At 58.9% G+C, this 55,782-nt stretch carries 57 protein-coding genes and 4 pseudogenes (1 of these 61 cut by a window edge); 19 read left to right on the top strand and 42 right to left on the bottom strand.

Annotation, left to right across the window (positions count from 1 at the left end; translation table 11 throughout):
* Window positions 1-461: 461 nt before the first annotated feature.
* Window positions 462-755, bottom strand: coding sequence for a hypothetical protein (locus IVA93_RS37925; protein WP_247790055.1), 294 nt, complete (start codon window positions 753-755; stop codon window positions 462-464).
* Between the two features lie 491 nt (window positions 756-1,246).
* Window positions 1,247-1,423, bottom strand: coding sequence for a hypothetical protein (locus IVA93_RS37920; RefSeq protein ID WP_247790054.1), 177 nt, complete (start codon window positions 1,421-1,423; stop codon window positions 1,247-1,249).
* A 286-nt stretch (window positions 1,424-1,709) separates the two neighbouring features.
* Between IVA93_RS37920 and IVA93_RS37915 the strand changes: the two genes are divergently transcribed.
* A complete protein-coding gene (locus IVA93_RS37915; RefSeq protein WP_247790053.1) occupies window positions 1,710-1,928 on the top strand; it encodes a hypothetical protein in 219 nt (72 codons plus the stop codon).
* On the opposite strand, the gene IVA93_RS37910 is transcribed toward IVA93_RS37915, so the two are convergent.
* Window positions 1,912-2,415 (bottom strand): hypothetical protein, encoded by a 504-nt coding sequence (locus IVA93_RS37910; protein WP_247790052.1) that lies wholly within the window; start codon window positions 2,413-2,415, stop codon window positions 1,912-1,914. The two genes, IVA93_RS37915 and IVA93_RS37910, sit on opposite strands and share 17 nt — an antisense overlap.
* Before the next feature lie 56 nt (window positions 2,416-2,471).
* Entirely contained in the window at window positions 2,472-2,978 is a 507-nt protein-coding gene (locus IVA93_RS37905) for a hypothetical protein (RefSeq protein ID WP_247790051.1), read from the bottom strand.
* Here IVA93_RS37905 and IVA93_RS37900 point away from each other — a divergent pair.
* Together IVA93_RS37900 and IVA93_RS37895 are read left to right on the top strand one after the other, a co-directional pair.
* Window positions 2,977-3,846: a DUF4238 domain-containing protein gene (locus tag IVA93_RS37900; RefSeq protein WP_247790050.1), complete on the top strand. Its 870-nt coding sequence runs from the start codon at window positions 2,977-2,979 to the stop codon at window positions 3,844-3,846. The two genes, IVA93_RS37905 and IVA93_RS37900, sit on opposite strands and share 2 nt — an antisense overlap.
* A 257-nt stretch (window positions 3,847-4,103) precedes the next feature.
* Complete coding sequence (locus IVA93_RS37895) at window positions 4,104-4,244, top strand: hypothetical protein (RefSeq protein ID WP_247790049.1); 141 nt, start codon at window positions 4,104-4,106, stop codon at window positions 4,242-4,244.
* 296 nt (window positions 4,245-4,540) lie between these two features.
* On the opposite strand, the gene IVA93_RS37890 is transcribed toward IVA93_RS37895, so the two are convergent.
* The 6 genes from IVA93_RS37890 to IVA93_RS37865 all read right to left on the bottom strand — a co-directional run bounded on the left by IVA93_RS37890 (window position 4,541) and on the right by IVA93_RS37865 (window position 8,040).
* Window positions 4,541-4,747, bottom strand: coding sequence for a hypothetical protein (locus IVA93_RS37890; RefSeq protein ID WP_247790048.1), 207 nt, complete (start codon window positions 4,745-4,747; stop codon window positions 4,541-4,543).
* Window positions 4,740-5,339, bottom strand: a complete 600-nt coding sequence (locus IVA93_RS37885; protein ID WP_247790047.1) for a hypothetical protein — start codon at window positions 5,337-5,339, stop codon at window positions 4,740-4,742. The genes IVA93_RS37890 and IVA93_RS37885 overlap by 8 nt, the downstream gene beginning before the upstream one ends.
* 2 nt (window positions 5,340-5,341) lie before the next feature.
* On the bottom strand, window positions 5,342-6,013 hold the full coding sequence (locus IVA93_RS37880) for a hypothetical protein (protein ID WP_247790046.1): 672 nt from the start codon (window positions 6,011-6,013) through the stop codon (window positions 5,342-5,344).
* Window positions 6,013-6,291, bottom strand: a complete 279-nt coding sequence (locus IVA93_RS37875; RefSeq protein ID WP_247790045.1) for a hypothetical protein — start codon at window positions 6,289-6,291, stop codon at window positions 6,013-6,015. Before IVA93_RS37875 ends, IVA93_RS37880 begins: the two co-directional genes overlap by 1 nt.
* 502 nt (window positions 6,292-6,793) lie before the next feature.
* Window positions 6,794-6,973, bottom strand: a complete 180-nt coding sequence (locus IVA93_RS37870) for a hypothetical protein (RefSeq protein ID WP_247790044.1) — start codon at window positions 6,971-6,973, stop codon at window positions 6,794-6,796.
* A gap of 734 nt (window positions 6,974-7,707) precedes the next feature.
* Window positions 7,708-8,040: a zinc-finger-containing protein gene (locus IVA93_RS37865; RefSeq protein ID WP_247790043.1), complete on the bottom strand. Its 333-nt coding sequence runs from the start codon at window positions 8,038-8,040 to the stop codon at window positions 7,708-7,710.
* A 97-nt stretch (window positions 8,041-8,137) separates the two neighbouring features.
* Here IVA93_RS37865 and IVA93_RS37860 point away from each other — a divergent pair, with 97 nt between their 5' ends.
* The 3 genes from IVA93_RS37860 to IVA93_RS37850 all read left to right on the top strand — a co-directional run bounded on the left by IVA93_RS37860 (window position 8,138) and on the right by IVA93_RS37850 (window position 10,400).
* A complete protein-coding gene (locus IVA93_RS37860) occupies window positions 8,138-9,010 on the top strand; it encodes a hypothetical protein (RefSeq protein WP_247790042.1) in 873 nt (290 codons plus the stop codon).
* A gap of 259 nt (window positions 9,011-9,269) precedes the next feature.
* Window positions 9,270-9,596 carry a hypothetical protein gene (locus IVA93_RS37855; RefSeq protein WP_247790041.1) on the top strand — a complete coding sequence of 109 codons (327 nt, stop codon included), beginning with the start codon at window positions 9,270-9,272 and terminating at the stop codon, window positions 9,594-9,596.
* 609 nt (window positions 9,597-10,205) lie between these two features.
* Window positions 10,206-10,400, top strand: a complete 195-nt coding sequence (locus tag IVA93_RS37850; RefSeq protein WP_247790040.1) for a hypothetical protein — start codon at window positions 10,206-10,208, stop codon at window positions 10,398-10,400.
* Here the strand turns inward: IVA93_RS37850 and IVA93_RS41410 are convergent.
* Both IVA93_RS41410 and IVA93_RS37845 read right to left on the bottom strand, forming a co-directional pair.
* A complete protein-coding gene (locus IVA93_RS41410; RefSeq protein ID WP_524536887.1) occupies window positions 10,378-10,653 on the bottom strand; it encodes an H-NS family nucleoid-associated regulatory protein in 276 nt (91 codons plus the stop codon). The two genes, IVA93_RS37850 and IVA93_RS41410, sit on opposite strands and share 23 nt — an antisense overlap.
* Before the next feature lie 126 nt (window positions 10,654-10,779).
* Complete coding sequence (locus IVA93_RS37845) at window positions 10,780-10,980, bottom strand: hypothetical protein (RefSeq protein ID WP_247790039.1); 201 nt, start codon at window positions 10,978-10,980, stop codon at window positions 10,780-10,782.
* A gap of 179 nt (window positions 10,981-11,159) precedes the next feature.
* Here IVA93_RS37845 and IVA93_RS37840 point away from each other — a divergent pair, with 179 nt between their 5' ends.
* Complete coding sequence (locus IVA93_RS37840) at window positions 11,160-11,432, top strand: hypothetical protein (protein ID WP_247790038.1); 273 nt, start codon at window positions 11,160-11,162, stop codon at window positions 11,430-11,432.
* Window positions 11,433-11,705: 273 nt separating this feature from the next.
* Here the strand turns inward: IVA93_RS37840 and IVA93_RS37835 are convergent, their stop codons facing one another.
* Window positions 11,706-11,846: a hypothetical protein gene (locus IVA93_RS37835; protein WP_247790037.1), complete on the bottom strand. Its 141-nt coding sequence runs from the start codon at window positions 11,844-11,846 to the stop codon at window positions 11,706-11,708.
* 747 nt (window positions 11,847-12,593) lie between these two features.
* On the opposite strand from IVA93_RS37835, the gene IVA93_RS37830 reads away from it, so the two are divergent.
* On the top strand, window positions 12,594-13,580 hold the full coding sequence (locus tag IVA93_RS37830; RefSeq protein WP_247790036.1) for a pPIWI-associating nuclease domain-containing protein: 987 nt from the start codon (window positions 12,594-12,596) through the stop codon (window positions 13,578-13,580).
* A gap of 102 nt (window positions 13,581-13,682) precedes the next feature.
* Here IVA93_RS37830 and IVA93_RS37825 read toward each other — a convergent pair whose 3' ends face one another.
* From IVA93_RS37825 to IVA93_RS37800, 6 genes and pseudogenes are all read right to left on the bottom strand, one after another.
* The gene (locus IVA93_RS37825) at window positions 13,683-14,954 is read right to left on the bottom strand and encodes a T6SS phospholipase effector Tle1-like catalytic domain-containing protein (protein WP_247790035.1); all 1,272 of its coding nucleotides are present in this window, start codon (window positions 14,952-14,954) and stop codon (window positions 13,683-13,685) included.
* Window positions 14,955-14,970: 16 nt separating this feature from the next.
* Window positions 14,971-16,407 (bottom strand): hypothetical protein, encoded by a 1,437-nt coding sequence (locus IVA93_RS37820; protein WP_247790034.1) that lies wholly within the window; start codon window positions 16,405-16,407, stop codon window positions 14,971-14,973.
* Window positions 16,408-16,512: 105 nt separating this feature from the next.
* Complete coding sequence (locus IVA93_RS37815) at window positions 16,513-17,286, bottom strand: E2 domain-containing protein (RefSeq protein ID WP_247790033.1); 774 nt, start codon at window positions 17,284-17,286, stop codon at window positions 16,513-16,515.
* Between the two features lie 15 nt (window positions 17,287-17,301).
* Window positions 17,302-18,012 carry an adenylate/guanylate cyclase domain-containing protein gene (locus IVA93_RS37810; RefSeq protein ID WP_247790032.1) on the bottom strand — a complete coding sequence of 237 codons (711 nt, stop codon included), beginning with the start codon at window positions 18,010-18,012 and terminating at the stop codon, window positions 17,302-17,304.
* A 384-nt stretch (window positions 18,013-18,396) separates the two neighbouring features.
* Window positions 18,397-18,546 (bottom strand): annotated as a pseudogene (locus tag IVA93_RS37805) (DUF3223 domain-containing protein); the annotation flags it as partial.
* Window positions 18,547-18,627: 81 nt separating this feature from the next.
* Window positions 18,628-21,111, bottom strand: coding sequence for an AAA family ATPase (locus IVA93_RS37800; RefSeq protein ID WP_247790031.1), 2,484 nt, complete (start codon window positions 21,109-21,111; stop codon window positions 18,628-18,630).
* Between the two features lie 1,319 nt (window positions 21,112-22,430).
* Between IVA93_RS37800 and IVA93_RS37795 the strand changes: the two genes are divergently transcribed.
* Window positions 22,431-23,948, top strand: a complete 1,518-nt coding sequence (locus IVA93_RS37795; protein WP_247790030.1) for a T6SS phospholipase effector Tle1-like catalytic domain-containing protein — start codon at window positions 22,431-22,433, stop codon at window positions 23,946-23,948.
* Between the two features lie 196 nt (window positions 23,949-24,144).
* Here IVA93_RS37795 and IVA93_RS37790 read toward each other — a convergent pair whose 3' ends face one another.
* The gene (locus IVA93_RS37790) at window positions 24,145-24,603 is read right to left on the bottom strand and encodes a hypothetical protein (RefSeq protein ID WP_247790029.1); all 459 of its coding nucleotides are present in this window, start codon (window positions 24,601-24,603) and stop codon (window positions 24,145-24,147) included.
* Window positions 24,604-25,522: 919 nt separating this feature from the next.
* Between IVA93_RS37790 and IVA93_RS37785 the strand changes: the two genes are divergently transcribed.
* From IVA93_RS37785 to IVA93_RS41080, 3 genes and pseudogenes are all read left to right on the top strand, one after another.
* The gene (locus tag IVA93_RS37785) at window positions 25,523-26,461 is read left to right on the top strand and encodes a hypothetical protein (RefSeq protein WP_247790028.1); all 939 of its coding nucleotides are present in this window, start codon (window positions 25,523-25,525) and stop codon (window positions 26,459-26,461) included.
* Window positions 26,462-26,618: 157 nt separating this feature from the next.
* Window positions 26,619-27,052 (top strand): annotated as a pseudogene (locus IVA93_RS37780) (site-specific integrase); the annotation flags it as partial.
* Window positions 27,049-27,273, top strand: coding sequence for a hypothetical protein (locus IVA93_RS41080; RefSeq protein ID WP_346016096.1), 225 nt, complete (start codon window positions 27,049-27,051; stop codon window positions 27,271-27,273). The pseudogene IVA93_RS37780 and the gene IVA93_RS41080, both read left to right, overlap by 4 nt.
* A 398-nt stretch (window positions 27,274-27,671) precedes the next feature.
* Here IVA93_RS41080 and IVA93_RS37770 read toward each other — a convergent pair whose 3' ends face one another.
* Complete coding sequence (locus IVA93_RS37770) at window positions 27,672-28,715, bottom strand: S1/P1 nuclease (RefSeq protein ID WP_247790027.1); 1,044 nt, start codon at window positions 28,713-28,715, stop codon at window positions 27,672-27,674.
* A gap of 443 nt (window positions 28,716-29,158) precedes the next feature.
* Here IVA93_RS37770 and IVA93_RS37765 point away from each other — a divergent pair, with 443 nt between their 5' ends.
* From IVA93_RS37765 to IVA93_RS37750, 4 genes are all read left to right on the top strand, one after another.
* Window positions 29,159-30,325 carry a hypothetical protein gene (locus tag IVA93_RS37765; protein WP_247790026.1) on the top strand — a complete coding sequence of 389 codons (1,167 nt, stop codon included), beginning with the start codon at window positions 29,159-29,161 and terminating at the stop codon, window positions 30,323-30,325.
* A gap of 826 nt (window positions 30,326-31,151) precedes the next feature.
* Window positions 31,152-31,523, top strand: a complete 372-nt coding sequence (locus IVA93_RS37760) for a hypothetical protein (RefSeq protein ID WP_247790025.1) — start codon at window positions 31,152-31,154, stop codon at window positions 31,521-31,523.
* Window positions 31,524-31,707: 184 nt separating this feature from the next.
* The gene (locus IVA93_RS37755) at window positions 31,708-31,893 is read left to right on the top strand and encodes a hypothetical protein (protein WP_247790024.1); all 186 of its coding nucleotides are present in this window, start codon (window positions 31,708-31,710) and stop codon (window positions 31,891-31,893) included.
* 17 nt (window positions 31,894-31,910) lie between these two features.
* Window positions 31,911-32,501, top strand: a complete 591-nt coding sequence (locus tag IVA93_RS37750) for a hypothetical protein (RefSeq protein ID WP_247790023.1) — start codon at window positions 31,911-31,913, stop codon at window positions 32,499-32,501.
* A gap of 256 nt (window positions 32,502-32,757) precedes the next feature.
* Here IVA93_RS37750 and tnpC (IVA93_RS37745) read toward each other — a convergent pair whose 3' ends face one another.
* Genes tnpC (IVA93_RS37745) through tnpA (IVA93_RS37735) form a run of 3 tightly spaced genes read right to left on the bottom strand, consistent with a single transcriptional unit; the run spans window position 32,758 to window position 35,189 of the window.
* Window positions 32,758-34,329 (bottom strand): IS66 family transposase, encoded by a 1,572-nt coding sequence (tnpC, locus tag IVA93_RS37745; protein WP_247384585.1) that lies wholly within the window; start codon window positions 34,327-34,329, stop codon window positions 32,758-32,760.
* Between the two features lie 52 nt (window positions 34,330-34,381).
* Window positions 34,382-34,735: an IS66 family insertion sequence element accessory protein TnpB gene (gene tnpB, locus IVA93_RS37740; protein ID WP_148750250.1), complete on the bottom strand. Its 354-nt coding sequence runs from the start codon at window positions 34,733-34,735 to the stop codon at window positions 34,382-34,384.
* Window positions 34,716-35,189 carry an IS66-like element accessory protein TnpA gene (tnpA, locus tag IVA93_RS37735; RefSeq protein ID WP_247790022.1) on the bottom strand — a complete coding sequence of 158 codons (474 nt, stop codon included), beginning with the start codon at window positions 35,187-35,189 and terminating at the stop codon, window positions 34,716-34,718. Before tnpA (IVA93_RS37735) ends, tnpB (IVA93_RS37740) begins: the two co-directional genes overlap by 20 nt.
* Before the next feature lie 378 nt (window positions 35,190-35,567).
* Between tnpA (IVA93_RS37735) and tnpC (IVA93_RS37730) the strand changes: the two are divergent.
* A pseudogene (tnpC, locus tag IVA93_RS37730) lies at window positions 35,568-36,878 on the top strand (IS66 family transposase); the annotation flags it as partial.
* Window positions 36,879-37,381: 503 nt separating this feature from the next.
* Here the strand turns inward: tnpC (IVA93_RS37730) and IVA93_RS37725 are convergent.
* From IVA93_RS37725 to IVA93_RS37695, 7 genes are all read right to left on the bottom strand, one after another.
* Complete coding sequence (locus tag IVA93_RS37725; protein ID WP_247790092.1) at window positions 37,382-37,600, bottom strand: GSU2403 family nucleotidyltransferase fold protein; 219 nt, start codon at window positions 37,598-37,600, stop codon at window positions 37,382-37,384.
* Between the two features lie 585 nt (window positions 37,601-38,185).
* The gene (locus IVA93_RS37720; RefSeq protein WP_247790021.1) at window positions 38,186-39,691 is read right to left on the bottom strand and encodes an alkaline phosphatase family protein; all 1,506 of its coding nucleotides are present in this window, start codon (window positions 39,689-39,691) and stop codon (window positions 38,186-38,188) included.
* The gene (locus tag IVA93_RS37715) at window positions 39,688-40,569 is read right to left on the bottom strand and encodes an ABC transporter permease (protein ID WP_524536882.1); all 882 of its coding nucleotides are present in this window, start codon (window positions 40,567-40,569) and stop codon (window positions 39,688-39,690) included. The genes IVA93_RS37720 and IVA93_RS37715 overlap by 4 nt, the downstream gene beginning before the upstream one ends.
* Window positions 40,570-41,505, bottom strand: a complete 936-nt coding sequence (locus IVA93_RS37710) for an ABC transporter permease (RefSeq protein WP_247342512.1) — start codon at window positions 41,503-41,505, stop codon at window positions 40,570-40,572.
* Complete coding sequence (locus IVA93_RS37705) at window positions 41,505-42,503, bottom strand: ABC transporter ATP-binding protein (RefSeq protein WP_276577890.1); 999 nt, start codon at window positions 42,501-42,503, stop codon at window positions 41,505-41,507. The genes IVA93_RS37710 and IVA93_RS37705 overlap by 1 nt, the downstream gene beginning before the upstream one ends.
* Window positions 42,500-43,486, bottom strand: coding sequence for an ABC transporter ATP-binding protein (locus IVA93_RS37700; protein WP_247790020.1), 987 nt, complete (start codon window positions 43,484-43,486; stop codon window positions 42,500-42,502). The genes IVA93_RS37705 and IVA93_RS37700 overlap by 4 nt, the downstream gene beginning before the upstream one ends.
* Window positions 43,487-43,614: 128 nt before the next feature.
* Window positions 43,615-45,195: an ABC transporter substrate-binding protein gene (locus tag IVA93_RS37695; protein ID WP_247790019.1), complete on the bottom strand. Its 1,581-nt coding sequence runs from the start codon at window positions 45,193-45,195 to the stop codon at window positions 43,615-43,617.
* A 668-nt stretch (window positions 45,196-45,863) separates the two neighbouring features.
* Here IVA93_RS37695 and IVA93_RS37690 point away from each other — a divergent pair.
* Complete coding sequence (locus tag IVA93_RS37690; RefSeq protein ID WP_247790018.1) at window positions 45,864-46,736, top strand: isocitrate lyase/phosphoenolpyruvate mutase family protein; 873 nt, start codon at window positions 45,864-45,866, stop codon at window positions 46,734-46,736.
* Window positions 46,737-46,791: 55 nt separating this feature from the next.
* Here the strand turns inward: IVA93_RS37690 and tnpC (IVA93_RS37685) are convergent, their stop codons facing one another.
* From tnpC (IVA93_RS37685) to tnpA (IVA93_RS37675), 3 genes are all read right to left on the bottom strand, one after another.
* Window positions 46,792-48,381 carry an IS66 family transposase gene (gene tnpC, locus IVA93_RS37685; RefSeq protein WP_247790017.1) on the bottom strand — a complete coding sequence of 530 codons (1,590 nt, stop codon included), beginning with the start codon at window positions 48,379-48,381 and terminating at the stop codon, window positions 46,792-46,794.
* A gap of 69 nt (window positions 48,382-48,450) precedes the next feature.
* A complete protein-coding gene (gene tnpB / locus IVA93_RS37680) occupies window positions 48,451-48,804 on the bottom strand; it encodes an IS66 family insertion sequence element accessory protein TnpB (protein WP_247383196.1) in 354 nt (117 codons plus the stop codon).
* A complete protein-coding gene (tnpA, locus tag IVA93_RS37675) occupies window positions 48,801-49,223 on the bottom strand; it encodes an IS66-like element accessory protein TnpA (RefSeq protein ID WP_247290870.1) in 423 nt (140 codons plus the stop codon). Before tnpA (IVA93_RS37675) ends, tnpB (IVA93_RS37680) begins: the two co-directional genes overlap by 4 nt.
* A gap of 408 nt (window positions 49,224-49,631) precedes the next feature.
* Here tnpA (IVA93_RS37675) and IVA93_RS37670 point away from each other — a divergent pair, with 408 nt between their 5' ends.
* Complete coding sequence (locus tag IVA93_RS37670) at window positions 49,632-50,540, top strand: LysR family transcriptional regulator (protein ID WP_247282215.1); 909 nt, start codon at window positions 49,632-49,634, stop codon at window positions 50,538-50,540.
* Between the two features lie 250 nt (window positions 50,541-50,790).
* Here IVA93_RS37670 and IVA93_RS37665 read toward each other — a convergent pair whose 3' ends face one another.
* From IVA93_RS37665 to repC, 8 genes and pseudogenes are all read right to left on the bottom strand, one after another.
* Window positions 50,791-52,347, bottom strand: coding sequence for a porin (locus tag IVA93_RS37665; RefSeq protein ID WP_247790016.1), 1,557 nt, complete (start codon window positions 52,345-52,347; stop codon window positions 50,791-50,793).
* Window positions 52,348-52,614: 267 nt separating this feature from the next.
* Window positions 52,615-53,001: pseudogene (locus IVA93_RS37660) on the bottom strand (DNA-binding protein); the annotation flags it as partial.
* Window positions 53,002-53,276: 275 nt separating this feature from the next.
* Entirely contained in the window at window positions 53,277-53,489 is a 213-nt protein-coding gene (locus IVA93_RS41075) for a hypothetical protein (RefSeq protein WP_346771687.1), read from the bottom strand.
* A 132-nt stretch (window positions 53,490-53,621) separates the two neighbouring features.
* The gene (locus tag IVA93_RS41070; protein ID WP_346771686.1) at window positions 53,622-53,963 is read right to left on the bottom strand and encodes a hypothetical protein; all 342 of its coding nucleotides are present in this window, start codon (window positions 53,961-53,963) and stop codon (window positions 53,622-53,624) included.
* The gene (locus IVA93_RS41065; RefSeq protein WP_346658654.1) at window positions 53,960-54,262 is read right to left on the bottom strand and encodes a hypothetical protein; all 303 of its coding nucleotides are present in this window, start codon (window positions 54,260-54,262) and stop codon (window positions 53,960-53,962) included. Before IVA93_RS41065 ends, IVA93_RS41070 begins: the two co-directional genes overlap by 4 nt.
* 407 nt (window positions 54,263-54,669) lie before the next feature.
* Complete coding sequence (locus tag IVA93_RS37645) at window positions 54,670-54,849, bottom strand: hypothetical protein (RefSeq protein ID WP_247790015.1); 180 nt, start codon at window positions 54,847-54,849, stop codon at window positions 54,670-54,672.
* 95 nt (window positions 54,850-54,944) lie between these two features.
* Window positions 54,945-55,100, bottom strand: a complete 156-nt coding sequence (locus IVA93_RS37640; RefSeq protein WP_247474148.1) for a hypothetical protein — start codon at window positions 55,098-55,100, stop codon at window positions 54,945-54,947.
* 643 nt (window positions 55,101-55,743) lie between these two features.
* Window positions 55,744-55,782, bottom strand: the final stretch of a protein-coding gene (gene repC / locus IVA93_RS37635) for a plasmid replication protein RepC (protein ID WP_247790014.1). It continues 1,194 nt past the right edge of the window; only the last 39 of its 1,233 coding nucleotides appear in the window; the start codon falls outside the window, past its right edge — the gene reads right to left on this strand; it ends in the stop codon at window positions 55,744-55,746.

The raw sequence follows: 55,782 nt of genomic DNA, 5'->3' as shown, positions 1-55,782 counted from the left end.
AGAGGGAGACCAAAACGCCGGCCAGGACCGCCAGAAGCATGAGGACAAACCCCCGCTCCCGGCCAAAGGCTCGGACCACGGTCTCCGACTGAGATAGGATTCCACCCATCCCCACTGCGATCCTCGCTAGCTTAGGTTCGTGCTTTTGCGTGGCTTTAGCCATGCCCGTCTCCGAAAGTGAACCTCCGGGATACTTCCCGGCTCGTACCGTATGATCATTCCCGAGGCGTCAACCGCTAACAACGCACCACGACTATCCCCATCGGGTTTGCAGTTTGGAAAAACCTCTTTGATGCTTCATCCAACACCAATGGTTATTTCAACCAACCGCAACGCACAGCAACGCACCGCCCTTGGAAGCGCTTTTTACATCAGCGATTCCAATAAGTTACGACCTTCACGGCGGCGGCCCCGCGGAAGCTAGCAGAACAGCGTCCAAAATTTGGAGAAGTCGTCCGAAACTACGGATTTGCCGGATACGGCTCGCCCGACTGGGCGTCAAACGCCCAGCCCCCTGCGACCGCGATGACGTGGCTAGGCCCGTGCTGGACGATATTCGCCGGGTGTCCGGCCTGGCTGGCCAGAATCGATACGGTGAATGCGAACGTGGCGCAGTTGCCCCACACCTCCTGGTGCTCGACGATGACGCGCTTGTGGGTCTCATCAATTATGCGAACCGCCCATTCAGGCGGAGGACTGCCGAGATCGGCAGATGCGCAGCCGGTCAACAGCAAGGCGACGAGAGCCAGTTTCAAGAACTCACTTTCCATTATGAGCTGGCGAGGAAGATACGGCCTCCCTCGCCTGCCCGATCGGTCCCGGCAGCTCGAACACCTCGCGGTGCAGCTCCGGGTGTTTGGCATCTAGGAACCGCCTCTCACCCTGCGTGTCCCTTCGAACCCGTTGGACGAGAAGCAGATTGATCCCCAATGCGGCGAACCACTTCGCGCGTGTCTCTTCGCTGAAGACGGCGCACATGGTCTGGGCCGCGCGCGTCTTCCCTTGCAGCATATACTTGCAGGCGCGGGCAGGCGCACCGCGCGGAAGGCGGACTTGCCCACCTCGGTTACATTGACGACGTACCAGCTTGTGGCGTTGGACTTCATGGGGTTGGTTTTGGGTGATGTTCACCGTTTGGGGCGCTGAACCTTGTTTTAGAAAATCTTCCAGATAAGGACGTACAGGACGATGCACCCCGCCAAGTTCGACACCGCCTCAGCCAGCTCATGAGCGGGTGTGCAGTCCATCACAACTTCCCTGTCCAACGATGCCAGCGGTAAGTACCCTGCCCGCTGGCGTTCGGACGCTCCTCATGCCCGGCCGGATCGTCAGCCGCGTACAGGTAACCCTTGTCACGCAGGCGGCTGAAGATCTTGCGGGCATCGGTGGTGCCGAGCTTCTGTACAGTCACCTGCTGCTGCACCTGCGTCAGCCCATGCCCGCTCCCGCCCAACCCGGCGCCGGCAGCCTCTCCGTTCGATGCGCGATCCCCTTCTAATGGACGCGAACACCAGCCGTGATGCAGACGCCGCAGAAATGGCGGCTCTGTATCGCGCTGCCGACGACAGAGGCAGGGAGTTTGCCGCGCACATGGACAAGACCGTGTTTGCTTTGGTATAGAATGAAGCAGGCGCGTGAGGAGCGGGACGCCTTTAAGGCCGAGTACAAGGCTAAGTACCAACTCGGCGGTAACGAATAAACGATACGACATGACCAGCAAAGCTAAGCGCACCATCAGCGTCTCTCCTGAGAGCGATTACGAAATACACCGGCTTGCAAATCTCTGGGGCGTCACCGTCACCAGGACGCGGGAGCGCTGCTATCACTACGCTGCGACGGGGCGCATCGGAGAGATTGCAGAAATCAAACGAGCTTCCTCCATTCGCCAAGCGGAGGCCAAGGTTGAAATGCTCAAGGCTGAGCGATAGGCCAATCATCCATCAGCTTTGTCCGGCCCTTCGGCAGCTCTGTGTATGGGCTATGAGCCAGCAGGAAGTCGCGCCAGAATCGCATGACCGCTTCAAATAGCATTGCGGCTGGGGCCACATGCGGCAATCCCTCATGCATGCCCATGTCTAGGACGAAGTAAGAATAACCTTCATTGTAAGCCCCTTCATTGAAGGCAAAACTGTTCAGAGGGCCAACATCGACCGTACTGATTTGAAGACCACCCGCCGGTCGAAAATGTTTTGAGCCGTTCGCCAGCGGCTCCATCTGCGCGTACCAGACGTGACTATTCAGCCAGTCCCTATACGCCTTGAAGTCCTTTGCAATGCCTATCTCCTGCCGTCGGAGCGCGTCGTTCTTGAGGTAGTCCTTCCACACCCACTCATGAAGATGATATGCCGTGATGACGAAATTCATCGCGTGCCGCGCGGAGCCTTGATTGTCGCAGAAGTCGTCGAACTCCTGCACAAGCTTTTCCGTAAAACTGGAGCGGGTTGGTGATGCCGAACACAGCGGCCCCTTTGCTAATCCGCCATTGACGTAAACGGGTTCCGAGGTTGCGGAAGCTCATTCTGCGGGCCATATTGTTTGAGGAAGTCTGACCAGAACATCACAACCTCCTCGACGACAATCACTGCCTCGATCCAGCGGCCGTCTTCAACTTCAACTTCAAGCATTCGCTCCTGATATCCATCCTCTACATAGCCGTCTTGAGCATAGGTCGGCGACGACTTCGTCTTGGCGAGCTTACTGGCGAAATGCTTGCTACCGTTTGCAACAGCCTGTGTGATCCTGAACCAGGGCTGGGCTTGATCGACCCAAGCCAGAAATGACGGCTTGTCCCTGATTCCCAGGGCGGTCCACGTGACATAGTCTGTCTGGAGCCAGTCCCCCCAAATCCATTCGGCGATGTGGTAGGCCGACAGCATGCAGTTAATAGCATGCCTCGGGGATCCGGGCTGCTCTCCAAAGTCATCATAGTCCTCAAGCATCTTGCCGTAAAAACTGACCGCGCTATCTATTCCAAACATGACCATCCCGCCGAAGCCACCGAAGCACCATTATATCCCTGTTTTCTATCTCCGCGAGTGGACCAATCATGAAGGCCGGCTGATTGAATTCAGCCGCCCTACCGGCCAGGAGGTTCAACCGCGGGCGACGGCGCCCAAGGGTACAGGCTTTGTCAGAGGGCTCTACCGGCTTGATCACCTCAGCGGCGACGCAGCAGAGGCCTTTGAGCGATTTTTCTTCTCCTTGGTCGACAATCTAGCCAAAGACAGTATGGACATTCTGCTTGGCAGGCGAGAGGTGCCCTTCGACCACCGAAGCCGCAGCGCCTGGTCGCGTTTTGTTTTAGGGATGCTGTTCCGTAACCCCGAACGGCTCTCAGCCACGCGGAAGTACGTCGAGGATTTTACGCTCGATAACTACGAGCGGGACAAAATCGCGTACGAAGCGCAGAAAGCTGAGGACGATCCGGAGTACATTGAGTACCTGGTCCGCAACGTAGCTTTCACGACGATGGACTGGATTAAGGGAATGCTGGAGAGCTCGAAGCTGGGGCAGCACATGAACAACATGTACTGGTCCGTCCGCGACGTTTCCGATGGAGGGCTGAAGCTCTTCACTTCAGACCGCCCCGTCGTGATGACGAACGGCCTGGGCTACAACTGGTCTAACTTGGTGATGCCCATTAGCCCGACGAAGGCATTCATGGCGACCAACACGGTTGAGATAATGCAGCAGCTCAAGGGTATGAGCACCATGGAGTTCATCAAGTTGTCGAACGAAAAGGTGCTGAAGTACGCACAGAAGTTCGCATGGAATACGAATGCCGACCAGATCAACGTCGCTCGCCGTTACCTTTCACTGGATGCTGAAGTAAGCCGAACTTTTTGACGCCCCGCCGTTTCGTCAGGGCCAGTTAGTCCAACAACCGAGAGTCTAAGGCATAGGCGCCCGCCCAGGCGGCGTCCCGCTTCGTCCTCGCTGAGGTCTTTCCCCAGCGCGCCTTCGCGGCCGCCTGCATCTCAGGCTTCTTCGCGTTGCCCTTGCCGGTGGCGTGAACCTTCAGCTTACTGAGGTGGATCGTCGACTATGGCAGCCCCGCCAGCTCGCAGGCGAGTACGGCAGCTCCGAGCATTGGGAAGAAAGCTTTGACGCTGGAGAACTGGCCGGAATGGCTCCTCGATGCAGACGCCGATGCAATCCGGTCCTGCGAAGCGCTGGACGCCCCCGTCAACGCCAACCGTCCTGCTGCCGATGTTGCCTTCAAACCGAAGTGCCTGGGCATCTAATCCTCCATCAACATAAACCCGGCTAACGCCGAGCGTCGTCCCAGATCCAATCCGAGCACGTACTTGCGGCTCAAGCACGGGGCTTTGTTGGGTACCCACAACGTAGAGAGGAAGCTTGCGTCCGGCTTTGCGGATCAGAGATTTAGTCTCGTCCACGAGTTTGGCTGGCACGCGAAGAGGAACGGTAGGTTCGCCATACGGCCCGCTGCTCGGCCTTCGGTCAGATCGCATCTGGGGCGGGTATGTTTGCATGAATCGATCGTGAGCCGAGGAGAGAACCCCGTCAAACCATTTGATCAAAGCGTGGGCAGGACTTCCCGCTTCTCAAATGTCCGATCGCTTCGGTAAAAGCTCTCGTAGGATTTATCGTCGCCGTAAAACACGGAATGGACCCCATACTCGTTGGTGTCCTTGAACCAGAACCCTTTCACCACTTCAGCGACGTCATAGAGCTTGAAAACGGCTATCTCCGCCGACTCGTAGAGCTGGCTGCCGTCAGACAACTGAAAATCGGACAGTGCACTCCGGCGAGCGGCGTTGAACTCCCTCACCGCTTGCTTCAACCGCTCCTTTGAATTTCGAATCCTTCACCTTCTGCACGTAGCCGTAGAGATGGTCTTCCTCTTTCTTGCTGAGCATCGGCATCTGCATGCGCCATTCCTCTGACGCCGCACGCTGCAGCGAGTGGAATTTCAAGAGATTGAAGAAGTGCTCATCGAGGTCGTCTTCGCTATAGCGTTCAAGGGTCTCCCGGTAGAGAACATAGGGACGCGTCCCGATGAAGTCGAAGTTCTCGTACACAGGGTATCGCTCGGTGAGGATGAGGAGTTGAGCCTCCCGCACCTTTGCATCCGCTGCAAACAGCTTTTCTTGCTCCGCCAGTGCCCGGTTATAGATGGTGTAATAGCGATCCGGGTTTATCTCGATGAGGTAGTTGGACAGCTCGCGCGCATATGCGTGGATGAGGTTGCTACGGTCGATAGCCGATGCCCGCGATGACACGGAGGCGTCCTGCGACGCGGGCTTTGCCTTGGGACGATACCCGTAGCCAGCAAGCGCCCCCATGGCGAAGATCAGAATGTATCCCCACTCCATCGTCAGTCCTCGTCGTGCAGAAGCACGCCTTCCTTCTGGAAGGTGCTGTCTGTCCGGTAATAGCTCTCGAGGAAATCGTCATCGTTGCCGGCGAAGAAGCTGTACATCCCGTATTCGTCGAGGTCCTTGAAATAGAACCCCACGCGAGTCTCAGCGAAATGGTCGAGATGGAAAGCTTGGAGGTGAGCGGTCTCGAACACCATCTCGCCGTGCTTGGCTCGCCAGAGAGGCTGGTCCCGCTCGCGCCAGTGGTATTCGCGCATGCCCGCTTTGATGTGATCGTATAGGAGGTTGTCCTTCGACAGCCGCTCATTGGCGACTTTCGCCTGCTCCACGTTCCTTGACCGCTGCCACAGGTACCACCCGCCAGCGATCACCAGCACGATAAGCCATGACTCCATGGTGCTTGCTCCCCCCCGGCCCATTATCGCCCGGAGGTTGCGGCAGCTCAATACTGCGGACGCTTCAGCAACTCGGGCAGCCGGGATCGCTTTGGCGATCCGTCTCGCCTCCTCGCGGGACAGGAATTGGCGGGCGTACTGGTAGCCGTTGCGATGGAGATCTTCACGGAGGGGGACGCCGCAGATAAAGAAGCCGCTGGCGTCCTTCACCTCGAAGCCGTCCTTGCGCTCCTCCATGGTCCAGGGAGCCGGAAAGCGCCAGAGGTTGTCCATCAGGCCCTGCGGTGTGCGGGGGTACCCTTGATGCGCTTGCCGGAAGCATAGCTCTTCAGGTTCAGCCCCTCCTCGGCCAAGAGCTGATCGCGCTGACCGCAGAGGCCTTCGACCTTGGCCTGCATCCGGGTCAGCAGCGTTTCGGCCGAGGCGGTCGAGATGCCTGCCCGGCGCAGGGTCTGTATTTCCGTTTGCTGGCGGCCGATTTGTCGCCGCATGTAGCTGATTTCGTTCCGGATTCCGTCCAGTCCCATGGCCACACCCTTGAATGCGACCATAGAACAAAACGGGATCATAAGAGTCAACGGCTCAGAAGCGGCGAACCAGAATAATTCCGACGCCGAGCAAAAAGCCCGCGATTACGGCGGGCAAGCCGATCGCGGTGATATGGGCGCCCCAGAGGCTCATTTCGAGAGAAGTCTGCACTTGGATGTCTCCATGTTGGAAACACCCGGCGGGTGACCACTAGTTTACTACTTGTGCAGCGCAGCGAAGAGCGTTTGGAATCGCCACAAACGAAAGGGCCGCCCCAAAGGACGGCCTTTCACAATAATCTCTAATCGAATGTAATTCCTAAATCGGGGAGCTCTGACCATCCCCTTTATTCGATCACCTTGTCAGGATGATCTTGATCCTGATGCTGATAAGCATTTGGACCTCTTTCCGCCGCCGGGCGCTACGTCGGCTTTTGGATTACGGACAGCGCCGTCCGCACGCGCCATCAAGCACAGCGGGAGGTTGTCCGCCAGAAGTATATATTCTCGGCGGCGCGGAACCAATTCAGGTATGCAGGACGAGAAGACCTCGCAGGAGCGGGTCCCTCTCCATGACTCCCGGCCCGATCGCCAGCCGGATATCGGCGATGAATTCGGCGACGCTGGGCAGCTTGGTCCGGCCGACCACGGTCCACTTCGCCGCCTTGCGGATGGCGTAGAGCGGGCTTCGAGGTAGCGGCACCATTCGGCGACCTGCAGCGTCAGCTTAGCCTGATCGCCCGTGTAGACGTTCATCACCGCGACCATCGGGGCGTTCACCTTCTCCAACTCGTTGCCACGCATCTTCGCGGGCTGCACACGTCAGAAAGGGATCTCACTGCCTGGGCGACAGTGTCCCTCACCTGCTCCGTCAGTGACGACACTTCCGGCGGGTGCTTGCCCCGTATCGACACCGCCACAGCTGATGCTGCTCCATGACGGCTAGCCATGACTGCACTGAGGGCGGCAGCAAGTCCGTTGTCAAAGCGACCGCCAGTTGTTCGGCTTTCGCCGCGGTTCGCGGAGCGGCGACAGTGAGAGCGCCAGGTTGCCGGCCAGTCTGCCTTGCGACCGCTGTGGACGGCATTTCCGCTGGTCCAGTAGTCGGAGAAGTCGGCCCACTCGTTGCTGATACGACTGACGTCCCATCCGAATTGTTCGTTTGCCCGGGAGGGAGTGTTGCGCTATTTCGCAGAAACTCTTCAAGACGGATTGCAGACGTAGATCCGCGACGGGGGGCTTTCTTGGTTGGGAGGACTCAGAAGGGGTATCCGTATATGTATCTGTGTCTGCAACAGTAATCGTTTGGACTTTTCGGCCGATCGTTTGGCTCTTTCGGCCAAACTGTTCGGCGCTTTCCGCCAAGCGATACCAATACGTGCGCTTACGTTGCCAGCGCTGAATTGATCTCGCGCGATGAGTTTCGCCATGAGCAACCGCTCAATTGCATTGCGGATTTGCTTCTCGCCAAGATACGGGAAGAGACCGCACCACGCGGAGCGCTGTTGCATGCCCATCGCGGACATTTTGCCCGTTCAAGGCGTTGCGAAGGCACCAGTGCTCGATGTTGGAGAAGATGATGGCAGCTTCTACGCGGACTTCGGCGGCAAGATCGATGTCGAAGGAGTGCATAATACGGGTGCCCTCGTGCAAAGGAGAGCAGATCTCAACGACCCTCCGGCATGTCTCAACATCGAACATTCCGATTTGGCAACGCTTCCGGTTGATGCCTAGTTGCTCAGACAGCCAGCGATAACCAGAGCCACGAGCCAAAGCCTTCCTATAATTTTCGCCTCGGTCTCGGCGCCCCCTTGAGCAATTTGGCCTGCCAGAGAGGATCGAAAGCAGCCCCTAGCCCTCAACGCCAAGCTTGAGTCAGGAATTCGTATACAGCAAGCACAAAACCGACTTATCTTTCCTCAGCTGTTATCTGAACGAGAGGGTGGCCGTGCTTAGCCTCTTTTATCTCTTGCTAGATTACGTTGCCCTTTTTGGGCTCGCAGTCGACCTGTTCGTCATTCATATGGCGATATATGCGATGCGACGTAACCATCCAGGCGAAGTCTATGTGATTTGGTACGCATGCTCGTTTTTTTTCATACTATTTTTCGGCCTTACCCTTCTCGCAAGAGTAAACGGCATTGGGATTTACGAGATCTGCGGGACACACAAAGAAACGTGCCAAAGCATTTACGACCATTTGACTGACCCCAAGGGTGAGATTGCTTTTCTGGGAGTAATGGTCGGTCTCGCGCTTGGGCCTCAGCTTATGACGTATCTAATTAGTGCACTCTGGGGCACTGCGTCGGCACCAAAATTTGTAAGGCATATCCAGGCGATCGCAGTTTGGAGCTTAGTAAAATTCTTAGCTGGCCTAGGCGGCATTGTAATTTCTCAGTCACTTGCAGTGCAGATGGCAGGAACTACCCTTTACGACGAAAACATCCCACGCATCGGCATCCTCCCCATCTTCGCCATAGGCGCAAGCAGTGTCGCGGCAGCCTTTATGATAGCCGCAATTTACACGATGCTGAATGACGCCTGGGATAGCTTCTTGGAAAAGCACGCGGCACCGCCAGCTCTGATGGATATCCATAAGTGGTGCACACGACATGTGCCTAAGTCGTCGCCGTACAGCATGACCCGACGCGCCCTCATAACGCTCCTGGAATCTGATGCTGTCTTTGAGTACATGGCTGACCACGGCTCCACCGAGGTCCGGGATAAGTCGCGTTCCATCTGAGTGCGACGCGACGTTTTCTCCTCAGATATTTCAAGCGCAGCATTCTGGCGCAAAATATCTGCCTCACCGAAAATCTAAACCCTTTCAGCCGAGGCAATCATGCCCTTCGAACCCGACCGTGCCCGTGCGGGTCCGGTCTCGCGTCCTATTGGGAGAACGATGCCCGCGGAATTCCCCTCGCCCGCGTCTGCGACAAGTGCGAAAGCTTTCTCACTACCGGCCCGAGGTGCTTACCAACTAGGAAGCCGACGAGATATCGATGCCGACTAAAATGCATCGCCATTGGTACCGCTGCGACTGGGATCACCACCTCATGCAGTGGACCCGAGAGACGCCGCAGCCCGAGAACTCGCCCTGCGCCAAGTGTGAGCTGCTTCAATTCCCCTGGGCGAGCGAGGATATGAAGACGGCCAAGTTCAAGCAGGACAACGGCATCGTCGATCTACCTCCACCGCCGCAGCTTGGCCTCGCCTTGGGCGTGAACCCTCGCGCCATCGTCATCTTCGACACAAACCGCGCTCCGTTCGAGCCGATCGCATCGAGCACGACGCCGCTCGCCGAGTTTGCGGATGTTGATGTTCGCTGAACCCAGCCCTTGACGGTGAATCCGTTTCTTTTTTCGACCAAATGCAGACCCTCTTCATGGGAAGGGGGGTTTTCTATTCGGGGATCACACCCATGGCAGGCACACAATGCTTTTAAGATTCGTCCACTGGCATGACCGGCAGGTTCGCAGGCTCGTAAGGTCTTGGGCACTCAGCTCGCTGCCCCCCCCGCCCCTTTGGGCGTTGTGGACAATGATGGCGCTGTTGTGGGTCGGCTTGGGGCTGACGCTGTACAACCAGCACCGGAATGGCAGCCTATAACTTTTTTCGGGTGGCGCCCCTTGCGGGCTAAAACCAGCGCTCATACGTATGTTCTAATCAGGACGGTCCAGCACACTATGCAAGGATGGCCTGGTTTTGGACGCCCACGCGGGCGACCCACCGGAACACCGAGCTGGTGTTGCCTTCCAGAGCGATCTGGTCGGTCAAAGCTATGAACTCAGTACTCTGAAGGCGCTTTCCCCGGTGGGTTTGCAACGTCGGAGATCCTCTCCCCGGATTTTGGGGGACGATCTTCGCCGCTGGACGGGCCCCCTCCCTCCTCACAGCGATATCGCCCCTCGATCCGGCTAACCTAGGAGCCGCATCGAATGCGAATCCGTAACTATCCTGACCGACCCTTCCTTGCTGCCGTGGTTCTCTGTGCCTACGGCGGCTTGGAGATGACCGCCGGCGTCATCTCCGGCGAGATGCACCGCGTCTTGACCATCTACGACTTCGTCCTCCAGGTCGCCGCGTTCACGCTCGCCGGCGTTTCCATCATCAAGCTGTGGAAGGGAGACTAGCCCGCCTGAAAAGCATCCAGAGACCTACCGCTCTGGGCCATCTCTCGGCCTTCAGCCAGGTTGGTTCGGCACCGCGGCCCGTCCAGGTCTTGGGCGGGTCGCGGAGGCTGCGATACTTGACGGCTGCCGAGGGTGGGCGCTTGCCCTCGCCGGGCTTAAAGCCGAGGGTTTTGATCTCGGCTTCCAGTTGGAAGCGCCGAGCGTCCTTGGCTGCCGCAAGCAAGGCGGTGATTTGCGGGTACGCCTCGATCATCTCGTCCAGTGATAAGGCTTTGGAGGTTGCGACGATGTTGCCATAAATGCTCCGACTGTTTGAGCCGAGGCTAAGCTTTGCGCCGAAGACGGCCAAGTCGGCTTGGCGGGGCATCAAGGGGCAAGGTCAATACTTGCCGACATAGGAGTGGAGGATGAAAACGCCCCGCTCCTCGTCCGAGGCAAACCTGAAGTGAAGCAGGTCGCCATCGTATTCCAGCCCCCACCCCGCCCGGCACTCTTTGTCGGCCATCGCCTCAAGGCGAGGAACGTCGGCGTCCGGAGCCTCCATCTTGTACGGGTATGGCAGGCTCCAGAAGTCGGCCACTATCGCCTCCTGATGAGGAAGTCATCCGGCTTCAGCTTCAGCTTTTTCAGCTCGGCAACCTTGAAGATTTCCGCGGCGACGACCTTTCCATCCATGACGAGAACGACGAGTGCCATTTCGCCGCCGAACGGGACGAAGACCTTGGCTGGTATTTGAACGCGTAAGAGAAAGTGAGAAATTTGGAAAACGTACAACATCAAAGCCAACTACAGTCTTCCGACAACAAATTTCACGTCGGGGCGCCAGATGGAAAGCACTACTGGCTCACACTAAAAGAGCTGATGGATAAGCTACAGGAAGAGTTCGGCTTCAACTTCGACCCATGCCCTTATCCGAAACCTGACGACTTCGACGGTTTTACCTGCGAATGGGGCACCTCCAGCTACGTCAATCCTCCCTTCGGTAGCATTCTCCACGGGCAACAAGAAGGGGCCGGCTGCGTGGGCACGTAAAGCCATTGAGGAGAACGGGAAAGGTAAGCGGGTCGTTCTAGTGTACCCCATCGACAAGTGGGTTCTGATGCTATTGGCTGCTGGTGCGCAGGTCAGAAATTTGGGGGACGTTCGCTAGTGTGCGACCGAGGAGGGCAGCCAGGGTAAGGAGACCGGTCGGCACATTGCCTGCTTTGTTCTTGAGCCAGACAACGACAACCAGCAAAAGGCGAACGTTGCATAGAAAAAAGGCCCCGGAGCGACCGGGGCCTTAAACTGGTGGGGCGGCTACTCTCAGCAGGCTTCCAATGTTTCACAACTAATACCCTCTCGGGACCCCAGAGCCGTTAGAATTGCTATGCCTTTGACGATGCGCAGGCGCACCTTGGCGGTGAGTTGCATGCGCAGGTTTAGTTTTACGGCGGGCTTGTTCATCGTGTTGTACTCCGTTGGGCTTGGGGTCGGGTAGACTTTGGGCTTGACCGGGTACCGTCAGGTGGACGCGCCACGCCACTTCGGCATCAATGTGAATGAGAGGTCGCCATAGTGCCGAGCTCTGCATTCGCGGAGAGGATATCTCACCCAACGCCGGCGCCGCAACCCGGGCTCATCAGTCTGCTCTCTCATCCTGACCTGTGCATAACGGGGACTACCGGGGGTAGGCTGACGCAAAAAGAAGAGCGGGGCTGCGCACCAGGACTGCCAGCGTATCAGCAGCGGACTCGTCGTTCGCCGCCATTCCGGTTATCATCATGACTGCCAAGCCAACCAACTTTAAACCAACGCTACGACGCAACCGAACGTGAACAAGCGCGGCTAATCCTCGTCAAATTCACCAGCCTTTTCAATATCTATCTGGATCCCCTTCCCGCTCATAACGGTCTGGTTGCAGGTTCGAGTCCTGCCGGGCCCACCAATGCGCTTTATTTATTGTGCGGACACTTTGATAACGACTCGATTTCCGCTTTAAGAACGACTCGATTTCGTTTTGAAAACGATCGATTTCCCATCCCTCTGATACAACTACCGAATTTAACCTCGATTTTTCCGGCGATTTTTGAGTGCGAAAAAACCGAGGGGGGTGTTTTGCTCCTCCGGGCAGCCGCAAACTTGCACCAATCCGCCAAATCTACCACATCTTGCCAATCTTGATCTTGCGAGGAGGAGTCCTTGGCTCGACGAATGACGCCGGCTGAGTATGAGCGCTGGGTCCGACAGCAGCAGAACGCGCAGAGAGATGCCATCCGCCGCTACAATCAGGAAGTCGACCGCGTAAACCGAGCCAACCGGGCGGCCGCGGAAAAGTCCGTGCGCGACTACAATCGGGAAGTCGACCGTGTCAACCAGCACAACAGGCGTGAGGCCGATAGGGTCAACCAACACAACAAGCGGGTCGTCGAGGACCACAATCGTCGTGTCCGGCAGAACAATCAGAACGCAGCGGCAGCCGTCAACAAGTACAACAGTGCCGTTCGGGCGCACAACGCGCAGGTCGAACGTGACCGCCAGCGGCGCATCTCGGCCCTCCGGGCCATTTCGAGCACTAATTACGTCGAAGTCCGTCAGTCCACGTTCGACCTGAGCGAGCGCTTCGACAGCGTCGAGCGGTCGGCTGGCACGGCGTCCTACGCCGATCTCCTGGCTCTGTCGGAAAGGGAAGCCAGCAACAGCGCTACAGTGGCCGAAGCACTCGTCGCCGATGAACCCAAGGCTCCGGAAAGCGCTCAGGACACCGGGATTCTGGAGTATCTCGCGGGCTTTTCGCGGGATCTCTGCGACCGCTGGCGCGGAGCGTTGTTCTCCCTGAACCCCGTCAATCCGGACGCCGGCCGGCATTTCTGCACCAGTGTGCGCGAAATCTTCACGGAAATCCTCGACAAGTGGGCCGACAACAACGACGTCCGCGAATCCAACCCGAACTGCGAACTCACGCCCAACGGTACGCCGTCACGTCGCGCCAAGATCCGTTTTCTGCTGAACCGGAAGCGCGCGGACTCTCCGGAGATGCTGGGCTTCGTCGAAAAAGACATTGACGATATTATTCAGCTTTTCCACGTCTTCAACGAGGCCACTCACGGCTCAGCTGGCAAACATGGTTTCGCTAGACTTCAAAGCATCCGCCAGCGTGTCGAAGGCGGTATCATGTTTTTGGCCGCGGTTGCTCTCTAATCCGCCTGCCGAATGAACGCTGCGACCGTAGAAAGGCCGGCCGACAAGGAGTTGGCGATCCTAGCCTCTGGAACGTACTAGGCCGCGCGGGATCTTGAACGATTACGTTGAGACGTCAGGCGGAGATTTTGCCGACGCATTTCCCGTCCCGGGGCCAAGTGAGACAGGCGCTGTTGGCGGATGCATGACCGGAGCCGCGCTTCGGTCGACTTCAAAAAATTTCTTGGCTTTCAGGTGGTTTTCCAGCGCGGCCGGCCTGTAGGGTCCGAAGCTCGTGTAGTTTCGCACCGACTTCATCGCGAGACGCTCATAGACGGTCTCGTGAAGCTGAGCGGTATCAGGAACGTCGCGGATGGCGCGATCCCACTTGAGGAAAGTGCCGCCGACGCCGACCATGCACTCGTCGTGCATCATCCCGTCGCTGGACGGATAGAGCTTCAGCAGGCCTTCGTCGACCATGACGCGGTTTGGCTCGGGTATCTTCTTGCTGATGAACTCGACCATCCACTTCAAGGTGATATCGGAAAGGCGGGATTCATTTTCGGGGTAACTTCCCCCGATGTCGGCATGATTGCCAGCAAACCATATCTGGTCGAACTGTTCGGGCTCGTCCTTCCTGTCCGGCCACTTGACCGTTCTTCGACCTCCCCACGCCACACGTTTGAAATCCTTCCGCCCCTCGTCGATCGACTGGAGGTGTCGCGCATACTGCACGTCGGGCGAAAAGTGCCGGTCATACGCCCAATCCGGGAAGAAACGCTGCACTCCGATCGCTGCGACAGCGTCCCAAATTCCGATGAAATAGGCGGAAGCTCCTGCCGTGCGGCCGATCTGCGAGCCGTAGTCCGCACGAAACTTCGCCTCCCTCTCCGACAGCGTCTTCTCGTCGGTTATTGGCATGCCTAGCTTGTAAAGACAGGCTACCGCCTCCTTCGCGATCCGCCGCAGCGACTTCGGATCGAGGCTCAGAGATTCGAGGCCCGGCTCCTTCGTCGGGATGCCGCACACTTCGAGAACGTGAGAAAGACACCTGGCTGTATAGGCTCCGCGGCTGAAACCGAACAGGTAGATACGATCTCCAGGCTCCCAAACGCCGATGATCGCTACGTAACAATCCATGATCTTCTCGGTGAGGCCCACCCCGAACATCTGCCGGATAGCTTCCTTGGTTCGGTCGATAAAACTGTTGTGCCTGGGCGTGGGCGTTCCGATGCCGGGAACGTAAAAGGCCAGTTGCTTGCTTGGATCGATGATCGATTCCGGCCCGGTCCGTGTCGCACGGTACAACTTGTAGACGTTAGTGCGGCTCTCGTCGGGCAGCAAGCCGCCTTCGTTTCCCGTGCCGTCGGCGAAGATGAGGATGTTCTTGGTCACTTCGTGCTCCTTGTACCTAAGCCAAAGCCGGATCGAGAGAGGCGTCACTGACGACGATGCCGGTTTCTGCTGTGAAGATCACCGCAACATCCTTCGCTTTTTCCCTGTACGCGCTGTACGCGCTTTGGCCCGCGAAAGTTATCGCGTCCGCCAGGCTTGCCACCGGCCCCTGCTTGGCGGTCGTTGCAGCGTCCTTGAACTTGTTTTCTTCCGTCCGCAGTCCTGCGATGGCGGCGTTCAGGTCGGACATGTTCGTCGGCGTCACGAGCTTCCCTCCGATATAGACGACCTGGCTAAGACCGACGATACCGAGGATGGTGTCCGGGATGACGAAGGTGGAAAGTTGCGTCACGCCTGCTGCGATCAAAGCTCCGATCACGACCAGCGCAAAGATGAAGCTCTGATAACGGTAGACGTCGAAAACCCCATCCGTGGTGAAGAAGTCGCGCCACGAGGCGTTCGACGGGTCGACGGTCGCCTTGGCCATCGGAATCCAGCCCAGACGCAGAAGCCACGCCCTGTTCTCGGCGGAAAGGCTATTGCGTTGAGCATCGGCGCCCTTGGCGACCGTAGCGCCGATCCCACTGATCCCAAGCAGTGTCAGGATCGTTCCGGAGATGTCCGTGAGCATTCCTGTCTGCAGAAGCAGTAGGGAAATCAGTGCGACGACGACAAGGGAAAACGAAAGCGTCTGGAAGGTGGACAGACTTCCTTTCCCGTCCGGGCCCGCGGTGACCCGAGCCGGGTTCAGGGCGCGCACGAAGGACGCCAAAGTGTGGTCTTGCTTGCGGAGCGCGAACGCTATCCAGACGTAGAGGAAGAAAAGCTCGACGACGATGATCCCGATACTTAGCCAATAGGGACTCAACCGGACCGTCGTAACGGAAACACGCCACGGAGATTCGCCGATGGGGCTGTTGCAGGTGTACAGATAAAGGTCGACCCGGTTCCAAAACCAGGCGAAGTCGTCTCCCATGTTCAAGGTGACGATCGACTGGTCGGGCTCCAGCAGGTGCTTCTCGACGAGCAGGTCGGACTCCACGGCGCGACGCGTCACCACGTCTTGCCTTTTTAGCAGATAGGTTTCGCCGTCCCTGTAATCGATGCCCGCGAAATACCTCACGCCTTCCACGAACGGCGCTCGCACACCGACATCCACGCGTTGGTTTGTCGGCAGAAAGTTCGTTGCGAACACGATCGTGCCGCCTACCGGGTTTCGGCCGGATTTCAGTTCGACCGCGAACTCCCCTGCTTTGACGCACTGCTTCTGAGGATCGTTACTTCGGGCCGCTGCGACCTCGCCCGTCTTTGTTTCTCTCGCTGGTGGGGCCGGCGTCGAAGCCGGAGGGGAGGATCGTGCATCCGCGGGGGGCTGGGCAGGCGCCGTCTGCTGCCCATCGATCTGAGACGGATTGTTCTGTTCGGCCGACTTCGCCGACGGCAGAAATGCCAAGGCTGACATTCCGACGGCGCACGCTGCACAAATCAGCGATCTGACCATAATCGATCCCTTAGCAGTTTAGGAAGAACCTTAGAATTACCCACGGTTGTCTCGTCATTACAAGTCAACCGTGTTCAATGATGGACGTTTGTCGGGGACAAGTGCTGCACGGTCATCCAACGGGCAATTTTTCATCGAACGACAGCACGGCTGGCCTCGCGCAGCGTCCCAGAAACGCCTTGTCTCCCGCCGGCGTGCAAACTCCAACTCGATCGGACAGCCCAACTTGTGACATTCGCGCCGTAGTATCGACCGCCCCTTTGCGTCCTTCCGACCGCACAGGCAGGCGCTGCGACCATTCCGGAGTTGCCCGGTTGTCCTGACCTTGTCCAAGCAGGCCGCAATAGGCCCGTCATCCGACCTGACCGCACGGTGAAAGTCGCCCAATCGGCCTATCGATTGCGCGAGCTGCTCTGCCTTGGCTTCGATGTCGCCGGCATCGCCGTGAGACATCTGAGCGTAGTCTGGCCAGATGCCAGTTTCACTTGCCGTATCCTGGCACAACAGGAATGACTTCAGCTTCACCCACCAGGCAGGTGCACTAGCATCGCTGATCCCTCTGCCTGCATTCAGTCCCAGGCAAAATGTGCCCCCTGCGTTGACATGCCTCTCCGGGCAGTAGTCAGGCACGAGCTTCACACCAGCTCTTTCCCGGGCAAGCACTTCCCTGCCATCGAAAGCCACCTTCAACGCGTAGAGCCGAGACAGATTACCGCTCGCGCGAACGGCCAGGGCATCGACGTTGATTTCGTTGACGTGGATAAGCGACACTTCCGCCCAGTCCGGAGCAACCCTCATGATGCTTTCGATGGGCTGCCCCGGAGAAGCCATGCCTGTCTACTCGGACTACAGGCTGCTGGCGTGAGAGCGAGCGGCCGGCTGCTCGCGCACCACCTGCACGACAGGTGATGAAACCGCGCCGAGAAGGTCTGCCGCCGAGTCGTACGTCATCAAGCGACCAGCCCCGAAATTCTTGCGCACGGAGAAGTCAGCAACGGCAGCAGCAGCGGGACCGAGACGCACGCCGCCGCCCTCAATTTGCTGCTGTACCCTCTCTGCTCCAACAGTTGCACGGCTTGCCGCACAGCGCACGCTCTCTTCGCCGCGCTGGCCCAGGCGCGTCACGGGCGTCTGGCCATACTCGATTCCGACTGCGAGATCGATGGCGGCCTTCGATCCGACGGTTTCCAGGCATAGATCAAAGGAAGATCGCATCGCGGAGGCACACAACGCCGCCTGCCGCACGCTCTTTTCGGCGTCATCGGCGCGTTCGCCTTCTGCCACGCAGCCGTGGATACAGTCACCGATGAAGCGCACACGCTTGCCGCCGAAATCCTCCTTGAGCACGGCGTTGAGCTCTTCCCGGATGACGTGAACGATCTTGACCGCCTCGCGGATCTTGTCGGAGCCACCGTGGATCGCTTGGTCGACGAAATTGGTAAACCCGTCGATATCCGCGAAGATCGACGCCATACCCATGCGGACTGAATTCGCCGGCGCGAGCTCGCTGAACTTGACCGTGGACAGCGGCAGCGCGGGACGCTTGAAGCGGAACATCGGCTCGGAGGAGTCGAAAGCGACCGCCGAAGCCCCTCAAATCGCCTCTTTTGTGATTCCATCGGGGCCACGGGTGACGGCGTTGAATCGCTGCCAGACGACATCGAAACGCTGCAAGCGACATTGATCGTTGCTCGGGCGGATGCTGCGGCCGCCCGTGCCCGGCAGTCCGACGACCAGGCGTTGATCGTCCATCTGAAGCTGCAGATCGAGAAACTCAACCGCGGTAGCGAAGAGATTATCGCGGGCCTTGTAAAGATCGAAACGCACGGTACGTCGAAGGGCTTGGGCGACCTCCTGCTTACGGCTTGGTGGTCGCTGGGAGATGCAGTGTGGATAGGAGAAATCCTTGCCGCGGCCATCCTTGCGGATGATCCGGAAGCATTGCGTTCCATGCTCGGTCATCATGAGTTGGAAATGGCTGACGCCATAGCCCACCTTGGCGACATATTCAGTGTGGCGTTCGAGAAGGGCCGCAACGTCGAGGCCATCCTCGTCCCTCACCCGCTCACCGGGCCGGTAGCGGTTAAGCATGGCCTTGAAGAACGCGGTGGCGTCGCCTTGCTTTTCGAAGCTGCGCGTCGCCAGCTCCTCGGGTTTTGAACGGCCTCCCATTCAAGCCACACCTGCCGGCGCTACCGCAAACTCGAACTGCGCCTCGCAACCATCATGCGCGCATACTGGCTTTTTGAGAGTAAAAGGCCTCTGGAACTTTTTCCGGCTGCACTTTTTGCAGGCGAACTGGCTGCGGAAAGCCTTGAACTCCTCCCAGCGCGCCTTCTCGTCGCCTATCGAGCCGCCGCCATAAAGCCCGTCCTGGAAGTGGCTGCCAAAATTCTCGATCTCGCCCTTCACCAAGCTGTCGAGGAAGCGGTTGTTGCCCCCCGGCACCAGCGCAGGCGCGAGCTTAGCATCCTTGAGCAGGCCGGCAAGCGCGGAGGCCAACTCGCTGCGTTCGTAAGAATAGGCCCTCTCCAGCGGCCGGATCCGCACGCTGACCCCGAAATCCCGACAGACGCCGAGAAGCCATTCTTCCTCGGCTTGACGCATCTCGTTGGCCGCCGACTGGCCCGCAGCCCAACGCGCCTCGACCATTTCGTCGCTGACCTTGTGGTCGGCGAAACGCGGCCCGTAGGCCGGATCGAGACCGATGATCCGGGTGAAGTGCCACACCTTTGCCTCGAGCTGGTCCTTCAAATAGTTGAAGAACCGCTCGTCGTGGGTGGCAATCAGGATTTGGCTGCCCCCGAACATGGTGGCGATGAGCCCTGCAATGGTGCGCCGATGATCGGCATCGTAGGAGGTAACGATGTCATCCAGCGCGATGATGGGCGCGCCGACGTTAAACTGCTGGATTGCCGCCATCCGCAACGCCAGCGCCACCGAATGGATCTGTGAGTCGCTCAAATAGCCGCCCGGTTGCACGCCAGTGCGATTCTTGGCGAAATCGATCAGGAGGTTGAGCCGCTGCTGGTTCGTGTCGTCTTCCGCCGGCAGCTCCAACCGGATTGGCGCGGCGCCAGCGCCCTGGATCAGCTCGTAGATGTCGTTCATCGGCGTCTGAAGCTTGTCGAGAAGGGCCTGCACCTTCTTGCGGATCTCGGCCGAGATTATCGTCGCCTGCGCCGTCAAGGCATCAGAGAGTTTCCCCAGCTGAGCTCGCGTCCGCAGGGCGAGGTCCCGCTCTCTCTGTAGCTCCAGCAGCCGATCGACCGTCGTCTTGGCCTTGATATAGGTGTGGTCGCCTTGTTTCGACTCTATGTCGACGATGGTCTGATCGAGCGCAGCGAGCAGCTTGGCGATCGCCGCAACGATATCCGCCGAGGCTGGCACGCCAGCCTGAGGCAAGCCGGCTATGCCGGCTTGATACGCGATGAGATCGGCTTTCAGTTCCGCTTCATCTTCGCCGAGGAGGCCAATGAGCCCCGGCAACGCAGCCACCAATTGGGTATGAGCTTTGGTCGCAGCAGTCTTGGCCGCGTCGAGCGCCTTCTTGGCGTCGGCATAATCGGCCAGCTCTTCCAGATGATTGGCGATATGACCCCGGATCGCCTCGGCGCTGCCCGCGGCCGTCTCAGCTACGGGCGTTTCACAGACCGGGCATACAGCAGGGGCCGGTGCACCTTCGGCGAAAAGCGGCTCCGCGGCTTTCCACAAAGCCTGAAACACGGTGCTCGCCGCCTTCCCGCGCTCTTCCGCTTCCTCGGCAACCGCGGCCGACAGCACCCCCACGGCCCCATCAAAGGTCGGAATCGCGCCGCTGGCGACGGTCTCGCCGCTCTCCGCGTCCGTTAGCTCCGCCCATAAGGCGGCCGCCGCATTGCGGATCTGACGCAGGCCTGCAAGCCCGATCTTGTTCTCTTCGGCCTTAGCGCGCGCTTCCAGCTCGAGATAGGCCGGATCGCCAGCCGTCAGCGCCGCCAGCACTAGCGACGCGTCGAGCGGAGCTAACACCGACATGTTGGCGTAAGCAAGTATCGCCGCCGAATCCCAGGCTTTCACCACCTGGGCCGCCTCCCTAGCGAGCTGGGTATCTACACGCTGCAGTGCCGTCCCGTCCTCCGACGCCGCCTTTACCTGCGTGCGCAGCGCGCGAATATTCTTCTGCACCTCGACTAGAGGGCCGAGCTGCAGCCAATTGGCGACATCCGTGTAGCGCTGTTCGGGCGTATGAATTTCGACGAAAGTGCGCAGCGCGTGCCCGCGGATGATTGGTGGCACCGCGAAGCAGGCGTTCACAGTCGTGACCACTGCCGGCATCGGCCGCTTCGCCCCTATCGCCGATCGGCTGCCGCTGGTGGCATGCTTGCCCGAAACGACGCCAATCGTGACCGCCGGAGCGATCTTCGCCTCCTCCGCCAGATTGTGCGCCAGTGCGACCGGCCCGGCCTGGTTGTTGATAGTGCGCAGCCCGAGCCTTTCGAGTGTGCCATCCTTGGAGAACATGAATTCCAGCGCATCGATGACGCTGGACTTGCCGCTTCCGTTCGGCGCAAAGATCGCCAGACAGCGCTTCTTGCTGAAATCGAATGTCTTCGGTTGGAGATACGCGCGGAACCCGGAAAGCTCCAAGGACTGAAGGAAGTAAGAGTCAGCCATTGGCCAGCCCCGCGTTCGGAGGATTGGCACGGTGCGAGTTTCAGGACGGCGTCCTTGGCCTGAGCGACGGCGTTCTGCGCGGGCTGCGCTTTCAGGATGTGCGTCTTCAGGATATCCGCCAAGCCGGCATCGACACCCTCCCTCTGCGTCAAGCCTTCTCCCAATCTCGCAAGAAATGCCTCGGGCGACTCTATAGGCTCTACTTCACTTTCCACGCGCTTATTCCCTATTGTCTGCCTGAGGCACCGAGACTGCCGCAGAAAAATGGCACTTCCTTCAACTTTACTAGCTTAGGAAATTCTTTTGCGGAGACTATCCTGTACCAGGAGCCCAAAATCGCGACACGCTTCCGCTGCTGCGCGATTCGGCTGATTCGTCTTTCTCGGAGGACGGCCAATGGTCACTCGGATCCACACTAAAGCGACCACCGCAAGCAGGAGAGCGATGAGTCTGCAACCCGTGCGATGGATCGCAGAATCTCATGATGTAGCTCCTGGCTGCCCGACGTTGGCCAATGAAGAAGAGAATCAGCGACTCCGTTGGAGAATAGGCCGTGTGCTGATTCGGTGCACGTCGCGCACTCACGTAATGATGCACGATAACTGCGCCACAGCAGGCGTGCGGGTCGAAATCATGCGTGGGGTTGGAGGGCACACAACTAATCGGCCAGGCCAAGGCGCTGGACCGGAACCATAGCTCCCTCTTTTTGATCCGAGGCGCGCCGCCTCGGGAATGAGATCGGAGAAGGCTTGCCCGCGGCAAAGGCGCTCTAAAGCGTGCGATCTCCCGTGGCGCAGCCGCCTTCGGCGGAGCGGCGCTAACGTTATATCGACGTCGGGCCGCAATCCTTGCTTGGGTGGCACGATGTCGGGCGCATCTCGGCGGGCCGGTCGATCTAACCTGCGGTGATTTCCCTTGCCTGGGTGCTGGCCAAAACGCCAATGTCCGCATCATTCCCAACGCAACGAGCTTGGAGCAACTGAAAGCCAATGCTCGTGCTGCGGATCTCATCCTTTCAAAAGAGAAATAACCGACCCGATCTGATCGGCGAGTTCGTCGACATGTCACGGCAGTACGCAACTCGAATGCACATTCTGGACGCGCCGCCTCCGTTGAACGCGATCTACGCCTTTCGCCGTGTGTGATTGCTGCAGACGGCCGGGTGAGCGTGTCGATCGCCGCGTCCGAACTGCGGGCAAGCGTTCGGCTCCGACCAGCTCAGCGCCGCTCCGAATATGCAGCAGCACGATCGGCCCAAGTATTCCGCAGGCACAATCTATCATACATTTTCGGAACTATCACACTCGGGATGGGGTGAAATGCCGAAGAACATTGTGATCTTCTCAGATGGCACCGGCCAGGCCGGCGGCATCAATTTCGACGAGGCTAGAACGAACGTCTACAAGCTCTACCGAGCTTGTCGCGTTGGTCCTGATACCAAGGTTGAGCCATCAGCACAGGTGGCCTTCTACGATCCTGGTCTGGGGTCGGCTTCCGACGGCGGCCACTTCAAGACTGGCTGGATGCGGTGGCTCTACAACCTGGCCAGCATGGCAACGGGCCTCGGGATCACCCGCAACATCGTCGATTGCTACGCGGCGATCATCGCTCTCTACGAAGAGGGCGATCGAATCTATCTGATCGGCTTCAGTCGCGGCGCCTATACGGTTCGATCTGTCGCCGGCGTGATGACCCAATGCGGCATCCCGCAATACCTGCCCGATGGTTCTCCCCTCAACCGCGACTCCAAAAGTATCAAGAAGTTGGCCGAGCACGCGGTCAAGAATGTTTACCAATTCTGCCCCTCCTACACCCGGAAGGACACCATAGGTTACCGAAAATTCCTGCTCGAAACGCGGGATGCCATCGCAGCGCAATTCCGGCGCGAGCATGGCAGTTCACAGACCGTTGGCGAGGTCGAACAGGCCAATGTATTTCCGTATTTCATCGGCGTCTTCGATACCGTCGCGGCTCTCGGGCACAGATATCTTGGATCTGCGCTCGTAGCGCTTGGCATCGCCATCCTGGTCGGACTGCATGCGGGCGGCAGCGTGCTCGAGCCTTACTTTCCGTGGGCTGTATGGGCAGCCCGCATCTTGAGCTATTTCGGCATCACAGCCGCACTGATTGCGTTTCTGAGGAATTATCCCAAGGTCGCGCCGCCAATGCCGGCCTACAGTCTGGCCAAGCAGCTCATGACCCTGCACCTGGCGCCCCCCAAGCACAAATTCTATGACACCACATTGAACCGCAATGTCGGCTACGCCAAACATGCGATTTCGATCGACGAGAACCGCGCCGATTTCAAACGGGTTCCCTGGTCGCCGACTGCCGAGAAGCAGGACCAACGCGATGCTCACGGCAATCTCTATTTCGAGCAAGTCTGGTTTCCGGGCGTACACGCCGACATTGGTGGTGGCTATCTGGAGAATGAAGCGCGCCTGTCGGACGTGGCGCTAAAATGGATGGTCGCTGGGGCGTCGCTCGTCCCCGATGGTCTCAAGCATCATGGCAGCGTCTTGCGGCTATCTCCAGACCCCGCCGGACCGCAACACAATGAGCAAGCGGGCAGCATCCTGACGGCCGGTGTGCGCCACCTTCCTGTCGATCCGGAGACGGGCGAGTCCGCGTCACCAATGCACAAATCCGTCTACAAGCGGTTCGAAACAGACCACATCCTGCTTTATGATCGGATGGCACCTTATCGTCCGGACAACATGCGCGTTCACGTCGATTTCCGGAGCTATTTCGACCACGGGACGCCTCCATTGCCTAAGTGCGTTGCAGACGATCTCGAGTCGAAATGGGAAAAAGCCGACCATGTGGGCCGGCTATAGAGCTTGAGCCTTCACGTCCCTATCGTCGGATAGACGACATCGACGCACGCGCCCGTGCCGCGGTCCTCCTTGATCACCGCTCCTCCACCGGCTGCCCAGCGAAGATTGGCTGCGACCGCGCCGGGAGCGATCGATGTCCCACGAAACTCTGTGAATGGGACCGATGGGCTCGATTGCTTTCGAGTGAAGCAGCAGATCAGCCGACAGCTTTTTGCTTGATCCAGTATGCGATAATGTAGGCTTGGTCCGTAAAAGTCGATGCGATAAGGTCCAAGTCGAGTTTTTTGCAAATCTTGCGCTTTTGCTTTTCGAATTCCATATATTCCTTGGCTATCACAGTCCCGCCAGGAAGAACTTTCTGATTTGACTCCGCTCGAAGAAAGTCGCGGACCTGAGCTATGACAGAATTGGTATTTCCGTTATGCGACTGTATGTCTTGCCCGGCGATGTCGGAGATAAATTTCTGATATCGATACTTCTCTTTGTCCAACACCAAACAACTTTTCCGACGCTGTTGCGCTGTTCCAAATCGCTTCGCTCCCAAGAAAATTCCTAGTTCAAGGGGCATGTTGAACCGCGGTAGTCGACTTGTACTATCCAGCTCAGTTCGACAAAGATCGTGAATGCCATACCGGCATTGTTCGACCAGCTTCATGATCTTTTCGATCCGGGTCCCCCCGCTATCGATACTTTCGAGCGCGCAACGAGGCTGGAAGCCGCAGCGAGCGACAGTGAAAACTATCGCGTCGAAAAAAGGTCTATATTTCTTATCGAAGGGACAATTTATGAAGACAGCCAGGTCCGCAGATGGGCGAGACATTAAGATCTTCCGCGAACACCTGTGATGGCCTTCTCTAGGCGCTGCACACTGAATCCGCGTGGCTTACCTGGCGGCTTCACGATGACGACTCCGTCTGGCGTCGCCCCGATCGGATCGTAACCAGCCGTCTTGTACAGGTTTTTTATCCGCTTCACGCCGGGATTCTTGCTTTCGCCTACTGTGACCCAGCTCCCCCCCGCGGCCTTCTTCACCTCTGCGGGAGGTAGCATTCGGAAGGTTGCTCCAACCAAGTTGCCCGAATGCCCGGTACCGGCGGTGGACTTTTTAGCCGCCGCTCTACTGGATTTCTTCACTGCCATTTGATGCCATGTCTCTCGAAAGTCGCGACTCTCATCTACAGCAAGATGTAAGACCACTCCATCCATACGAAAAGAGGAATTATGAGGTTCTTAGAGAACCACCACCGTATGGAGACGCAAAGAGACCAAAGAAAGTATCCTCGGATCCGCACCTTAAGTAGTAGCAAAATTCTTTCGCAATTACAACAAGTAACTTCGGGATAGCGTCGCGTCCGATATACGCCCAGTATCATTTGGATTCGATCGGTCTGCTGCAGGCACATGAAAGTACGTGCGGCTACTCTCCGGGAGGTCGAGCAGGTATGAGCGTGGTCCACCAAGCATTTGGTGAGCCGCGGCCAAGGAAGCTAACGCGGCCCCGTTCTGGTTTTCGTTCGGTTCGAGAAGCCTTTTTTAGTTACTCAGCGCGAAAAAAGGATTCCGGCTATTATTAGATGCGCAAAAGTGTTTTGAGCGCGAGCATTATCATGCCCAAAAGGACATACCGACCCAACTATTCGCCGCCGATCGGCCCGCGGGCTCAAGAGATCAAGGCATTACGACGCGAGCTGTCCGACCTTCGCCATGACCTGATCCGACTGCAGCCTCGAGCGAGTGCTGACCTGCTGTTCAGCTACTATGGCTGCACAACGAGGGCGTGGGAAAAATGGAAGCGCGATACCGCCGGAGCCGTGATCCAGCACGCCAAGGTCGATCCGGCGCTGGCCTCATATCCCGGCATCGAAGAGCGCGCGGCATGCCCGTTATGTGGGAATGGCACGACCGCATTCGGCGCGCGCGGCGGGTTCGCGTACCCAGGCAGGCTGGAACGTCAGCTGAGGGGTTACGGCAATATGCACCAATGCACGGTGCTCGGCACGGCATTCAAGCTCGCGGCCGATTACCTGCACGAAACGTTGCTCGCCAGTGACCGCGCCGAAAAGGAGCGCGAGCAGAAGCGACGGGAGTTGGAACCGATGGTGCAGCACGCGGCGCAGGCTCCTCCGGCCTTTCTATACCAGAACGAGTGGCGCGGCCCCGCGCGATGCGAAGCAAAGATAGGTGAGGCCGAGCAGCGGCTACACGATCTCGGCTTCGAGATCATCATCGAGGGCAATGTTCGGACCTACAGGTTCGTCCAGGACGACTGGCTTGTCCTTGCCGATCCGCTTGGCGCCAAAAAGATCGAATTCGGAGGTGACAAGCCTCACCAACCCGAAGAAAACGGCGCGGCATTGGCGCGCCGACACCTTCTATATGCTCGAGAGCTACGCACTCGACATCCCGGCAAATTCCCAAAGCGGCTCCAGGAGGCCATCGAAAGCTTCGGTGAGGCGGCGAAGTCGAGCAAGGATTCTATGAGAAGACTAGCACGCCTGACTGGCTGCGCCTGATTGTGCACCGGCGCCGCGACGGAGTCGTCTATGTCCGGCTTCACCGGTTTGAGCCAGTGGACCTCTAGTGTCGCCCGATGCGCAGGTGCGAAATACACGCTGATCGAGGCAAGGTTGTTTCCGAAAGAGACAAAGAGATAGGTAGGGCCGTCGGTCCGCTAATGAGAAGATCATCGACTGGTCGAAGACCAAGAACGACCAGCCCCATGCCGTTCCGGTGCCAGATCTGGCCGCAGAGTTGATCTCGTCCATCAACGTAAACGAACACGGCTGGTTCTTGCCTTCCGCCAAGGACCCGTCGAAGCCGGTCAGCCACGGCACGCTTTATTCGTTGATGTGGCGCCAGCGAGACCGCGGCGTGATCCCCTAAGCGACGAACCGGGACCTGCGCCGGACCGTCAAGACGCTGGCCGGCACAGCGGTATCCCGAAGGAAATCCGCGACCGCCTGCAAAACCACGCCTTGCAAGACGTCAGCTCAAGGCACTACGACCGCTGGAACTACATCGCCGAGAAGCGGGCCGGGATGGCGAAATGGGACAAGTTCGTCCGCGCCATGCTGGCGAAGAAGCGCCTAAAGGGGGCCGCATGACCTCGGCCGCCGAAACCCGCTCCTCACCGCGCAAGGACATTCGATACGGCGCCGAAATAGACGCGCAGACCTATACGGCATTGGTCGCAGACCTGAAGCAGAAAAGTCACGGCGACACGGCACCGGCCGCATGTCGTCATCGTGAGCTGGTCTTTCTCTACTGCACCACCGGTCGTGATATTCTGGATGGCAGGAACGCGAGAGTTGGGGCGCCAAGGTGATCGATCGCCTAGCTGGCGATCTCGCCAAAGCCATTCCAGAGATGACGGGCCTATCCGTCGGAACGTCCTCGCGCACCAGATCGACAGTAATCTGTACGACCGTCAAGGCGGTGCGCTGACCAACTTTTCGCAGACGCTTCCGGCCGAGTAATCCGAACTCGCTCAGCAAACCCTCAAGGCCCCCTGTACGTTCGGCTTCCTCTCGCTTGGGCCTGAAATGAAGACGCCGCTACTGCCGCTCCCATGAGGGCATACGCGACAACGCGGGCCGTTCGTCAGGGCACGAGCCCAGTTTAGCTGGCAACTTGTATGCAGCAGCACAAGGCTACCACTTAACAAGCCATCGGTGAGGTAATCGGTCGAATGGGGCGCCGCAGGGAGGACACCGGCTCCGGGGTTCAGGGCCAAACGGCGTTCAAAAGTGCAGCGAGTCTAGCACCAGCTTTGGCAAGCTGCCTGCGCTTCATTGTGTCAACCTGACGCAGGTAGGCGTCGCGATCGCCATACGTGACGGTCCATCTACGACCGCTCCGGGCAAAATTCGCGCCGGAGAATACCTCCTGAGCAGCCAGAACGGTGTCGGTTGCCCATGCCACCGGCCAGTTTTCAATGCGGCCGTGATCGGTCGGAACCGCTTTCGCGATGGCGAGCAGCTCCGGAGTCATAGCCTCGCCAAGGTCGCCTGGAATGGCGTCCCATTCACCATGGAAGTTGTTGTGATTTTCCAGGATGCTATTGCCGCCCGTGGTCTCTGTCGCAGGGTCAATCGTATGCGTTACATCCGGATCTACGAGACTGCCCGCCTCATCCAGGTACACCGAGCCCACGTGGAGAGGCTGGTGGAGATCCCCCATGAGGTGGGATAGTACAAAAAGCGCTTCTTTTTTATCTTTGATTGAGAACGGAGGCGGTGAAGGCCGCCCGAGCAGGACGGCAATGGTAGCATTCGTGGCTGCAACCAGATCGTGGTCATTTGTGCCTTGGAAATTGCGGTCGAAGCGATCCCGTTGAATCGCGACATCGTCGAAGTGGTAAGTGTTATGGCAACCACGTTCGACATTGCTTGACCTATAGCTGCACTGCGACCAGTTGCGCGCGACATAGTCCTCCATCCGCGGCTGTTCAGTAGCCGTCCTGAACTGGGTGCAGGGGGTCTCGTATTCGGGATGGTTGGCATCGGTCGTGTAAACGAAAGAGCCGTCGTTCTGGCGGGCGACGCTTTTTACGCAATCTAACCAAGGTCCGGCAGTCTTGAGATCAAAACCCAGGATCTGAGCGACCTGCTGCCTAGCATTGTCCGTGAGCATCTGGTCGGCGATGGAGCCGACCACCCGATGCCCCTTGTATCCCCAGGCCAGGGATGATGCAGGATGAAGAGCAACTCCAACTAGTATGGCCAGAGCAAGGTACCGGCAGAAAAGTAGTGCGGGGCTGGCAAACATGCGGTTCACCCGATTGTCGAGCGCCAGAAGCGCTCCAGAGGAAAAATGTATTGAGCCAAAATTCTACTTGAACTTGTGATGTGGTTTTATAACCTGAGGTCCGGGGGTTCAACACAATTTAGCTGTCCCTGATGCTCACGCCATAGCCACTTAGCGCGCGCGGAGATTTGTAGCGCCACGTTGATGGTGGGAGGAGCGGGAGCGCAGGGTCTTCTTAGGCGAAGCTACTGGTGGGTTTTCTCGCAGATTGTTGAGCAGGCGCTCCGCCGCTCCTGGAGATGTTTGCTCTATTCGGCTTTGTAGGTTGGGATCGGCCCCAATGCTTAACGGATCGGCCCTGGCTCCGTTTCCTGGCATCGAGCAGACCGCGGCAATCACTGCTGACAGTAGAACCCGATGTTTTTTGCTCAATCGTTGTTTCATATCTTTTCCCGGAGTTGGACATGCAGCGGGGTTCTTTAAGAATATCTGGCCTGATTGCGGCAATTGTCGTTCTTCCAGCCGCGGCCGCGTACGCTCAGGTTGATCCGAACCTTCAGGTGCGGATTGAGACCCTCACGCCGCCTAGGGACCGAAAGCCAGACCTGCCTGAAACGGAAATCATAACCAAAACGAGGGTACAGACCTACACGACAAAAGAGGTTATCGATGTGCCGCCTGAGGAGCAGCAGCGAAGGTTGGACAAGGTACTCGCGGAGAAGGGCCTCATGCTGCCAATGACGACCGACGCGCGGGACCGGGCCATAAAGAGATACGGCCTCGATCGGGAAACCAGGACAGTTCGGAAGAAGAAGGTGGTCACTGAAAGCGTCGTGGTCGCTAAGCCACGGGAAACTAGAATTGTGGTCGGTGCTACAACTCAATCCGTCTTCGATACCAACGCCGCAAAGACGCCTCACGCAGTTGGAGACACCGTCTTTGGCACGACGGGCTCTATTACCGTAAACGTGCCGGTCGGAGTTGCCGATAGTTTCATCTTCCAAACCGGAGTAAATGACCAGCGCTACGCTAAGCTAGTAGCCAAGAACGTTGACATCCTCTTCAACAGCGCGACCTACAATCAGGTCCTGAAGATTGTCGCGCCGGGCAAGACGGACGGGACCACGACTTCCGATGTCATGAGTTACTCGCTTGGCTCAAGCACCGTGTACGGCTCCGGATTCAATCCTTATCTAGTCGAGCTGTTCACCCCGTCGATCGCCTGGGCCCGTAACAATATGGATTTTGGGGGCACCCTTTGCGGTGTCAAGGGGAATGAAGCGTTCTGCATCGCAGGTACTTTCGTTGCCGAGGGCGAGTTCACGTTCTCCGACGTCGCAACTCAGCGGAACGCCTCTTCGAAACTGGTAGGCGGCGTCACATGGCAAACGCCGGTTGCCGGGCTCACCGCGTCCGCCGGTGGCTTTATCCAGGGCAGGCACTTCACTGAATTCCCAGGTGGTCGCGATGACCTTATCCTTCAGGCGTCTGCACGGGCCGATTGGGTGTCCAACGCGAATGTCCAGCTCAGCGGCGTCCTCCAAGTAACCCAGCAGTTCTCAACGGTGAAGGTTCTGGAGTGGAACGGCCTAGCGGTGTTTCCGTATCTGAAGTTGAAAGTAACGTTCTGAAGCTATTCGCGGGCAACAAAAGCCATTGATGGTAAGCTATGGGATTTCGGACAATTGCAGTTGCGTCGCTCCTCATAGGCATATCCTCAAGCGCAATAGCGTCCCTTGCTCATCTCGTCTCTCCTTGTTCGCGGCCATCGGGCCGTGCCGGCGACCCGAAAAACGCGGAGAAGGAAGCAGCCTGAGGGTTTTTGTCGGGGGACATTTAGCGGGCAAGAAGCGGCATCGCGCTCCAGGTCGCCGGGAGCCCCTGAGTGGCGCAAGGCTCCGCCCAAGCCACTGGAGACCGGTGTCTGGTAGCCTTACTATTTTGGCAACCCAGCGCTCTATCCGTTGGAGGTTGTTCGCCCGGACGCCGGATTAGCCAGAAGGCTGCCGCACCCGAAAATTGCAGCCCGCGCGCCGGCGGCGCACGGAAACTTCCGCAAAGAAAGCTGGGCCGAAAGGCCCGGCTCATCTTGATTATTTGGCAGGTCAACGCTGCCAATGAAGAATGCTCAGCTGCGGCAACGCAGCACTTGTGGAAGGGCCCTTGTCGGCCAGCGGCCCACTCAGCAACCGTGGCGGTCGCGCCTTTTCAAGTCCGCCAGTTGCCGCGGCAGCTTCGTCATGCACCCCTTCGCGCTTCGGCTCTCGAATGACCGTCTTGGTTACCTGTCCAAGGCCGTTTGGGGCGGTAGGCTGAAAAGCTGAGAAATAAGGGCACATTCTCGCTTGGAATCATCAAATTTTAAGCATAGAAGTGGAACCTATTCGTGTACTGGGCCTTTTGCATTTACCTTTGCGTGTGCTGCATTTTCCGGAGGATACTGTCTTCGACAGCTTCATGACCATGTTCAGCTCGCTCTTCGTTGCGGGTCATACGACGCGCGGCGCACAAGTTGCGTTCGTGACCACCGTGCTTTTTTCGGGCATCCAGATAATACTCTCGGCAAAAACCCTCTCGCTTGCTCGGTATCCCGTCAAGCAGCAGTATCGTGGCATCTGGTACGAGCTGAACCTGCTCTATCTTCTGCTCAAGAAGCATACTCTGGGAATAGTGTTGAGGCAGCCGCTCACGCAGGCGGAATTCAAACGTTACGATCGTGCACGCGAGGTCGCGAAGAACATCTTCATCAGTTTCCTTTTCTTTCCGCTCTCTCTTGTAGTGATCGCGGCTGCAGCTGGTTGCAAGAGACCCAGGGACCACAGGTACTGATTACTTCCTTCTCTTCATTTCGATCGTGACCACGATTGTGCAACTTCGGATTTACGACAGCGAAAGACGTATATACAACGGGAAGGCAGTCAACCCATCGTTTTCCAACGCTCCGGAGGAGGTCTCAGTGCCTCCGCGAAACGGAGTGCATGACCTTGGCTCCGGGCTCCAGCAGGAGTCTGCGATGAGTTCAAAACCTATCTATGAACGTATAGACCCAAAGTCTTTTGCAAAGACAGCCAGTGAAGCCAGCAAGAACATCGCCGAACTCATTGAGGCGGATAAACGGAAGACCGAAGACGCGCTCGTGAAATCGAAGTGGTCCAATATGTTCGAGATCTCAGGCGCTCCAGCAAAAGACAAGAAATAGACGATCTGTAAGGGGGGATGGCGGCACGCAAGTGCCGTCATTTTTATGGCATGAAAGTTGTTGGTTTTCACGGGACGACGGAGCAAGGACGTCTCGATATCCAAAGAGATGGGATCCGCACCGCAAACCGGCTCAATCGCCGGCCGAAATGGCTTGGGATGGGTTTCTATCTCTTTCAGGATGCGCCGCAGGCGGCCAGGTTGTGGGCAAGTGAAGTAGGCCGTCGGCGCAGCCAGAAACCAGCGGTGCTCAAAGCGACAATCGACCTGAGAGATTGTGTTGACCTGACCGATATCGCCTACTGGAAGCTTTTCGAGGACAACAAACATAACCTCGGCGTACCAGATCGCGCTCAAATTGGCCCGGAAGCTCTATTTCGAAGTCTGAGCGAAGAGGAGAACAGGGAGCTCTACGCCAATTATGAGGATGATCACTACATCACTGCGTTTGTCGCGCTTCTGGAAAAGGAGGGCCATCCCGTGCGTTCGATTCGCGCCGCCTTCATGGAAGGAAGCCCTATTCATACGCGCTCATGGTTGCTTGACCGATCTCATGTTGCAATCTGCGTGCGCTCGGATGACGTCATCGAACATGCAGAATGGATCTGAGGTGGTAGGCATGAGAAGCTGAGCCCGGACACGAATTGCCCCGCACCGTTCCGATGCGGGCGGGTAGCTCTGCACGTTGCGGGTCATCAGCTGTCAACGGGCTTCGATCATCTCCGAGAGCTGGAGGATGGTTTCCCTCACCACGCCAGCGTGCCTAACCGCTGCTCTGGGAAGAATGTAAGCGCGATTTTCTCCGCACGATGACGCCCGCGCTTTTGACGGATGGCCTTCGTATCGAGGGCGGCATCTGACCCGTTCAGGCAGCGGCGGTTTTGGGGAAGTTGAAGGGCAGCAGGTCGGTGATATCGGCGTCGTCGGCGCGCTGAGGCAATTCGGTGAGCACGTGGCGCAACCAGGCTAACGGCTCGACGCGTGAGGCGCGGCAGGTCAGCATCAGACTGTAGACGACGGCACTGGCCCTGGCTCCCTCGACGGTGTCGCTGAACAGCCAGCTCTTTCTGCCAGTGGCAAAGATTCTGATATCGCGCTCCAGGAGATTGTTGTCGATCGGCATCCTGCCGTCTTGCGTGTAGCGCGTCAGATATGACCATTGGTTCAGAGTGTAGGATACGGCATCGCCAAGCTTGCTGTCGGGCAAGACCTTCGGGGCGATTTGATCGAGCCATTCCTTGAGGGCGTTCAGGACGGGAATGCTGTGTTGCTGGCGGAAGCGGCGAATGCATTGATCTGGCGTTTCGCCTCTGTCTGGTTTTTCGTCCCGCGCCTGCCTTTCAACCCGGTAAAGCTGTTCGAAGAACCGCAGCGCCTGCTCTGGCGGGCCGCCGCCCTTCTTCCTCGCCTTGAGGGCATCGACAAAGCGCCGTCGGGAGTGGGCCATGCATCCAATGTGGGTGGTCCCTTCCAGCGTGCGCCATGCGGTATAGCCGTCACTCATCACGATGCCACGGTAATCGCCGAGGAAGGCCTGCGGGTGGATCTGGCCGCGGCCCGGCTGATAATCCAGAAGAACGATGGGCTCGTGACTGCCCTGGCCGCTGCGATAAGCCCACATGTACGATGTGCTGGTGGCTTTTTTGTCCTTCTCCTTGAGGACCTGAACCGTCGTCTCGTCGCCATGGATGAGAGGTTGCAGTCTGAGCCGCAGCTTCAGGGCGTCTGAGATGCGATGCAGATGCTTCTCGCTCGAGCCGATCACCCAGTGACCCAAAGCGCCGCGGCTGACAGGAACACCTGCGCGTTCGAAGGCCTGCGCCAGACGGTAGAGCGGCGTGCCATCGACATATTTGTGAACCAGCGCGAACGCCAGCGTTGAGGCCGTGGCAACGCTGCCCGGCAAGGGCTGCGTCGGCATCGGCGCGGTCACGACAGGGGCATTGATCCCGGTGCGATCGCAATGGCGGCACCCATATTTGAAGCGCACATTCTGTAAAACCTTCGCCTTCACCTCGATATGAAGTTGCTCGGTGACAGTCTCGCCCATGCGATGCATCTGGCCACGGCAGCAAGGACACGCCTTCTGATCGTCGGGCAGGTCATACTCGACCCGCTCACGCGGCAGGTTCGCCGGCAGCGGTCTGCGGCCGCGCTTCTTTCCCGTTGTGCTTTCGACGGGTGGCAAGCCCGTGTCCGGAAGTTCGGCGATATTGTCCGTTTCGCTGCCGGCATCATCCTCGTCGGCGGCCTGCTCGGCTTCATTGAACAGACGGTCGACGTGCTTTTCGCTGCGCGGCGCAAAACGATGCAGGCGTGCCAGCGCCAGTTCTTCCTCGAGCCTGACGACGCGCTCCGTGAGCTGACGATTCTCCACCTGCAGCGCAGCAATGCGCGCCAACAGCGCTTCGACACTCGGTTCGCCGGTTCGATTCATCGGATTCTTGAATCTGAACCGTACCGACGCGTCAACCGCTCAAGTCGAGAGCTCAGCCGGCAACCTGATATTGCCGCACCGGATGGCGGACCATCGCATCGATATCGATGCCGTCAAGGATCCAGTGCAATTGCTCGGTCGTCAGCGTGACGACCGCCTCCTGGCGGCGCGGCCATCGGAACTTGTCCTCGGTCAGCCGCTTCAGGACCAGCACAAAGCCGGACCGGTCGAAGAACAGCAACTTCATCCGGTCGCAACGGCGATTGCAGAACGCAAAAACCGCCGGAGCGAACGGATCGAGCGCCATCGTCTCCTGGACCAGAACCGCAAGGCTGTTGATGCCAGCCCGGAAGTCGATCGGCTCACGGTGCAGATAGACCTGCAGGTCACCGCCCAGTCTGAACATGGCCCAGGGCTCCGATGATCGCCGTCAATGCATCCACATCGCCGCATTCCAGCGCGACCTTCACGCCGTTCGGCAGCGACGCGCTCACTTTGGCCGGAGAACAAAAAGCTGTAGTCCCCTTGGGTTCCGACCCGCGCACTTCATCGCAAGCCGCCGGCAAACCCACCATCGCCACGCTGCTCCCCCGCGACAGGGCGCGATCGGAAGCCCCCTCAAGTTGAACCGGGATGAACGCCGATGGGGGAGACCGCGGGACAGACCTGGTCGCGGTGTGCTTCTTGATCCATTTCCGAAGCAGGTTCGCGTTGACCCCGTGTTCGAGCGCAAGTCTCGATACCGAAACGCCAGGCTCAAGACAACTCGCGACAAGACGCTCCTTCGATGCCGCCTCGTAGCGCCGGCGACCGTTCCGACCAACAAGCCTGACCCGCAGTTTCTGATCATCGTCTGCCATCACAAGGTGTCCACCTATTTTGGTGGACACCTCATGCATCAGAGCACTCAAAAGCAAAAGGTGCAGGGAAATTCGCGCTTACGGAAGAATCGCACAAGGCTACTTCGCTGAGCCGGCAGCTAATGCGGCCGGCTATGGAGCCGGTCAGGCGCTTCCAGTCTTGCGTTCGCGAATGAAGAGCCGGCCGCTAACGGTTAGGTCGACGTTGAACCCCTTGCCGTCGTCATGCGACCAGGCCGCACCGAGCTTGGTCCAAAACACACTCTCGCCTTCAACCGGTGACTACGAACGCCTCGTGGTTAGGCTTCTTCGACTTCGATGATGACCTGGTGGCCGGCCATTGGGCCATTGTATTCTCCCATTGGGTTATGCCGCGGGCGGCAGGCCGGTCGGGAGACAAAAACATTCCTGTGCCGGTTGATGCCGGCAAGTCGGGAGCGGGTCGAGTATGACCTGCCCGACGATCAGAAGGCGTGTCCTTGCTGCCGTGGCCAGATGCATCGCATGGGCGAGACTGTCACCGAGCAACTTCATATCGAGGTGAAGGCGAAGGTTTTACAGAATGTGCGCTTCAAATATGGGTGCCGCCGTTGCGATCGCACCGGGATCAATGCCCCTGTCGTGACCGCGCCGATGCCGACGCAGCCCTTGCCGGGCAGCGTTGCCACGGCCTCAACGCTGGCGTTCGCGCTGGTTCACAAATATGTCGATGGCACGCCGCTCTACCGTCTGGCGCAGGCCTTCGAACGCGCAGGTGTTCCTGTCAGCCGCGGCGCTTTGGGTCACTGGGTGATCGGCTCGAGCGAGAAGCATCTGCATCGCATCTCAGACGCCCTGAAGCTGCGGCTCAGACTGCAACCTCTCATCCATGGCGACGAGACGACGGTTCAGGTCCTCAAGGAGAAGGACAAAAAAGCCACCAGCACATCGTACATGTGGGCTTATCGCAGCGGCCAGGGCAGTCACGAGCCCATCGTTCTTCTGGATTATCAGCCGGGCCGCGGCCAGATCCACCCGCAGGCCTTCCTCGGCGATTACCGTGGCATCGTGATGAGTGACGGCTATACCGCATGGCGCACGCTGGAAGGGACCACCCACATTGGATGCATGGCCCACTCCCGACGGCGCTTTGTCGATGCCCTCAAGGCGAGGAAGAAGGGCGGCGGTCCGCCCGAGCAGGCGCTGCGGTTCTTCGAACAGCTTTACCGGGTTGAAAGGCAGGCGCGGGACGAAAAACCAGACCGAGGCGAAACGCCAGATCAATGCATTCGCCGCTTCCGCCAGCAACACAGCATTCCCGTCCTGAACGCCCTCAAGGAATGGCTCGATCAAATCGCCCCGAAGGTCTTGCCCGACAGCAAGCTTGGCGATGCTGTATCCTACACTCTGAACCAATGGGAATATCTGACGCGCTACACGCAAGATGGCAGGATGCCGATCGACAACAATCTCCTGGAGCGCGATATCAGAATCTTTGCCACTGGCAGAAAGAGCTGGCTGTTCAGCGACACCGTCGAGGGAGCCAGGGCCAGTGCCGTCGTCTACAGTCTGATGCTGACCTGCCGCGCCTCACGCGTCGAGCCGTTAGCCTGGTTGCGCCACGTCCTCACCGAATTGCCTCAGCGCGCGGGCGACGCCGATATTACCGACCTGCTGCCCTTCAACTTCCCCAAAACCGCCGCTGCCTGAACGGGTCAGATGCCGCCCTCGATACGAAGGCCATCCGTCAAAAGCGCGGGCGTCACCGTGCGGAGAAAATCGCGCTTACGCTTCAGGCACCAAACGACCCAAACATCTTTTCTAGAACATGTGCAGGCCGTCCTGAGTTCGAAGCAGCAATGCCGAGCGCCTCTCGACGCTCGGCATCGGATAAACTTTAGAAACTTGTCCAACGCGCAGTTCGCTTACCGCCTAAGCCAAATCGGCAATGAAGATGCGGCAGACCTCAGTTCGCGCACTTCAGTTGGGGGGCAGTCTTTGGCTGACGGACCGCAACGCTTGTCTTGCACTCTCGGGACCGACCCAGGCAAGCGCGCGCACGACCTCACCTGCTCGACGGTTGGCCAACTCCGCGCGCAGGGAGCGGAAGATCGGGATGCTGCAGCGGGCCGGCGTGCCGACAGCGTCAGCCGAACTGCTGCTCTGGAGAATGCGGCGAAGGCCGACGATCTCTGTCGCGCGCGGGACAGTCTTCAGAAAGCGGCGTCCGCCTGACGCGACCGGTCGTCACTGCGCCTCCAGATCCCAGCTGCCGACGCGAGCACGCTTGACGTAAGGCCGCCGCGCGCGTCGAACAGAAGATCGATGTCGTCTTCCGTCGTGGCCAAGCCAGGATCGATTCTGATGCCGGAGGAGGCCTCATAAGCGCAGATGGCGCTTGTTCCGAGAATCCGAATGCCGGAACCTAACATTCCGAAGCCATCGAGAGCGCGCATGATGCGGGCACCGATCAGAGGGACGCAACCCAAGCCGAGTTGAAACTGTATTTATCATTTAGATTCAAAGGTTTCAACAGTTCCATCGCAGATGTAGCCAAACTCCATTCGGCTGCCGTCCATCCGCCTTGCTACCCGCCCCATCGAACCACCGGTCCAGCGCCTGTCTATCGGTTTCATTTTCCGCGTACGCAACATCGCGATCCAATTGATAGATGAGATCTGCCAACTGTCGATCGTCCAACGAAGGCACCAGGTCGACATGCTTCGTTTTCCAATCACCCGCAGGCGGACGCCTTCTTCGTAGTGCTTGAAAGCTCCTCTCAGATGCTTCGGCAGCCATCGTTCGTAGTTGGCAATATCGACCCGGAGAGCACCGTCATACCAGCTCCGGGCAAAACGGCTACGGAGGAGTTCTTGATACTCCTCGGCCCGCTCAGCTCGCGCTCTGGCCAGACGCGCTTTCTTGGAGATGGCGCGGCTTTCCGGACGAGCTGCGGGACAGCATCCCGGCGCTCGAGGAGCTGCCGGCCCCGCTCCCGCATGCGAAAGCCACCAGGTTCACGCGGCGTTCTCTGCAAAGCCGCCTTCGATATAGGCTGCGGCTCCTACCTGTATGCGGCGCAAGACCTGGTGGTAAGTGGAGGAGCTCGCCTCGTAGACGGTCTCTACGACCGACCCGGGTGCAGCCCGGGGCAATGTCGCAAACGTCTCGTTGAGGACGCGCCCATCCATTTGGCTAGGGGCGACAATTCCCAGGAGATGCAGAATGGTCGGCGCGATGTCGCAGATTCCCGACGGAACTTCTGAAAGGCTGCCCGAGCGGAAGGCAGTCCCGGCGAGAATGCCGACCGCCGCCATCTCTTTATGATGCAAGCCGCCATGTACTCCCAGTCCGATCGGCGCGTCGTTGCTCCAGGTTCGGCCGATGAGTCCGAATGGATCGACTTCACTATCGGCGCGGTAGGAGAAAAGGATGTCGCTGGAACGGGCATGATCTGCCATCACAAGCTGTCGCGCAAAACTGCCCGGCGCGATGCCCTCGACGTCATTTCGTCCAGCGGTGAAGATCGGTCCGCACCACGGCGCCTTGGTCATTGCTGCGACGGCTCGCCGGATCTTCAGCTCCGAGGGGTCTGCCAGATAAATGGCCCCCACCTGCCCGGGAACGACGATCGCATCTACGTCTTGCCCAGGCGCCGAGCCGCAACGAAATCCGGCATCTCTGAGCACTTGGTGAACGTCAGCCTGCGCATGGACGCTCACGTGTCCATGATCTGAGACGGCAATGATGTGGACGTCCTGCCGCCGGCCTTCAGCCTCCCACCAGTCCAGAACGCGACCGAATTGCTGATCGGCCCAGGCGAGCGCTTCCAAGGTCCGTACCTCTGCCGTGCCGCAGTAATGAGACGAGCTGTCCGGTTCGCCAAAGGAGAGAATGGTGACGTCAGGCCGAAGCTGTGGCCAGACGATGTCGAGCAAAGCCGCCGTCAGGTAGCTCTGCGCTGCGAGGTCGGGCGTTCCTGCAGGCGGGGGCGGCGGGGGCGGACCGATTCGAGCATTCAGCGCATCGAGAAGAGATCGGGAAGTCGCGAGCCGCGCGAAGTGCCCCGAGATTGTGGGATGGCCGAGCGTGCGCGCCTTGTGGTTGAACAAGCGGGTCGTCCCGGCAGAATTCGACGCGAGCACCGCGAGCGTCTTGCCGTGGGCGGCAAGAACCTCGCCGAGCGTTGGCACGCCCATGAGACGCCCGCCGCTCAACGTATCCAGGGTTTCGACCAGTTGGTCATCGGCCGTGTCGATGTAGCGGGACGGCACAGCTGCGCGGTCGAGGTATTGGTTCCCGACCATGCCATGGCGCCCGGGTGATGCGCCGGTAACAAGACTAGGCATCGCCGCCCGCGTTTCGCTCGGATAGACGGTGACATTCCGGCCGAGGGTCACGCCCTGGCGCTGCAGCCTGTGAAGATGAGGAGTCGCTGTAGCGTTTATAAGATCGGGACGGAGCCCATCGAAACTGACAAGGATGACGCGGCGGGTAGCAGGGGAAGTTACAGAGGCCTTCACGATAATGTCTTGTCCATGCGGTCGCGCAGCCAGTCCCCCACCAACGAGATGGACAGTGTGGTGAGCGAGATGATCAGCGAAGAGGGGACGAGTATCCAGGGCGCGCGGGTCAGATAGTCACGACCATAGCCGATCATATTGCCGAGGGAGGTGAGCGGGGGCTGCACGCCCAGACCAAGGAAGCTCAGACCACTCTCGAGCAGAATAATATCCGGAAAGGCAAGAGTCATGGTGACGATCAAGGTTGAGGCGATGTTCGGTAGGATGTGGCGCAGGTAAAGGCGGCAAGGTCCCGCGCCCAGCTGGCGTACGGCGACCGCATAGCCCTGCGTGTTCGCGCTCATCGCGAGCGCACGCGTGACGCGCGCGTATCGCTCCCAGCCATGAAGGCCAAGGAGGGCCACGAAGAGCAGCAGAGAGTTACCGACAAAAGCAAGTACGGCGAGCGCCAGAACGAGAAACGGCATGCTGGCCTGGAAATCGACACATGCGAGGATGACCTGTTCGACCCAGCCGCGGAAATGGGCGGCGAGAAAGCCGAGCGTGGTGCCCAGGCATGCGCCTATCAACGTGGCTCCAAAAGCAATGAAAAGGCTCATCCGGATCGATATAAGTAAGCGCGCCAGCAGATCCCTGCCAAGCTCGTCGGTGCCAAACAGATGCGATACGTGCCCCCCGAAGCCAATAGGCGCGGCGAGACGATGCCGAAGATCAAGTGCGGCATAATCATAGGGAGCGAGACGATCTGCCAGGATCGCGATGACGAGCATGAGCGCGAGCCAAGCGATGGCGCCTTGCACAGCAACATTGCGCCAACGAAGTACTCTCTTCTTCTTAACGTGAGCAAACGACATCTGTCCGGCAGACATTTCCGCCATCTACGCTCCTCCAGCAGAGCGCGTATCGCGCAGACGCGGATCGAACATACCGTAAAGGAGATCGACTGCGAGGTTCGTCGCGATCATGGCGGCTGCCACCAGCAGCAAGATGCATTGGACCACAGCCAGATCGCGACTTACGACGGAGACGACGAGCAGACTGCCGATTCCCGGCCAGGAAAAGACGCTTTCGACGAGCACCGTCCCCGCGATTAAGTTGCCTACCATCAAACCCACGATGGTCAACACTGGTATGGCGGCATTGGGCAGGGCATGACCCGTCACGACTCTGCGCCATGGCACACCCTTGGCACTCGCCGTGCGGATATAGGCTTGCCCGAGCACCTCGAGCATGGCGCTGCGGGTGAAACGAGCCAGAACGGCCGCGCCGCCAAGGCCAAGCGTGACCACCGGCAGGACCATATGGCGCACGCTGCCGGCGCCCCCTGAAGGAAACCAGGGAAGCTCGACCGCAAAGGCGAGCACGAGTACGAGCCCGAGCACGAATGATGGCACGGTGAAGCCCGCTACCGTCACCATCATCACCAGACGGTCCGTGAAACTGTCGCGCTTGAGGGCTGCATAGATGCCGGCCGGAATGCCTAGGAGAAGATTGAGGGCGAGTGCCGGAGCAGTGAGCATCAGCGTGACCGGGATGCGTTCGGCAACAACCGTGGCGGCAGTACGCCCGTCCCGCATGGATTGGCCGAGATCTCCGTGGACGACCGCAAGAAGATATTTTACGTATTGGACCCAGAGTGGTGCATCGAGCCCCCAAGCCTTGCGAAACGCCTCGACCGCATCGGCCGACGTTTCCGGCGACAGCATCGCGCGAGCGGGATCGCCAGAGGCTCGCAGAACCACGAAGGCGAATGTGACTACCATCGCTATGGTGAGCACGGCGCGAGCCACCCGAGTCATGATGAAGCGGGTCATCAGGCGACGCTCCCAACATGGAGACCATCCCTGTTGATCAAATGGCAAGCGACCCTGCGTCCTGCGCCTACGGATGTGAGCTCGGGCACAATCCGTGCGCAGGCCGGAAGAGCCGCCGGGCAACGTGGATGGAAGGCGCAGCCGGCGGGCCGCGCCGATGGATTGGGCGGATCACCTTGCAGGATCGTCCGCTCGCTACGCCGTCCAGACCTGGGTACGGCAGAAACCAGCGCTTTTGAATACGGATGCAAGGGGGCGCGCAGAACTGCATCGGGCGAGCCTTCTTCGACGATCGAGCCGAGATACATCACCGCGATGCGATCACTGATCTGCCGAACGACGCGCAGGTCATGGCTGATGAAGATCATCGCCATGCGCCGCCGCTCCTGCAGGTCACGCAGAAGATTGACGACTTGAGCCTGGATCGAGACGTCGAGCGCGGACACCGGCTCGTCGCACACGATGAGGTCCGGATCAGTCGCGAGTGCCCGTGCCAACACCGCACGCTGGCGTTGGCCACCTGAGAGTTCATGAGGATAGCGCGCCCCGTGATCGGTTCTGAGGCCAACGTCAGCGAGGAGCCTATTGATCAGGTCCGCTCTTTCGGACTTGCTGCCGATCTGATGAATTTCGAGCGGTTCTGCGATTTGCGCCCCGATCGTCAACCGGCGATCGAGCGCCCCCAGCGGGTCCTGAAATACCATTTGGATTCGCATCCTGAGATGCCGCCAACGGATATCGCCCATCGGCGGCAACTCTTCTCCGCCGAAGCTGACGGTGCCCGCATCCGGTCGTTCCAGGCCAATGAGAAGCCGGCCCGCGGTGGATTTTCCGCAGCCCGATTCGCCAACAAGTCCGAGCGTCTCACCGCTGGCCAGAGACAGCGACAGTCCATTGACGGCGTGGACCGTCGAGTGACCCCGAAACAGGCCCTGGCGCAAGGAATATCGTCGGACAAGCCCATCGGCTTGGAGAAGCGGTGCGACCGTCATCGTCATGCGGCGACGGTCTCGTCCTGACACCGCTGGCCGGTGACATGCAGGCAGGCAATTCTGTGGTCGGCATTATCCTCCACAGAAGTCAATTCGACAGTGCATTCACCACACCGGTCCGTGCGCAGGTCGCAGCGTGGCGCGAAGGGACATCCTGGCGGAAGGTCCGCCGGGCTCGGAACGACACCGGGAATGGCGGCGAGGCGCTGCCGAGGCCCGTCCAGATTCGGGAGGGCCCCAACAAGCCCGCGTGTATATGGATGAGTGGGATGGTCGAACAGACGCACAGCGGGTGCTTCTTCAATGATGTGCCCGGCGTAAAGCACCAGCACGCGCTCGCAGATCTCGGCGACAACGCCCAGATCATGTGAGATCAGGACCAGCGCCATGCCTCTTTCGCGTTGAATCTCTTGCAGAAGCTTAAGGATTTGCGCCTGAATAGTGACGTCCAAAGCGGTGGTGGGTTCATCGGCGATGAGGATGTCGGGCTGTCCCGCAAGCGCCATGGCAATCATGACCCGCTGATTCTGCCCACCGGAAAACTCGTGCGGATAGCCGCCAAGCCGTCGCGCCGCATCGGGAATGCCGACCTGATCCAGCAGACGACGCGCTTCATTCAGCGCGCTGCGCCTGTCCATCCCACGATGGAGCTGCAGAGCTTCGCCGATCTGATCGCCCACGGTACGCACCGGATTGAGCGCGCTGGTCGGATCCTGAAAGATCATTGCAATTCGGCGACCACGCACCTGTTCCAGATGACGGGCGGGAGCATGGAGAAGCTCTTCGCCAGCAAAGCGTACGCTGCCTGCCGTCCGAGCGCGCGACCCCAAGAGACCAAGCGCCGCAAGCCAAGTCACCGACTTTCCGCAACCACTTTCGCCGACCATGCCCAGCGCTTCGCCACGGCGGAGGCCAAGATTTATTCCACGCAGCACCGGCACCTGGTCGAAAGCAACCTGCAGCCCTGTAATCTCAAGAAGTGGTGTCATCTGATCTCCCTGTCCTGCCAGCGTCGTCGCGGCTGCTCCTCGCGGGCGGCGTCGTAGGGACTGCGGGAGCCGGGCAGCCCACGTGGTGGAGCTGCGCGCAAGCGCAGCAACGCGTCATTCATCCTGATTCAGGTCCGGATCAAGGTGCTGTTGAATGGGCCGAAATTGAGATCGAGCGTCAGCCCCGGCAACCAGGGTATGTCGCGCCGCTTGCCATAGAACTGGCCGGACACATGCAAAATCACACAGGGCGGATCGACCTCATTGATGATCTCGAGCATGCGGCGCACGATTGGACGGCGCTGCTCGGGCTCAGCGGTCTCCTGGAGCTGCGCGCCCAAGGCGAAATACTCCTCGTTCTTCCAGACCCCGACCGACTTCGGCAGGGCGCCGCTGGGGCCGTATTCACGCCAGGGATGGCCGAGATGATCCAGAAACAACGCCGTGTTGGAGGTGTCGAAGATCGCCCGCACCGGCTGGCGCTGAACTTGGGCAAAGTTTTCCATCATCTCGATTTTGACGTTCAGGCCGACTGCACGCCACATCTCGATCATGGTTTGCGCGCCAGAGATCTGATTGGGGTAGTAGTTGTTGAGGAGCCGATAAATGATCGGCTCTCCTTTGTAGCCCGCCGCAGCGACCAGCTCCTTCGCCTTATCAGGATCATAAAGCAGCGCGGGGAAATCCTCGATGTAGCCCTGGCCATAACTCGCGAGTTGATAGCCATTCGGAATCGGCAGACGGTTCGCCCACAGGCTCTCGATCAAGAGCTTGCGATCGAGCGCAAGGCTCATCGCACGGCGGATCCGCACGTCTTTCAGCACTGGATCGTTCTGATCGAGCACGAGCGAGCGGATATTCTGTACTGGCCCGCCCGAGACCTGGAGATCGGCCCGCTTCTCGATACGCTCGAATTGATCGGGTGGGATGTCAGTGATGAGGTCGAGCTCGTTGGCAAGAAGGCCGTTCACGCGCGCGGAAAGCTCGGGAATAATGCGATATTCGACGCCCCCAAATGGTGGCCGTCCGCCCCAATATGCATCGTGCGCAGTCAATGTGACATGGATGTCGAGCTTGTGATTGACGAGCTTGTACGGGCCGCTCCCTACAGGAGCTGCCGTCCAGCGCTCCCACGAGCCCGCGGCGGTGAACGCGCGCTTACAGACGATCTCCGCTCCCCAGGAAGCCAGACGCTGCTCAAGCAGTGCGTCGTTCCCTTTGGCGTGGACAATGACCGTATAGGGATCGACGACATCCACTTTGTCGATCCGATCCAGCGACTGCAGCGCATCGGACATTCCGCTGCGGCCCGGTCCCAAGAGGTGGTCGGGCCCGAGGCTAAAGGCGACATCTTCGGCAGTCAGCGGGCTTCCGTCGTGGAACGCCACGCCTTTGCGCAGGAACAGCCGCAGCGACTGCGCATCAACTCGCTCCCAACGTTCGGCCAATGCCGGCCGCAGCGCCATCCCATTGGCGTGGTCAAAGCCAATGAGGCTATCAAAAAGCTGTGGTATGATCCGCCGAATGGCGGTGTCGGTTGCGATGACTGGGTCAAACGTGCGGGGAAAGCCGGACATGCCAACTCTTAATCGCCGCCGGGCTGGTTTCTTGCCGTCGCTCTCAGCCCAGACGGCGCGCGCGGTCGGCAACAAGCCTGCTGCGACCGCACCAGTCAAAGCCTCTCGCCGTGTCAGATGGCTGCGGGTCATCACCGTCTCCCGGAATTCGCTTCAATCAGTACGGAACGCATAGCCTTGACCTTGCGGTGATCAGCAGATCCTCGCAGAAGCCGAAAACCAAGATCGCTGGATCTCGTGCTTGCCAAACGTGTCCGACGTTAGAGCCGCGAAATACTACGCTGCGATGACATTCATCGAGTAAGTCGATGTTCACGTGCGCAGATGAGATGACATGAGGCTTCCGGGCAGAGAAAGGTGCCTCCTCGGAACTGGCTCGCTCCCCATTGGGGTGAGTGAAGCTGCCTAACTAGAGAGACGTCAGCGCTCTCACTGTTAGCGCAACCAAATATGGCCTCGAGTGATCGACCGTGGCGCAGAGCGATGTTCCCCCCTTTGACGCTCGAGGCAAGTCTGAGATGAAACGAGCCACGAGACCAACATCGACATGTTCGATCACTAGATCGTAGGAATGCGATCACACCATTGGTTGGCCCGTTTAAGAGCAATTAGAAACCGGCACGATTTCCGCTTTTCACTCAGGTGCTGGCTCTTGTCTCTCGTTTTAGACCGACTCAGATGTCGTCCGTCCCTCAAAAAGCCAAGATCATCACCGCTGGCGCGGCCCAATTGCGCGATCAGGTGCCGAGGTGACCCCGCTCAGTGACGGCGAGCCGAGTCCGCGAAAGAAGGATTTTCCGATGTCCTCCGTCAAACGCCTTCGTACTCGCCTGGACGAAACCGGTCTCATCCATGTCATGGCCGCCCATAGCCCTCTTTCGGCTCTGCTGGCCGAAGAGGCCGGGTTCGATGCTTTATGGGCATCGGGCTTCGAACTCTCCGCGCTTTACGGTCTGCCCGATATGAGCCTGATCTCGATGACCCAGCATCTCGACATGCTGCGCTCGATCGCTGGACGCACGACGCTGCCGATCATCGCTGACATTGACACCGGTTATGGCAATGCAATCAACGTGATCCACGCCGTTCACGAATACGAGCGAGCTGGCGCCGGCGCTGTGGTGATCGAAGACAAAACATTTCCGAAAGTGACAAGCCTTATGGCTGGCGGACGCCAGGAACTGCTCCGCATCGAGGAGTTCCAGGGCAAGATCGAGGCCGCTGTTGCGACAAGACGAGACCCCAATTTTCTCGTAATCGCCCGCACCGAAGCCCTGATTGCGGGTCTCGGCGAAACGGAAGCTCTGCGCCGAGCAAAAGCTTACGAAGAGGCCGGCGCCGAAATGGTGCTAATCCATTCGAAAAAGAAGGATGCATCAGAGATCGAAAGCTTTTCGCGCGCCTGGGGCGGATCGGTGCCGCTAGCGATCGTGCCGAACGCGTACCCGGATCTCGACGCCGAGCGGGTCAAAGCACTCGGGAATATCCGCGTAATGATCTACGGCAATTACGGTATCCGCGCTGCTGCAACTGCCATGAGAGAGACCTTCCGCCGAATCATTGCCGATGGCGGCGTCCAGAACGTCCACAAGGATATTCTGCCGGTCGAGGAGATTTTCGACCTCCAGAACGTGGATAGCATCAAGGCGGCCGAAGCTCGCTTCCTTCGCTAGATCTCTTGTCCGAGAGGGCGTCATTGCGTCTGAGCGTAAGCGCTTAGCCGCAACCCTATTGAGGCTGGCTTGACGTTTTGCGGAATCGCCACGGCATGAGGTCTTCGATGCGGCTATGGGGATGGCCGTCGATGATCGTCTCGAGTGTTTCGGCGATGTAGGCGGCCGGGTTGACATCGTTGAGCTTGCAGGTGGCGACGATCGAGGCGAGCAAGGCCCAGTTTTCGGCTCCGACCTCATGACCGGCGAAGAGCGCATTTTTTCTGGTCAGGCAGACTGGCCGGATGGCGTTCTCGACAGGGTTGGTGTCGAGCTCGAGGCGCCCGTCTTCGAGGAAGCGGGTCAGACCTTGCCAGTGATTGAGCGCGTAGCGGATGTCCTCGGCGAGCGTCGAACCGCTGGAGATCATCGACAGCTGTTTTTCGAACCACGACTTCAACGCGGCTACCATTGGCAGCGAGTGCTCCTTGCGCGCGGCCAACCGTATGTCCGGCGATGCACCGCGCACCATGGCTTCGATGGCGTAAAGCTGTGCGATGTGCCGAATGGCGGCCTCGGCGATCGGCGATTTGCTATTGCGGGCCAATTTGACGAAGCGTCGGCGCAAGTGACTCCAGCAATGCACGAGCGTCCAAGGCCCTTGCAGTCGAGCGACTTCGGTCAGTCGATCATAACCGTCATAGGCATCGCATTGCAGGAAGCGTCCGCCAAAGCCATCCAGGAACTGCTCAGCGAAGGCACCGCTGCGACTGGGGGCATATCGGAACAGCACGATCGGCGGACTTGGGCCGCTGTGGCCGCGGTCGTCTGAGGCAATCGCCCAGAAGTAGCCTTTCTTCGTTTGGCCGCGCCCCGGATCGAGTACCGGCGCCTTGGTCTCGTCCATGAACAGCCGATCCGCCGTGGCCAGGTGGTGGCGCATGTGTTCCGCGATGGGCTGAAGATGGAAGCAGGCGCGGCCGGACCAGTTGCCCAGTGTCGCCCGATCAAGCCGGATGCCCTGGCGCGCATAGATCTCGGCCTGACGGTAAAATGGCGTATGGTCGCCAAATTTGGAGACGATCACGTGCGCGATGGCCGCTTCGGTCGGCAGCCCGCCGGGCACGACGTGCTCCGGTGCGTGCGCCTGCACGACGGGGCCGGAGCAGCGGCGACAGATGTATTTTGGGCGGCGTGTGATCAGCACGCGCCATTGCGCCGGGATCACGTCGAGGCGCTGGCTGACGTCCTCGCCGATCTTCGTCATGGCGCCGCAACCGCACGGGCAAAGCGTACTCGCAGGCTCGATGATCCGTTCCACCCGCGGCAAATGGGCAGGCAGGCAGCCGCGATTGCGATGAGAACCATGATCTGGCGCGTTCCGTGATCGGCCCTGGATCGCCGCCTCGGCTCTCTCCTGCGCGGCATCCAGGATGCCTTGCGCGATCTCCACGTCTTCGAGCGGCAAATGATACTGATCTGGTCGCAGCTTCTCGGATTTCGCGCCGAACCTGTAGCGTCGCAATTCGCCGAGAATGATCTCCAGGCGGCGTCGGGCTTCTTCCGACGCCGCCAGCGCCCCCTGATGCTCGCTCAAGGCCGCCTGCGTTTGCGTCAAAAGCGCCTTCAGGCGTTCGTTTTCGTCGCGCAGCGCCGCGATGCTCATGCGCTATTTCGAGCACATCGCCGCCGCGTGTGCCACGATCAAAATAGCTGCCGAGTCATTCTGCCGCAGTTATCCCGCCGCCTGAGGGCGCCGTGCTTCTTCCGGGCGGACCAATCTCCAATCCAGCCCTTCGAACAAGGCAGCGAACATCGCGGGCGACATTCGCATCACGCCGTCTGCGATCGTTGGCCAAACGAACTTGCAACCTTCAAGACGCTTGTGCACCAACACCAGACCCGTTCGATCCCAGACCAAAATCTTGATCCGGTCCGCTCGTTTCGATCGGAACACGAAGGCTGCGCCGCTGAACGGGTCGAGACGAAGCATCTCCTGCACCTTCGCCGCAAGCCCATCGTGGCCACAGCGGAAGTCGATCGGCCGCGTCGCGATGTAAATCTTCAGATCGGCACCGGCCGCGATCATCGTGACGCTCGCATCGCGCGGATCACACGGGACAGCTGCTCGCCATCTATGGCTGTGTCCGTCCGCAGCACGACATCGCCGATCGCGATCTCAAGCTTGATCGCCGGAACCTGACGCTCCTCCAACGCACCTTCCACGACTAGCGGCGCGAATGTCGGCTGCGATACCTCGCGCGGCGGCAACATGCCTCGCTGTCGAAACCGCCGCCGCCAATCGTAGATTTGCCAGCGCGTCGCTCCGTGCTTGCGCGCCACCTCGGACACCTGGGCACCGGGTAACAGACTCTCGGCGACGATCCGAGCTCTCTCAGCTTCCGAACGTACGCGGCGCCCCGATGGTCCTTCAAGAACCTCCAGCCGGCTCACCGATCCCCTCGTTGAGCCGTCCAAATGGACGTCCTTTTTGCTGTCCAATCCCATCCGAAACCTCCGTCCAAGCCGGAGGCTTCTTTCGCACGTTCATTCGAATTCTGAAGCAAGGGTATCGGCTTCGCGCTTACGTCTGAGCTCTGCTCGGGCGCAGTTTTTGCTGTTCGACAATTGCTGTAAACGCCCCTCTCCTCCAGAAGGGGGACCGCGCAAAGAGCGATCACGCCAGCCGATTTAACGGCACGATTTCGTCGCGCCTTTGGAAAATAATGTGCGCAAATAGAAGCGAGCTCGTTCACACGGATTGCACCGCGTCTGAGCGAAATCACTTTCGCGCGCGACCTGCAGTTGGTATCTAGTAACCCGGCTACGATCATCGAATAATGTGATGGACTATTGATTTCTGGCAATGCCCTCCTGCGAGAACTGACGGGCATGCCCGAAATTCCGGAGCACAAAATGGCTACCGAAACGGATGAAGTGCCACTCAATGCGATCCGGGTATTCGTCACAATTGCGCGCGAGGGAAGCGTAACCCGCGCGGCTAGCGCCTTGAGAATGACCCAGAGTTCGGTCAGCCGCTACCTCGCCGTGCTGCAGGAGTATCTGGGCAGTGACCTCATGCAGCGTCGCGGCCGGCGGAGCGAATTGACGGAATTCGGGCGGCTTTTTGCGAACACGGTTGCAGAACCGCTAGATACCGTTTGCTTCACCGCCAAGAGAATGCGCCGACGGAATCGTCGGGACACCAATCGGATTGTAGTCCGCACGTCACTCTCGACTTTCGCTTACGCCTTTCTGATTCCAAATCTCCAAGCTTTTTCTAATGAAATGGGCGGCGTAGTTGTGGATGTGATTAGCTCACTTTCGCAACCGACGTCGTCCGACGATTACGACATTTTGATCACACGGGATCTTTCCGTCATCGAGCCGGCAGATGATTGGGAAATCTACAACGAGCAACTCGTATGTGTGGGCTCACCAAATCACGTCGATGGCAAGAGCCTCCCGGTTGTTCGCACAGTACCCATCCTGAACATCACATCCCGGCCTGACATAATGCCGACATGGCTTCGGGCCATGAACCTGACCCCAAAAGATATAAAATCGGGAGCGCGATATGATCACAATTACCTGGCCCTGCCGGCGGTGATGACGGGCAAATGTCTTCTCGTCGCGCCCGAAATCATTGTAAGTGACCTGGTACGTGGTGGAGCTCTCAATGTGATTCCACGATCGCGCACTCCCAGCGGCATGCAGTATCGCGCCTATGCTGTAGACCGAGGCGATAATCCCGAAATGTCTCGCGCTTTTTGCCGGTGGCTCGTTCGTCTTTGTAAGAAGACCGCCCTTGCGGAGACGGCATAAGATTGTCGTAGCAGCATTCCAACTTGCTTGAAGATCTCACCTAGCACCCGTTTTTTAAACGTGAGAGCAAAGCCTACAACGACGAAGCTCGGCCCAAAACGGTCCTTCAACGCCGTTTGAAAGCCGCCGTATGCTCAGCTCTGATTTAGATACTAATTGCAGAAGGCCCCCGGCGGGCATGCCGGAGGCCTCCTTAGAGGTTAACTTCGTTCTTTGAGCCTTTTCTCCTTCCGCTGGTTTAGACAGAGCCTCACCAGTTCCGCTGAGCCCGCAAGAGCAGGGTCGGCGTGCTCTGATCTTTCAATTCGTAAAGAGCCGCCGGCTTGGCGACCGCAGACTGCACAGGCAGTGTCACTGTACTTCCGCTCGCGTACTTTTGGTCGAGCATGGTGTAGGCGAGATCTGCCGTGAAGGTCAGGTTCTTGACCGGTGTCCAGCGCGTGACGACGCCAACAACCCCATAGTTGAAATCAGGATTACAGCCAGCATTGCCGCTCGACAGCGCAAGGTTGGCTACGAATGCACCGCAGATGTAGCCCTTCGCTGCGCTGTTATACCGAACGGCGCCCCAGCCGCCGTAGATGGCACTATTCCAATGAGGATCCCAGTTGTGGGTGTAACCAGCATGGAAGCCGTACGTCTTGGTTAGCTCCTGGCCCGCACCGGCAACGAACACGGAGTCAGACAAGCCCGCCAGGCCGACGCTCTGATAAGCACCTGCCAGCCCCGTCCCGCCGTACATCGCGTAGGTGGTTGGCATCAAATCGTTGAAGTTGTAGCGGGTCGCGCCGTTGGTATAAGCGCCTGACACGTTGATCGTGTCACCGGCTCCGGTCGGGATGTTCTTGATTGACAAGGCCAAAGCAGCAGCCCAGCCCCACTTGTCGTCCGGATGCCCGGTCGCTTCGTCGCCACCGTAGTACCCAGCATGGTTGTCGTGCGCCGCGAACGACGCCTGGAAGAGACCCCACGCCTGGTCAATACGAACCATCGCGATGAGGTCTGGAGACGATGAACCGCCGATGTTGTTAGTGCCGTACGCACCGGTGGCGAGAGCGGCCGCCGTTGCTCCACTTACATTCCAGATATTGGTCGTGCCGTAGGCGACCTGATCCTGGGCTGAGAAAGCGGCTGTGATGCCTTGTCCGAAGTCAGCGGTATAGGTGAACTGGTTCACGCCGGTGACCCATCCGCCGCCGCCCGGAAGATCATCGAACTCGTTGCCTGGATAGTTGGTCCAGGGCGCCGAGAACTGTGAGACGGCCTTACCCATCGTAAAGCCTGCGAACTGAATGAAGGCGGAGTAGACGCCGAGCGAACCACCAGCGACCTGTGAAGCGGTCGACGTTGTGTAAGCGGTCGCCCCATTGACGGCGCTCGTGCCGGCGCCAGTATAGCCGCCTGACGTCCAGGTGAACACGCCCGAGAAATAGGTGCGAACGAGGCCGTACTCAGTCGCGGTGCGCGTGTCGATGCTCAGTCCTTCACGAGCGCGCCAAGTGTAGCTGTTGCCTAGACGGTTGCGTGCTCCCGCTACGCCATTGGCGGCCGGGTCAAAATCGCTATTGCTATTCGCGACAAGGTCAGTGCGCAGATATCCGCCAAGCTTGATGCAAGTGTCCGAGCCAGGGATGTAGTAGAAGCCAGCGCCGTACAGTGAGCAAACCTTCACGTACTCCACAGCTCTGACTTTGACTGGCAGGTCAGCAGCTTGTGCCCCACTCGACGCGAGAGACGCCGCCGCAATAGTCAAAACAACATGCTTGATTGTTCGAAGTAAGCGAAAGTTCGTTTCTGAGAGTGTCATTGTCCCTATCCACTGGAGGTCAGCATTTGTGCGGCCGACGCAGTATCGTTGGGACGCAATCGTTTGGTGACGGAGATCAAGTAATCCGATGGCACGTTCGGATTTCACGATGGATCACATGAGAACTGGAGTCATCCCATCGACTTCTCGGCCGCAAGATGCGTAGGGCTAAGCGCGTGTTGCTGCGCAGGTCCAGGCGAGCGGTCGGATGCCACCCAGCGACAAAGCGCTGAGCTGTCGTACTGGCCGATGAGCTTCGCACCCTGGGAGCTCGATCCACTTCCAGCCTTCGGCGGCGATCGTTTCCGCCTCTGCCTTTCGCTTCTCAGCGACCAGACCGTCGAGCAGAGCGACGTCCTCGAGCCAGCCGCCGTCGTCGGACTGGAACGGGTTGCGCAGCACCACGCCACGGGCCGCCTCGTAGGCATCTAGGCCAACAAACATGGCGCGACGGTCGGAGGCGCGCGCCGACTTCTCCGTCAGCATGCGGCGGATCTGATAAGGCTCTTTCTACCAAGAGCCGGAGATGGTCTGCCAGACCTGCTCCTGGCGGCCGTGATCCGCGGTGACGGCGAAGGCCATCAACTGCTCGAGCGACATGCCCTCGTCGGCATAGACCTCGAGCAGCGCGGGCGAAACCGAGGCGAGTCGCAGGGTTGGTTCACCACGTTGGGCGAGCACGTAGCTCACACTGTCCCGCGGAAATCGCCGAACTGCGATGAGTGCGGCGCAATTGCCGGCTGAGGCTTTCTGCCATTGCGGCTTCGTCTGTGGCGACGTACCAGTCTATGACATCGCGGATAATCTGGCGGGCAAGGTCACCGCTTGTTGGGGCAGAGGTTGAACCGTCGAGAAGGAGACATAACACGGCATCGGCGCGCACTCCGACTCCCCCGCAATCCCGGTTATCGCGCGTCCTCTTTCCTTGCTCACTGCGCCAATTGATCTCCATTCCCCTCTCGCTCGTCAGCATCGCTCTGGCTTATGGCGACAAAGCGCTCTCGTACAATATCGACCCGGCCTTCAGGTCCCTTGATATTGCCGTCGAGAAAATGATCAAAATCCTCATGACCTAGGAGCGCTTTGAACATCTCTGCAATGTAGCAGCGAATATCATCGTCTGCGTTTTGGATTTCAGCCACGAGTTCCTCTCGCCGTCAACGACGAGAAGGATGTCCTCGATGTCACGGCTGCCTAGGAGATCGTCGTTGCCGCGGCCGAGATATGCTTCCCTCGTTCAGGTGACACGTGACCGCCGTCTCGATGCCTTTGGCCTACCAGCGATTGCTTAAAGCCGAGAATACTTTCATCATCCGGCATGAAATCGACTTTGAGGTCGCCGAGCCGCAAGCGGCAAATGACCGGTCTTCCGGAGATTCCACGAACCCCTTCTGACGCAACTGGTCTTGCAGTTGAGCCCATTGCGCATGTCCGACGAGATCAACGATCAGATCCACGTCATCGGTTGCCCGAACGCCTTCGAGAACGATCTCGTCCGTAATGAAAAGGGCTGTTGTGCAACCGCCAACAAACACCAGCCGCTCGCGCAGTTCATCTCCCAAAGACTGCGCGACCGTTTGCAACATATGAAGCAATTGGCCTTTAACGGTGGTCATTTTCTGAGAAGCCTTTCCGATAAACGCTCGGCCGCGAGCCCAGCCTCCCTTTGATTTCCAAGCCTGACACCATCGATAAGGGCCAGATACTCGTACAGGCGATCGTCTTTTTGAGTGGCCTGGGGTACGCTTTTAAACAGCGGGTCTACCGCCTGCCCCATGTCTTTGCCTTTGGCGTACGGCCAGACGTAAATGTACTCTCCTGCGCTGATCAGAAGATTTTTAAGCGGGGCGGCCGCAAAGGCGGTGGGGATGCCCCGGGTCATCGCACCCGGTTTAGCCGGGAAAACGAACTCCAATCCGTGCACCACGAAATTATAGAGATTGCGGCGGTTGGGCTTTGCCTGGCCGGTTTCCCGATCTTTGACCGCAAGTCCCGACGAAATGCTCCGGTTAATCGACGCATTGACGTCTGTCTTGCTGACACCAAGGGCTGATTCCAGGCTGCGTACTCAGTACGGGTCATCGTTATGCGCAGCCTCCCCAAGATGCGCGTCGCCCTCATTTTTGGCCTGCTCAAGGCTTACAGCTTCAGCAATATAACAAGGTCTTGACTTTTCATACAGATTCGCCCTCGTCCGCTGTCCTAGGACCAGGGACAGGACCCACAAAGGGAGTCTTCGGATCGAGATTAGAACGTACTGCTTTGTGGCGCCCACTAACGCGGAGGTTCATCCCACTTCCTAGTAGTATATTCGATTTCGTGCTACTTACAATTGTTGCAGATTTCAAGTCTGCCCTTGCTTGTCAGCCGATCTCGTAGGCCCAACCGGCCCGCCAGCGTTTCTAACGAATCCATAACCGCTCCCTTGAGCGAGATGGTGGCGCCCGTGTGGATTTCCAGCAATACATCTAGCGCGGTTTGCGTGCCGTGCGCGGCGATCATAGAGACGGCTCCGGATGCCTCGTTGTAGGACCATCGGGCGACCACTCTCTCGAGAAATGAAAGCGGCAGAAGATGCTGTCTTTCACGTAACGTCGTCAGTGCATGCCCAACGTGTGCTGCCGAAGATCGATATCGTTCGAGCCAAGCACCTGCTTCAATCTCTGCTCGATCGCCGACAACGCGTCCTGGGATCCAAATCGCGCGAATCCCTCGGCCAAGTTTAGCCCGTCGATCGGTTCATAGTCTTCCATGGCTGTCCACTCCTCCAGCAGCGGCAGGAAGAGGTCAGCGCCCGGTGCAGCGGCGCAGCATCGATCACTCCTCCCTCGAACATGTCCATTTGAAAAAGAGCTGTCATTCCAAGCACGATGCTGCTGGTCAATCCCGCCCTATCCGATGGAGAGGAAGTGCGTTCCTTGAGGCGTCGCATCGTCCCGCTTAAGATAGACAGGTACTCGCCTCGCCGTGGAGATGTTCTGCGAGGCTGTACGTAGATCGATATTACTGGTGCTCCGGAGGAGGTTGAGAACGTTGCTGGCCTGACTGCCGGCCGTCGAAGGAAAACCGCACCCACTCGCATCGAGCGGAACGGTCCGGCGATCGCGGCACCGATCTCGTCTCTTCATTGGCCTCTCTAACGGCGTGCTCGACCATCTCCCATCCAACGGGATTAGCGTCCCCAGGGCTCGGCCCCCCATCCGCGAACCGCGCCACCTCCATCCGCTGCTCAGCGGCGCCTCCATGACGAGGCTGGAAAAACAGAGTGAGGATCGGGTGGTGTTTTGCCATGACGATCTCTGCGAAACAGCTTTGCGTCGACGCGGCCGCAGCCGGTTGGACTGGCCTCTTCGATCCACGAGAAACGTAAAGGTTTGGGGGCGGCGCCTCATCGCCTCACGCCCGCTGCTTGTCTCGGCGGCGAGAATTGATCTG

The organism is Bradyrhizobium sp. 155, assembly GCF_023101105.1.
Lineage (GTDB): Bacteria > Pseudomonadota > Alphaproteobacteria > Rhizobiales > Xanthobacteraceae > Bradyrhizobium > Bradyrhizobium canariense_D.
The sequence above is the reverse complement of the archived record's forward strand: the minus strand, read 5'-3'. Positions and strand labels throughout refer to the sequence as shown.

Coding starts and splice junctions, on each gene's coding strand:
- IVA93_RS37870 (WP_247790044.1), bottom strand. CDS start 6,973: ATGGTGCCGCTACCTCGAAGCCCGCTCTACGCCATCCGCAAGGCGGCG.
- IVA93_RS37885 (WP_247790047.1), bottom strand. CDS start 5,339: ATGGAGTGGGGATACATTCTGATCTTCGCCATGGGGGCGCTTGCTGGC.
- IVA93_RS37850 (WP_247790040.1), top strand. CDS start 10,206: ATGCGAATCCGTAACTATCCTGACCGACCCTTCCTTGCTGCCGTGGTT.
- IVA93_RS37835 (WP_247790037.1), bottom strand. CDS start 11,846: ATGAACAAGCCCGCCGTAAAACTAAACCTGCGCATGCAACTCACCGCC.
- IVA93_RS37640 (WP_247474148.1), bottom strand. CDS start 55,100: ATGGAAGACTATGAACCGATCGACGGGCTAAACTTGGCCGAGGGATTC.
- tnpC (WP_247384585.1), bottom strand. CDS start 34,329: ATGAATCGAACCGGCGAACCGAGTGTCGAAGCGCTGTTGGCGCGCATT.
- IVA93_RS37815 (WP_247790033.1), bottom strand. CDS start 17,286: ATGGCTTCTCCGGGGCAGCCCATCGAAAGCATCATGAGGGTTGCTCCG.
- IVA93_RS37695 (WP_247790019.1), bottom strand. CDS start 45,195: ATGACCCGCAGCCATCTGACACGGCGAGAGGCTTTGACTGGTGCGGTC.
- IVA93_RS37795 (WP_247790030.1), top strand. CDS start 22,431: ATGCCGAAGAACATTGTGATCTTCTCAGATGGCACCGGCCAGGCCGGC.
- IVA93_RS37915 (WP_247790053.1), top strand. CDS start 1,710: ATGACCAGCAAAGCTAAGCGCACCATCAGCGTCTCTCCTGAGAGCGAT.
- IVA93_RS37810 (WP_247790032.1), bottom strand. CDS start 18,012: ATGTTCCGCTTCAAGCGTCCCGCGCTGCCGCTGTCCACGGTCAAGTTC.
- IVA93_RS37705 (WP_276577890.1), bottom strand. CDS start 42,503: ATGACGATGACGGTCGCACCGCTTCTCCAAGCCGATGGGCTTGTCCGA.
- IVA93_RS37800 (WP_247790031.1), bottom strand. CDS start 21,111: ATGGCTGACTCTTACTTCCTTCAGTCCTTGGAGCTTTCCGGGTTCCGC.
- IVA93_RS37715 (WP_524536882.1), bottom strand. CDS start 40,569: ATGGCGGAAATGTCTGCCGGACAGATGTCGTTTGCTCACGTTAAGAAG.
- IVA93_RS37785 (WP_247790028.1), top strand. CDS start 25,523: ATGCGCAAAAGTGTTTTGAGCGCGAGCATTATCATGCCCAAAAGGACA.
- IVA93_RS41080 (WP_346016096.1), top strand. CDS start 27,049: ATGACCTCGGCCGCCGAAACCCGCTCCTCACCGCGCAAGGACATTCGA.
- IVA93_RS37875 (WP_247790045.1), bottom strand. CDS start 6,291: ATGGTCGCATTCAAGGGTGTGGCCATGGGACTGGACGGAATCCGGAAC.
- tnpB (WP_247383196.1), bottom strand. CDS start 48,804: ATGATCGCGGCCGGTGCCGATCTGAAGATTTACATCGCGACGCGGCCG.
- IVA93_RS37665 (WP_247790016.1), bottom strand. CDS start 52,347: ATGACACTCTCAGAAACGAACTTTCGCTTACTTCGAACAATCAAGCAT.
- tnpA (WP_247290870.1), bottom strand. CDS start 49,223: ATGGGATTGGACAGCAAAAAGGACGTCCATTTGGACGGCTCAACGAGG.
- IVA93_RS37830 (WP_247790036.1), top strand. CDS start 12,594: ATGACGCCGGCTGAGTATGAGCGCTGGGTCCGACAGCAGCAGAACGCG.
- IVA93_RS37765 (WP_247790026.1), top strand. CDS start 29,159: ATGCAGCGGGGTTCTTTAAGAATATCTGGCCTGATTGCGGCAATTGTC.
- IVA93_RS37755 (WP_247790024.1), top strand. CDS start 31,708: ATGAGTTCAAAACCTATCTATGAACGTATAGACCCAAAGTCTTTTGCA.
- IVA93_RS37670 (WP_247282215.1), top strand. CDS start 49,632: ATGGCTACCGAAACGGATGAAGTGCCACTCAATGCGATCCGGGTATTC.
- tnpA (WP_247790022.1), bottom strand. CDS start 35,189: ATGGCAGACGATGATCAGAAACTGCGGGTCAGGCTTGTTGGTCGGAAC.
- IVA93_RS41070 (WP_346771686.1), bottom strand. CDS start 53,963: ATGACCACCGTTAAAGGCCAATTGCTTCATATGTTGCAAACGGTCGCG.
- IVA93_RS37725 (WP_247790092.1), bottom strand. CDS start 37,600: ATGTTAGGTTCCGGCATTCGGATTCTCGGAACAAGCGCCATCTGCGCT.
- tnpC (WP_247790017.1), bottom strand. CDS start 48,381: ATGAGCATCGCGGCGCTGCGCGACGAAAACGAACGCCTGAAGGCGCTT.
- IVA93_RS37760 (WP_247790025.1), top strand. CDS start 31,152: ATGACCATGTTCAGCTCGCTCTTCGTTGCGGGTCATACGACGCGCGGC.
- IVA93_RS37710 (WP_247342512.1), bottom strand. CDS start 41,505: ATGACCCGCTTCATCATGACTCGGGTGGCTCGCGCCGTGCTCACCATA.
- IVA93_RS37790 (WP_247790029.1), bottom strand. CDS start 24,603: ATGAAGCTGGTCGAACAATGCCGGTATGGCATTCACGATCTTTGTCGA.
- IVA93_RS37690 (WP_247790018.1), top strand. CDS start 45,864: ATGTCCTCCGTCAAACGCCTTCGTACTCGCCTGGACGAAACCGGTCTC.
- IVA93_RS37750 (WP_247790023.1), top strand. CDS start 31,911: ATGGCGGCACGCAAGTGCCGTCATTTTTATGGCATGAAAGTTGTTGGT.
- IVA93_RS41410 (WP_524536887.1), bottom strand. CDS start 10,653: ATGATCGAGGCGTACCCGCAAATCACCGCCTTGCTTGCGGCAGCCAAG.
- IVA93_RS37700 (WP_247790020.1), bottom strand. CDS start 43,486: ATGACACCACTTCTTGAGATTACAGGGCTGCAGGTTGCTTTCGACCAG.
- IVA93_RS37905 (WP_247790051.1), bottom strand. CDS start 2,978: ATGTTTGGAATAGATAGCGCGGTCAGTTTTTACGGCAAGATGCTTGAG.
- IVA93_RS37900 (WP_247790050.1), top strand. CDS start 2,977: ATGACCATCCCGCCGAAGCCACCGAAGCACCATTATATCCCTGTTTTC.
- tnpB (WP_148750250.1), bottom strand. CDS start 34,735: ATGTTCAGACTGGGCGGTGACCTGCAGGTCTATCTGCACCGTGAGCCG.
- IVA93_RS37880 (WP_247790046.1), bottom strand. CDS start 6,013: ATGGACAACCTCTGGCGCTTTCCGGCTCCCTGGACCATGGAGGAGCGC.
- IVA93_RS37770 (WP_247790027.1), bottom strand. CDS start 28,715: ATGTTTGCCAGCCCCGCACTACTTTTCTGCCGGTACCTTGCTCTGGCC.
- IVA93_RS37855 (WP_247790041.1), top strand. CDS start 9,270: ATGCCGACTAAAATGCATCGCCATTGGTACCGCTGCGACTGGGATCAC.
- IVA93_RS37645 (WP_247790015.1), bottom strand. CDS start 54,849: ATGATCGCCGCGCACGGCACGCAAACCGCGCTAGATGTATTGCTGGAA.